At 53.5% G+C, this 57,671-nt stretch carries 51 protein-coding genes and 1 riboswitch (2 of these 52 running past the window's edge); of the genes, 24 read left to right on the top strand and 27 right to left on the bottom strand.

Translation table 11 applies throughout. From position 1 onward, the window contains the following. Positions 1–127, bottom strand: the 5' portion of a protein-coding gene (locus tag ACF8D4_RS02555; RefSeq protein WP_025009707.1) for a sulfurtransferase TusA family protein. 95 nt of this gene lie to the left of the window's left edge; the window shows 127 of its 222 coding nt (coding positions 1–127); the start codon lies at positions 125–127; the stop codon falls past the left edge of the window. Positions 128–229: 102 nt separating this feature from the next. Here ACF8D4_RS02555 and ACF8D4_RS02550 point away from each other — a divergent pair, with 102 nt between their 5' ends. The 4 genes from ACF8D4_RS02550 to ACF8D4_RS02535 all read left to right on the top strand — a co-directional run bounded on the left by ACF8D4_RS02550 (position 230) and on the right by ACF8D4_RS02535 (position 4,727). Beyond that, positions 230–1,699 carry a M48 family metalloprotease gene (locus tag ACF8D4_RS02550; RefSeq protein WP_025889764.1) on the top strand — a complete coding sequence of 490 codons (1,470 nt, stop codon included), beginning with the start codon at positions 230–232 and terminating at the stop codon, positions 1,697–1,699. A 122-nt stretch (positions 1,700–1,821) separates the two neighbouring features. Further along, the gene (gene arsC / locus ACF8D4_RS02545; protein WP_025009706.1) at positions 1,822–2,172 is read left to right on the top strand and encodes an arsenate reductase (glutaredoxin); all 351 of its coding nucleotides are present in this window, start codon (positions 1,822–1,824) and stop codon (positions 2,170–2,172) included. Further along, positions 2,173–2,556 (top strand): DUF2069 domain-containing protein, encoded by a 384-nt coding sequence (locus ACF8D4_RS02540; protein ID WP_304714997.1) that lies wholly within the window; start codon positions 2,173–2,175, stop codon positions 2,554–2,556. 221 nt (positions 2,557–2,777) lie between these two features. Next, complete coding sequence (locus ACF8D4_RS02535; protein WP_144133577.1) at positions 2,778–4,727, top strand: hypothetical protein; 1,950 nt, start codon at positions 2,778–2,780, stop codon at positions 4,725–4,727. A gap of 91 nt (positions 4,728–4,818) precedes the next feature. On the opposite strand, the gene hda is transcribed toward ACF8D4_RS02535, so the two are convergent. Both hda and ACF8D4_RS02525 read right to left on the bottom strand, forming a co-directional pair. Continuing rightward, positions 4,819–5,529 (bottom strand): DnaA inactivator Hda, encoded by a 711-nt coding sequence (gene hda, locus ACF8D4_RS02530; protein WP_025009703.1) that lies wholly within the window; start codon positions 5,527–5,529, stop codon positions 4,819–4,821. Between the two features lie 77 nt (positions 5,530–5,606). Beyond that, positions 5,607–6,752: a DUF2066 domain-containing protein gene (locus ACF8D4_RS02525; protein ID WP_144130945.1), complete on the bottom strand. Its 1,146-nt coding sequence runs from the start codon at positions 6,750–6,752 to the stop codon at positions 5,607–5,609. A 211-nt stretch (positions 6,753–6,963) separates the two neighbouring features. On the opposite strand from ACF8D4_RS02525, the gene ACF8D4_RS02520 reads away from it, so the two are divergent. Beyond that, positions 6,964–8,211, top strand: coding sequence for a uracil-xanthine permease family protein (locus ACF8D4_RS02520; RefSeq protein ID WP_071237655.1), 1,248 nt, complete (start codon positions 6,964–6,966; stop codon positions 8,209–8,211). A 107-nt stretch (positions 8,212–8,318) separates the two neighbouring features. Here ACF8D4_RS02520 and ACF8D4_RS02515 read toward each other — a convergent pair whose 3' ends face one another. From ACF8D4_RS02515 to ACF8D4_RS02505, 3 genes are all read right to left on the bottom strand, one after another. Then, complete coding sequence (locus ACF8D4_RS02515; protein WP_044734448.1) at positions 8,319–8,798, bottom strand: GNAT family N-acetyltransferase; 480 nt, start codon at positions 8,796–8,798, stop codon at positions 8,319–8,321. A 222-nt stretch (positions 8,799–9,020) separates the two neighbouring features. Further along, positions 9,021–10,958: a sensor histidine kinase gene (locus ACF8D4_RS02510; protein WP_304714995.1), complete on the bottom strand. Its 1,938-nt coding sequence runs from the start codon at positions 10,956–10,958 to the stop codon at positions 9,021–9,023. Positions 10,959–10,972: 14 nt separating this feature from the next. Next, positions 10,973–13,192 carry an EAL domain-containing protein gene (locus ACF8D4_RS02505; protein WP_392464547.1) on the bottom strand — a complete coding sequence of 740 codons (2,220 nt, stop codon included), beginning with the start codon at positions 13,190–13,192 and terminating at the stop codon, positions 10,973–10,975. Between the two features lie 798 nt (positions 13,193–13,990). On the opposite strand from ACF8D4_RS02505, the gene ACF8D4_RS02500 reads away from it, so the two are divergent. The 3 genes from ACF8D4_RS02500 (at position 13,991) to ACF8D4_RS02490 (ending at position 15,849) form a co-directional block, all read left to right on the top strand. After that, entirely contained in the window at positions 13,991–14,425 is a 435-nt protein-coding gene (locus tag ACF8D4_RS02500; protein WP_025009696.1) for a GNAT family N-acetyltransferase, read from the top strand. 54 nt (positions 14,426–14,479) lie between these two features. Continuing rightward, positions 14,480–14,968 (top strand): NYN domain-containing protein, encoded by a 489-nt coding sequence (locus tag ACF8D4_RS02495; protein WP_025009695.1) that lies wholly within the window; start codon positions 14,480–14,482, stop codon positions 14,966–14,968. Between the two features lie 95 nt (positions 14,969–15,063). Next, positions 15,064–15,849, top strand: coding sequence for an alpha/beta fold hydrolase (locus ACF8D4_RS02490; protein ID WP_392464546.1), 786 nt, complete (start codon positions 15,064–15,066; stop codon positions 15,847–15,849). A gap of 96 nt (positions 15,850–15,945) precedes the next feature. On the opposite strand, the gene ruvB is transcribed toward ACF8D4_RS02490, so the two are convergent. From ruvB to ACF8D4_RS02460, 6 genes are all read right to left on the bottom strand, one after another. Further along, on the bottom strand, positions 15,946–16,950 hold the full coding sequence (gene ruvB / locus ACF8D4_RS02485; protein ID WP_129979701.1) for a Holliday junction branch migration DNA helicase RuvB: 1,005 nt from the start codon (positions 16,948–16,950) through the stop codon (positions 15,946–15,948). Positions 16,951–16,985: 35 nt separating this feature from the next. Next, a complete protein-coding gene (ruvA, locus tag ACF8D4_RS02480) occupies positions 16,986–17,603 on the bottom strand; it encodes a Holliday junction branch migration protein RuvA (protein WP_025009693.1) in 618 nt (205 codons plus the stop codon). Further along, complete coding sequence (gene ruvC / locus ACF8D4_RS02475) at positions 17,600–18,121, bottom strand: crossover junction endodeoxyribonuclease RuvC (RefSeq protein ID WP_025009692.1); 522 nt, start codon at positions 18,119–18,121, stop codon at positions 17,600–17,602. The genes ruvA and ruvC overlap by 4 nt, the downstream gene beginning before the upstream one ends. Before the next feature lie 8 nt (positions 18,122–18,129). Beyond that, positions 18,130–18,876 (bottom strand): YebC/PmpR family DNA-binding transcriptional regulator, encoded by a 747-nt coding sequence (locus ACF8D4_RS02470; RefSeq protein ID WP_025009691.1) that lies wholly within the window; start codon positions 18,874–18,876, stop codon positions 18,130–18,132. 106 nt (positions 18,877–18,982) lie between these two features. Next, positions 18,983–20,764 (bottom strand): aspartate--tRNA ligase, encoded by a 1,782-nt coding sequence (gene aspS, locus ACF8D4_RS02465; protein WP_025009690.1) that lies wholly within the window; start codon positions 20,762–20,764, stop codon positions 18,983–18,985. 188 nt (positions 20,765–20,952) lie between these two features. After that, positions 20,953–23,769, bottom strand: coding sequence for a diguanylate cyclase domain-containing protein (locus ACF8D4_RS02460; protein ID WP_392468273.1), 2,817 nt, complete (start codon positions 23,767–23,769; stop codon positions 20,953–20,955). A 147-nt stretch (positions 23,770–23,916) separates the two neighbouring features. Between ACF8D4_RS02460 and cmoA the strand changes: the two genes are divergently transcribed. The 10 genes from cmoA (at position 23,917) to ACF8D4_RS02410 (ending at position 34,077) form a co-directional block, all read left to right on the top strand. Beyond that, on the top strand, positions 23,917–24,648 hold the full coding sequence (cmoA, locus tag ACF8D4_RS02455) for a carboxy-S-adenosyl-L-methionine synthase CmoA (RefSeq protein WP_167716271.1): 732 nt from the start codon (positions 23,917–23,919) through the stop codon (positions 24,646–24,648). After that, positions 24,645–25,613, top strand: coding sequence for a tRNA 5-methoxyuridine(34)/uridine 5-oxyacetic acid(34) synthase CmoB (gene cmoB / locus ACF8D4_RS02450; protein ID WP_144168676.1), 969 nt, complete (start codon positions 24,645–24,647; stop codon positions 25,611–25,613). Before cmoA ends, cmoB begins: the two co-directional genes overlap by 4 nt. A gap of 63 nt (positions 25,614–25,676) precedes the next feature. After that, entirely contained in the window at positions 25,677–26,441 is a 765-nt protein-coding gene (locus ACF8D4_RS02445; RefSeq protein ID WP_037436565.1) for an ATP-dependent zinc protease, read from the top strand. 8 nt (positions 26,442–26,449) lie between these two features. After that, the gene (locus ACF8D4_RS02440) at positions 26,450–27,955 is read left to right on the top strand and encodes an inactive transglutaminase family protein (RefSeq protein ID WP_028779244.1); all 1,506 of its coding nucleotides are present in this window, start codon (positions 26,450–26,452) and stop codon (positions 27,953–27,955) included. A gap of 1 nt (position 27,956) precedes the next feature. Continuing rightward, positions 27,957–28,904: an alpha-L-glutamate ligase-like protein gene (locus ACF8D4_RS02435; protein WP_025009688.1), complete on the top strand. Its 948-nt coding sequence runs from the start codon at positions 27,957–27,959 to the stop codon at positions 28,902–28,904. Further along, complete coding sequence (locus tag ACF8D4_RS02430; RefSeq protein WP_144220165.1) at positions 28,876–30,714, top strand: M3 family metallopeptidase; 1,839 nt, start codon at positions 28,876–28,878, stop codon at positions 30,712–30,714. Before ACF8D4_RS02435 ends, ACF8D4_RS02430 begins: the two co-directional genes overlap by 29 nt. Continuing rightward, the gene (locus ACF8D4_RS02425; protein WP_243880708.1) at positions 30,674–31,744 is read left to right on the top strand and encodes a DUF3541 domain-containing protein; all 1,071 of its coding nucleotides are present in this window, start codon (positions 30,674–30,676) and stop codon (positions 31,742–31,744) included. The genes ACF8D4_RS02430 and ACF8D4_RS02425 overlap by 41 nt, the downstream gene beginning before the upstream one ends. Positions 31,745–31,802: 58 nt before the next feature. Further along, the gene (locus ACF8D4_RS02420) at positions 31,803–32,699 is read left to right on the top strand and encodes a LysR family transcriptional regulator (RefSeq protein ID WP_025009685.1); all 897 of its coding nucleotides are present in this window, start codon (positions 31,803–31,805) and stop codon (positions 32,697–32,699) included. Positions 32,700–33,114: 415 nt separating this feature from the next. Further along, a complete protein-coding gene (locus ACF8D4_RS02415) occupies positions 33,115–33,756 on the top strand; it encodes a GIY-YIG nuclease family protein (protein ID WP_345857423.1) in 642 nt (213 codons plus the stop codon). 90 nt (positions 33,757–33,846) lie between these two features. Next, positions 33,847–34,077, top strand: a complete 231-nt coding sequence (locus ACF8D4_RS02410; protein WP_345857424.1) for a hypothetical protein — start codon at positions 33,847–33,849, stop codon at positions 34,075–34,077. A gap of 436 nt (positions 34,078–34,513) precedes the next feature. On the opposite strand, the gene ACF8D4_RS02405 is transcribed toward ACF8D4_RS02410, so the two are convergent. Then, positions 34,514–34,792, bottom strand: coding sequence for a transposase (locus ACF8D4_RS02405; RefSeq protein ID WP_392464587.1), 279 nt, complete (start codon positions 34,790–34,792; stop codon positions 34,514–34,516). A gap of 395 nt (positions 34,793–35,187) precedes the next feature. Here ACF8D4_RS02405 and ACF8D4_RS02400 point away from each other — a divergent pair, with 395 nt between their 5' ends. Beyond that, positions 35,188–35,910 (top strand): HNH endonuclease, encoded by a 723-nt coding sequence (locus tag ACF8D4_RS02400; protein WP_392464535.1) that lies wholly within the window; start codon positions 35,188–35,190, stop codon positions 35,908–35,910. Positions 35,911–36,050: 140 nt separating this feature from the next. Here ACF8D4_RS02400 and ACF8D4_RS02395 read toward each other — a convergent pair whose 3' ends face one another. From ACF8D4_RS02395 to ACF8D4_RS02360, 8 genes are all read right to left on the bottom strand, one after another. Then, a complete protein-coding gene (locus tag ACF8D4_RS02395; protein ID WP_392464533.1) occupies positions 36,051–37,418 on the bottom strand; it encodes a putative metalloprotease CJM1_0395 family protein in 1,368 nt (455 codons plus the stop codon). Between the two features lie 3 nt (positions 37,419–37,421). Further along, a complete protein-coding gene (locus ACF8D4_RS02390; protein WP_208137032.1) occupies positions 37,422–37,676 on the bottom strand; it encodes a chemotaxis protein in 255 nt (84 codons plus the stop codon). Between the two features lie 124 nt (positions 37,677–37,800). Then, positions 37,801–38,958, bottom strand: a complete 1,158-nt coding sequence (gene thiH, locus ACF8D4_RS02385; protein ID WP_392464532.1) for a 2-iminoacetate synthase ThiH — start codon at positions 38,956–38,958, stop codon at positions 37,801–37,803. Beyond that, entirely contained in the window at positions 38,951–39,730 is a 780-nt protein-coding gene (locus ACF8D4_RS02380) for a thiazole synthase (RefSeq protein WP_208137030.1), read from the bottom strand. The genes thiH and ACF8D4_RS02380 overlap by 8 nt, the downstream gene beginning before the upstream one ends. A gap of 1 nt (position 39,731) precedes the next feature. Beyond that, on the bottom strand, positions 39,732–39,932 hold the full coding sequence (thiS, locus tag ACF8D4_RS02375; protein WP_208135733.1) for a sulfur carrier protein ThiS: 201 nt from the start codon (positions 39,930–39,932) through the stop codon (positions 39,732–39,734). Continuing rightward, positions 39,922–42,408 (bottom strand): bifunctional hydroxymethylpyrimidine kinase/phosphomethylpyrimidine kinase, encoded by a 2,487-nt coding sequence (locus tag ACF8D4_RS02370; protein WP_243885341.1) that lies wholly within the window; start codon positions 42,406–42,408, stop codon positions 39,922–39,924. Before ACF8D4_RS02370 ends, thiS begins: the two co-directional genes overlap by 11 nt. 1 nt (position 42,409) lies before the next feature. Next, positions 42,410–44,506 (bottom strand): phosphomethylpyrimidine synthase ThiC, encoded by a 2,097-nt coding sequence (gene thiC, locus ACF8D4_RS02365; RefSeq protein WP_392464530.1) that lies wholly within the window; start codon positions 44,504–44,506, stop codon positions 42,410–42,412. Between the two features lie 228 nt (positions 44,507–44,734). Further along, positions 44,735–44,834: riboswitch (TPP riboswitch) on the bottom strand. A 164-nt stretch (positions 44,835–44,998) separates the two neighbouring features. Then, positions 44,999–45,862, bottom strand: a complete 864-nt coding sequence (locus tag ACF8D4_RS02360) for a hypothetical protein (RefSeq protein WP_208134463.1) — start codon at positions 45,860–45,862, stop codon at positions 44,999–45,001. 90 nt (positions 45,863–45,952) lie between these two features. Here ACF8D4_RS02360 and ACF8D4_RS02355 point away from each other — a divergent pair, with 90 nt between their 5' ends. Together ACF8D4_RS02355 and ACF8D4_RS02350 are read left to right on the top strand one after the other, a co-directional pair. Beyond that, entirely contained in the window at positions 45,953–46,183 is a 231-nt protein-coding gene (locus ACF8D4_RS02355; protein ID WP_186265613.1) for a hypothetical protein, read from the top strand. 284 nt (positions 46,184–46,467) lie between these two features. Beyond that, positions 46,468–47,148, top strand: a complete 681-nt coding sequence (locus ACF8D4_RS02350; protein ID WP_208134462.1) for a hemolysin III family protein — start codon at positions 46,468–46,470, stop codon at positions 47,146–47,148. Between the two features lie 74 nt (positions 47,149–47,222). Here ACF8D4_RS02350 and ACF8D4_RS02345 read toward each other — a convergent pair whose 3' ends face one another. The 4 genes from ACF8D4_RS02345 to ACF8D4_RS02330 are packed head-to-tail and all read right to left on the bottom strand — an operon-like array spanning position 47,223 to position 53,891. Continuing rightward, on the bottom strand, positions 47,223–47,804 hold the full coding sequence (locus ACF8D4_RS02345) for a tRNA-uridine aminocarboxypropyltransferase (protein WP_260846606.1): 582 nt from the start codon (positions 47,802–47,804) through the stop codon (positions 47,223–47,225). A gap of 30 nt (positions 47,805–47,834) precedes the next feature. After that, on the bottom strand, positions 47,835–51,053 hold the full coding sequence (locus ACF8D4_RS02340) for an error-prone DNA polymerase (RefSeq protein WP_392464528.1): 3,219 nt from the start codon (positions 51,051–51,053) through the stop codon (positions 47,835–47,837). Further along, positions 51,053–52,762 (bottom strand): Y-family DNA polymerase, encoded by a 1,710-nt coding sequence (locus ACF8D4_RS02335; protein WP_392468268.1) that lies wholly within the window; start codon positions 52,760–52,762, stop codon positions 51,053–51,055. Before ACF8D4_RS02335 ends, ACF8D4_RS02340 begins: the two co-directional genes overlap by 1 nt. Before the next feature lies 1 nt (position 52,763). Next, complete coding sequence (locus ACF8D4_RS02330; protein WP_392468266.1) at positions 52,764–53,891, bottom strand: ImuA family protein; 1,128 nt, start codon at positions 53,889–53,891, stop codon at positions 52,764–52,766. Between the two features lie 152 nt (positions 53,892–54,043). Between ACF8D4_RS02330 and ACF8D4_RS02325 the strand changes: the two genes are divergently transcribed. Continuing rightward, positions 54,044–55,471 (top strand): ATP-binding protein, encoded by a 1,428-nt coding sequence (locus ACF8D4_RS02325; RefSeq protein ID WP_392468264.1) that lies wholly within the window; start codon positions 54,044–54,046, stop codon positions 55,469–55,471. Here ACF8D4_RS02325 and def read toward each other — a convergent pair. Continuing rightward, complete coding sequence (def, locus tag ACF8D4_RS02320; protein ID WP_025888094.1) at positions 55,468–55,962, bottom strand: peptide deformylase; 495 nt, start codon at positions 55,960–55,962, stop codon at positions 55,468–55,470. The two genes, ACF8D4_RS02325 and def, sit on opposite strands and share 4 nt — an antisense overlap. Positions 55,963–56,138: 176 nt before the next feature. Between def and ACF8D4_RS02315 the strand changes: the two genes are divergently transcribed. Both ACF8D4_RS02315 and ACF8D4_RS02310 read left to right on the top strand, forming a co-directional pair. Further along, positions 56,139–56,501, top strand: a complete 363-nt coding sequence (locus tag ACF8D4_RS02315; RefSeq protein WP_025888092.1) for an MGMT family protein — start codon at positions 56,139–56,141, stop codon at positions 56,499–56,501. 19 nt (positions 56,502–56,520) lie between these two features. Beyond that, positions 56,521–57,249 carry a DUF3108 domain-containing protein gene (locus tag ACF8D4_RS02310; RefSeq protein ID WP_392464585.1) on the top strand — a complete coding sequence of 243 codons (729 nt, stop codon included), beginning with the start codon at positions 56,521–56,523 and terminating at the stop codon, positions 57,247–57,249. Here ACF8D4_RS02310 and ACF8D4_RS02305 read toward each other — a convergent pair. After that, on the bottom strand, positions 57,193–57,671 hold the 3' portion of the coding sequence (locus ACF8D4_RS02305) for a class II glutamine amidotransferase (RefSeq protein ID WP_025009668.1). Its footprint extends 322 nt past the window's final position; 479 of the gene's 801 nt are visible here — the last part of the coding sequence; the start codon falls outside the window, past its right edge; its stop codon occupies positions 57,193–57,195. The genes ACF8D4_RS02310 and ACF8D4_RS02305 overlap by 57 nt on opposite strands.

Here is a 57,671-nt window from a genome sequence, read left to right as displayed (position 1 = left end):
CCTGCCGCGATCCCGGGTCTGAAAGCAAGAGACACAGAGTTTCACCGGGCCGCAAACGTTTCATCGCCATCTTGGCCTTGACCAGGGCTTCGGGACAACGACTCTGAGTTAAATCAATTAAAACCATGATGAGCTTGCTAAACATAAACCTCGGCTATTATCCTAAGTTGCAACTCAAACCACAAGCCAGGCAGTTATGCATTAGTGGCATACAGGAAATCTAATCAGCTTGAGTACATTGACTTTTTCCAAGTTCCGACATTCCATTCTGGCCGGTGCCACTGCTGTTTTAATTGCCACCGCCAGCCAAAGTTCCGCCAATAACGACCTGCCGGATCTCGGTACCGCCGCCGTCAACACCTTCAGTCTCGAAAAAGAGATGGTCTATGGTGACGCCTATATGCGGGTTATTCGTTCCCAGGCGCCTGTGTTATCCGATCCTGTGTTGAGCCAATATGCCACCGAACTGGGTAACAAATTGGTGGCCCATGCCACCGGAGTTAAGACCCCCTTCTATTTCTTCCTGCTGCGAAACGATGAAATCAACGCCTTTGCCTTTTTCGGCGGCCATGTGGCAATCCATACAGGCCTGTTTCTCAACGCCGACAATGAAAGTGAATTGGCCTCGGTACTGGCGCACGAAATTACCCACGTAACCCAGAGGCACCTGGCACGCTCACTCGAAGCCCAGGAGAAAGCCAGCCCGGCCACCATTGCCGGGCTGCTCGGCGCCATCTTGCTGACCATAGCAGCGCCTCAAGCCGGGATGGCAGCGCTGGCCACCACTCAGGCACTCTCGACTCAATCCAAGATTAACTATACCCGCTTGCATGAAAAAGAGGCCGACAGGATAGGCATGCAAATTCTGGTGGAGTCCGGTTTCGATCCCAACGCCTCGGCCAACTTCTTCGGCAAACTGGCGGCCCGTTACCGTTTTACCTCCAAACCGCCGCAAATGCTGCTGACTCACCCCCTGCCCGAGTCGCGGATCACCGATGCCCGTAACCGCGCGGCTCAGTATCCCCATAGATATGTGGCAGACAACCTTAACTTCCACCTGGCCAAGGCCAGGATCCAGGTGCGCTTTTCCAGCTACAGCGACGATGCGGCACTGTCGCTGTTTGAAACCCAGTTAGCCAAGCACAACTATGCCTTTAAAGATGCGGCCCTCTATGGCAAGGCATTGGCACTGTTTCGCCTCAAGGACTTCAAACAATCCGAGCAGCTCATAGATCAATTACTGGAAAAAGATCAGGACAACCTCTTCTATCTTGATACCAAAACCGATCTGCTGGTGGAGCGTAAGGATTATCAGGGCGCGATAACGATGTTGGAAGCCCAAAGACGCCTCAAACCCACCTCCCAAGTGATCAACGCCAACCTGGCCAGTGTTTATCTCGAAAGTAAACAGCCACAGCGGGCAATCCCTATTCTCGAGGACATGGCGTTTCTGGATAAGCAAAACCCCTTGCCCTATCAGTTGCTGACCGAAGCCTACAAGCAAACCGGTAACAAGGCGCTGGAACACTTCTCCAATGCCGAGTCCATGGCACTCAGGGCCGACTATAAAGGGGCTATCGATCAGCTCAACTTTGCCTACAAGGCCGCCGACGGCCAACCACTGCAGATTGCCAGAATCGAGGCCAAGATACGCCAGTTCCGTGTCGCCGACCGAGCGCTGGACGAATTGAAGAAATAATCGGCTTACACTCTGATTATGCTGGCTTTCACTGGCCCGTTAATCGGGCCACTTTCCCCTGACGTAACAGCAGATTTTTGCTATCATCGTCGCACTTTTCAGCCAAGGTAAAGAGAAAACCCATGACCCAGGTCACTATTTTCCATAATCCTCGCTGCTCCAAGAGCCGCGAAACACTGGCACTGCTGGAGTCCAAAGGCGTCGAGATCCAGATTGTCGAGTATCTGAAGCAGGTACCGGATGCTGCCACCCTCAGTGAACTGCTGGCTAAACTGGGCATCAGCGCCCGTGAATTGATGCGCACCAAAGAAGAGGAATACAAGGCTCAGGGGCTGAATAACCCGGAATTGACCGAAGCTCAATTGATTGCCGCCATGATTGCCACCCCCAAGCTGATAGAGCGCCCAATCGTCCTGGCCAACGGTAAGGCCGCCATCGGCCGCCCACCGGAAAACGTGTTGGCGATCCTGTAAATGAGCAGTCATGCGTTATTACAGATCTCACACACGGGCTATCTGCTACTGACGGCCTTGTTGGCCTATGCCTTTATCGGTAAAGGACTCGACGGCGAATACTCGCTGCTGTTCACCAGTCTTTGGCTGGTGCCCTTGCTGCTGCCGCTACCTGGGATCCTTAAAGGTAATCCTTATACCTTTGCCTGGGCCAGCTTTATTCTCTGTCTCTATTTTTTGCACGGCTTGACCTTGCTCTATATAGCCGAGGGCAATGAATGGTGGTTTGCGCTGATTGAGAGTCTGTTGATCTCATGCTTACTGATCAGCATGCCCTTCTACGCCCGCAAGCGCGGCCGCGAATTGGGTCTGGGACTCAAGAAACGCGCCAAAGACAAAGAGTAAACCCGGATAATAGATAGGGGCCGATAATGGCCCCTTTTTTATGCTCTGTTCAGCTCTTGCTCTGCCGTCCTAGCATACTGGCATAATTTGCAACAATTTTTCCCATCTTAAGGACTATTGGTCACCCTGCTGGCCCGTGCTATAGTGCCCAAGCAATACAACCATTTTTATATAAAACAACAACAAATAATAACAAGCAGTCAACCAAGTGGAGTCGTGCCATGAAGATACTGCCTTACCTCCCCTTCACCTGTACTCTATTGCTCACCGCCTGTGGCGGTGGTGGCAACGATGATGGCAGCGACCTTATCCCTCCTGTCGTTACCCCACCTCCGGCCTTGTCGCGTTGTGAACAACAAAGTGAATTCGACAACCAAACCACAGCCTCTGGTCTGGTTTTTAAGCTGCAAAGCCGCTATTTAGCCGGTCAGCAAAGCAGTGTTCTGGCCACACTGGGCACGCTCAACAGCCGTAATATGCAGTTCCAGTGGCAACAGTTGTCCGGGCCCAGTGTCGATATGGACATGAATGACAGCCATGTGTTGGCCTTTGTGCCGCCGCAAAGCGGTGATTACCGCTTTCAGTTGAATGTCAGCGGCAGTGATCTCAGCCTGCAGGAAACGGTAACCCTGACAGTGATGGACGGAAGTGGCCTTAATATCCGCCAGGATCACCAAGTGGTAGAGGGCAACAATGTCAGCGTACGACTGGATAGAGTCAATGGCACTGTGGCAAACAACATCAGTTGGTGTATTGCCGCCGGACCTGAGCTCAACCTGGATCTGACCAACCCTGAACGCCCCTTGTTTGTTGCGCCCGAGGTCAATCAGGACACAGGGGTGATCTTAAGAGCCAGCGCCAGTGTCAATGGCGAGACCTTAAGCGATGAAGTCAGCATACTGATAACAGATGAAGCACAAATCACCTCAGAGTACTTTGATGCGCCCATCGCCCGCACCCATGCCTACAAACGCAACTCGCCTTATGCCGAAGTGTTAAAGCGCTGCACTTATTCCAATCAGTTGAGCGCTTGCCAGCTCAGTACCCTGCCCTTGATAGGCCAAGGCGCCGGCGGCATCAGTGACAAAGAAGCGATAATGAACCGGGTACTGGTATCCCACGACTGGATGGGACGTAATTTTGAAGCCTTCCTCGATCAAATGGACACTCATGGTGACTTTGCCACCTTGCTGCAATCTGTCACCGCCGTGGTGATAAGTTACGATGTCCGCCCGTCCTTTTACTGGGTGGTCACAGGTGCTATCTATCTGGATCCGGAAGATCTTTGGTTGACGGCAACTGAGCGCGACAGTATCAATGAAGCGCCGGATTACCGTGCCGGTTTCGGTAATGAGCTGCAGTTCCTGATCCCCTGGCGTTATGTCAAAGACAACGATTATGCTTCTGTCTATCGTGATCGCAGCCAGCGCAGCAACCGCCCTATCAGCGAGTTGACAACCGATCTCTCCTCGCTGCTTTATCACGAGTTGGCCCATGCCAATGACTTTTTCCCGCGCAGTGTTCACCAAAGCCTTGAGGGACCGACTTTGCTGGATGACTATTACCGACGCACGGCGCAAAAAGCCTTGATATCGGATCAGCTCAGCAGCGCCTATCCGCTGGGCAGCACAGAGATGAGCGCCCTGGCCGGCGTGAGCTTTATGGGCCAAACAGCCACCGCCACCCAAAAGGCATATACGCCCGGGGATGTCAGTGGCTTCTTCTCCGCAGACAGAGCCAATGACTTTTACAACTACAGCACCCCCAGGGAAGATGCCGCCATGCTGTTTGAAGAAGCCATGATGAGCTACCGTCTTGGCGTGCAGCGTGATGTGGCGATTACAGACAAACCCGAAACAGTGACCGCAAACAGCATCAGGGTCGACTGGGGCCAGCGGGGACGTATCGGCGCCTCGGCCCTTAGAAACCGTACAGGCTTGGTGCTGAGCGAAATGATGCCTGAGCTCAATGCTCAGCTGCTGCTGGATAGTTTGCCGGCGCCGCTGCAGATGCAACCAGGCCTGAGCTGGGCGGCCAACCTCGGCATATCACCCACACTTATGGCGCCGAAGAGTAATGTCCAGCGTCAGCAAGGGCGTGAACAGACCCAAGTGCCGCTGCGTTTAAGTGGCGATCGCCACAAAACCCCCGTAGGGGTGAACAGACCCTGACACGCTTTTCGGTTTATTCGAGCATCAAAAAAGCGCAGCTTCAGCTGCGCTTCTTAAATGCATTTAAAATAACTAGGCTTGGACTCGACAGTCAGAGGCGCAACATCTCTTTGATAAAAGGAATGGTCAACTTACGCTGATGCACCATGGAGGCCTTGTCCAACCTGTCCAACACATCGAACAAGGTGCGCAGATCCCGGGCCAAACGATTGAGCAGAAAACGGCCCACATCTTCCGGTAATTGCAAGCCACGCATGGCGGCGCGGCGCTGCAATGCCACCAACTTTTCCTCATCGGCCATGGGTTGCAGCTGATAATTGAGCCCCCACTGCATCCTTGAGACCAGATCCGGCAAGGCAAAACCAGCATCTATGGGTGCCGCACTGCCGCTGACCACCAAAGCACAATGTTTCTGCTCGGCTACTCGGTTGTAGAGATCGAATATCGCTTCTTCCCACAAAGGGTGGCCGGCAATGGCATCGACATCATCAATACAGACAAGATCGAGCTGCTCCAAGCCTTCAAGCAAAGCGGTGGAGATACTGGCATGAATACCCAGGGGAATATAGAAGCTGCTGCGTCCCAACTCATTGGCATGAGCGCAGGCGGCGTGCATCAAGTGGGTTCGTCCCGACTTAACCGGTCCCCATAGGTAGACGGCTCCCTGGCTGCGGCCTTCGGCACAGGCCCTCAAGGTCTGGATCAGTTCATCGTTTCCTGCCGCAGGATAATAACTGTTAAAAGTCTCATCGTCCGGCAAGTGAACGGGCAGTGAAAGTTGCAAGGGTGAGTTTTGTGTCACTCAGGATCGTTCCAAATCGCAGTAAATCAAGTAATGCGGGCGCCAAGTCTAGCATGACTGGCGCCGCTGTTAAAACCTCAACGGCTGTGCCATTGGTATGGGCCTATGGGCTGGTTCACATTATCGCTGAATTCTGTGGTCTTGGATGGCTGTGGCAATGTATTCATGTCGTCATTGCCCTGCCCGCCAGCCACATCCTGAAAACCAGTCTCGGCCGAAGATAAACGTGGTTCCAGACGCAGCAGGTTTTTCAAGTCCTCTTCCGAGCCAAAAAGCTGCACACTGAAAGTGGCACTGTCACCCTGCAGAGTACTGAGACTGGCTTCACGCACCGCACTGAGTTGGTTGAGAAACGCCTCAATCTCAACCAACTGTTTCATTTGGTTGATGCCGGTAAAACGCACCTTGCTCAAAAGGCCATCGCCGGAATCGGCAATCGCGTACCGGGAAACAAAGTAATCAGACAGTGACAGCATCATCTCGGCCACGGCTTCGTCCTTACTGGCGGCCCGCCCCTGACGGCTGAGCAGAGGTTGGCCAAAAGACTGACTGACATCTGTCTTGGGATAAAGCACCAGTTGATAGCTGAATTCACTGCCGCTGGCTTCCAGTGTACCCATGGCAAAGAAGTCCGCCTGGTAACGCCCTGAAGCGGTAGCGACGGTATCTGCAAACAAACCGCGCACATCATTGACATTGATGCGCATCAGATCGTCCAGATCCATCAAAGGAAACATCAAAGGCACACCACGTTCCATCGAGGCATTGGCAAAAGCCTTGCGCTCTTCGGCGCTCGAATCATCACTGAGGATAACCCTCTCATTATTGATATCCGTGCTGAGCCAAAACAGAGTCAGGGGACGTTGTTTGCCCCAGACCGGCAAGCCGGCTTCGCGCAGCATGCTGATTATCTTGCGGTGATCGAAATTGGCCTTCAGCTTTAGCCCCTCTTCGGTATCCAGATAGCCAAACTGACTGACCATGGCATCGGCATTGGCGAGCTTGGCCTGAATTTCCGGGCTTTCGAGGGCGCTACGGGAGCCGGAGTTTTTCAAAATAACATCTTCCAATGCCTTCTTGAGCCCCTTGCTCTTCTCGGCACTGGTTCGGGATTCCACGGCTACAGTGGCTTCATCCAAACGTTTGACCTCAACAGCCTGGGCCAGAGTTGTGGCACAGAACAGGGAGAGAAAAACGACTGGCTTTATAAATGAATTCAGCATCTTTGCGACGGTAAAAAATGGTCGGAATGGCAAAAGTGTATCATATATGCCTCACTTGGCGAGCCGATGGAGATGAAAAACCTCCCGCTTCGTTCATCTAGGGTTCAGCTGTAGAATTTGTGAAAAATTTGATCTAAAACGGCAAATAGTCCCCCACGATTTACAGTGAACTGGTAATATTGGCCGGTTTAACCTAAATACGGATAAAAAAATGAAATACCTTGCCCGTCCTCTGCAAGGCGCACAGATGTTATTTGTCGCTTTCGGAGCCCTGGTGCTAATGCCGCTGCTCACCGGCCTAGATACCAGCGTAGCCCTGTTCACCGCCGGATTCGGCACCCTGTTGTTCCAGTTGATCACCAAACGTCAAATCCCTGTTTTCCTTGCTTCCTCCTTTGCTTTTATTCCACCTGTCATGTACGGCGTGCAAACCTGGGGCGTCCCCGCGACCATGGGGGGCCTGATGGCTGCAGGATGCGTCTATCTGGTACTGGCCTCGGTGGTTAAACTGCGTGGCAGTGGCATCATCATGAGACTCCTGCCTCCTGTGGTGGTGGGACCTGTGATCATCATCATAGGCTTAGGTCTAGCGCCGGTTGCCGTGAATATGGCGCTCGGCAAGAGTGGTGACGGCAGTCAGGTACTGGTTGCTCAGGATACCGCCCTTATTGTTTCTCTGGCATCACTACTGACCACCATAGCAGTGGCCATCTTTGCCAAGGGACTGTTGAGGTTGATGCCGATCCTGGCCGGTATCATAGTAGGTTACGGCCTGAGTCTGTATTACGGCATAGTGGATTTCAATGTGGTACATGAGGCCGCGTGGCTGGCCATGCCCAACTTCGTTGCCCCCGAGTTCAACTGGCATGCCATTGCCTTTATGATCCCGGTTGCCATAGCTCCTGCCGTGGAACACATAGGAGACATTTTGGCTATCTCCAATGTTACCGGTAAAGATTATTTGAAAAAGCCCGGTTTGCATCGCACTCTTGCCGGTGACGGGGTCGCCACCATAGCGGCCACCGCTTTTGGCGGCCCGCCAAACACCACTTATTCTGAAGTGACGGGCGCTGTGACCCTGACCCGCAACTTCGACCCCAGAATTATGACCTGGACTGCCATTACCGCCATTTTGCTGGCCTTTGTTGGTAAACTGGGCGCCCTGATGCAGACGATTCCAGTACCTGTGATGGGCGGTATCATGTGTTTGCTGTTCGGCTCTATTGCCGCTGTGGGCCTCAACTCATTGATCAAGCATCAGGTGGATCTCAGCGAGCCCCGCAACCTCTCCATCGTTGGGGTGACATTGGTATTCGGTATCGGCGGCATGGCTTTCGGTATCGGCTCATTCAGCCTGACCGGTATCAGCCTTTGCGGTATTGTGGCTATAGTGATGAACCTGCTGCTGCCAAGCAGCAAGCCCCACGCAGCCAAGACAGGTGACTCCCTCGCGGACTGAGCCTTATCTCATTTTTGCGTAAACTTGAGTATCAAAGTACAAAGCGCCCAAAAGGGCGCTTTTTCATATTTTAAGCCACCCAAGAGGCCTTAACGACTCTTGGGCTGCTATAACGTCAGGCTCATGGGAATATCCACCATTCCCTCTCGCTCACGAACGCCATCTATACGTTTAAAACCGAATTTCAGGTAAACATTCTCGGCAGTGACGGCTGAATTAACCGTAAATTTGCCCTCATTGCCCTTGTCCAGGCATACCTTTCTGGCCACATCCCAAAGTCGCCGTGCCAGCCCCTGACCTGCTGCATCTTCGCGAACAAACAGATGATACAGATGGCGATTTTCCCTCATGCCTACTACCCCCAAAAGCTCACCTGAATCATTGACAGCCAGATGATAACGGTAATCTCCGTTTAAATAGCCGCTGACACTGGCAGGCGACATGGAATCAAGCAGCATTGCATGAACCTGAACACCACAGGAGGGCAATACAAACTTGCGGGTTTGGGGAATAATCAGATCACTGATAGCCTGGGCATCGGCAGAATTAGCGATTCGGATACTGGTACTGCTAGTATTGGTAGCCAATTGATAACATCCTGTTTTTCGTTCTGAATAGTTAGGGTTAATACTTTATGCATGGAACGCATCTATCTCAAGGTTGTTTGCCGTCAACCAGGGAAAAGTTCACTCATACATGACAGATACCATCGGGTTATTGTAAAAATACGCAGAATAACAAGGGGCTGAGGTTAAGCTTTATAGGCTTTTATTTCAGGCAAGGACTTTTAGCTTTGCTCAAGGCAGGCTTCAGGCCGGTGCCATATCGGCTTCTTTAGCTGCGGGCTTGACCGCCGTTTGCTCCAGCGGCAACAGCAATATCATCGACGTTCCTATGCCATTGACTCCCGAAGATACCCGCACACTTCCTCCCAACACTTCAGTGGTCAGATGGTGCACTATATGCAGGCCGAGCCCGGTACCACCGCTACCTCGCTTGGTGGTATAAAAAGGGTCAAACACCCTTTGACTATCCTGCTCCTTAATCCCTATGCCGTTATCCATCACGCAGATCTCCACCTTGTTTTGCAGCTTGCGGGCACAGATATGCACTTCGCCCCGGTCGGGTTCTTCAAAGGCATGGATCAGCGCATTGTGTACCAGGTTCTGGATCACCTGCCCCAGGGGGCCGGGATAACTGTGCATATGAATATCGCTGGGAATATCCGTGGTCAACTTATGATGGCTGTGTTTCCACTGGCCGTGATTCAGTGCCAGGATATCCGCTATCAACTCGTGGAGCCAGAAGGCTTGCCTGTCGGCATTGGCCCTGTCAGATGCTACCTGACGGAACTGTTGAATAAGCAGGGCTGAACGTTTGAGATTGCGCTCGGCCAGGGTCAAACCTTCCGCTTGGTATTCAATAAACTCCTCCAACTGCGAGCGTTTAATATTGCCACTGTGATACCCACGCTTGAGCTCATCCACCCTTTCATTCAGCGCAGTGACACACAACATGGCGGCACCAATAGGCGTATTGAGTTCATGAGCCACTCCGGCCACCATCAAGCCCAGAGACGATAGTTTCTCGGTGCGAACCAGCTCCTGCTGTGATGCCCTCAGTTGAGCCAATGTCAGTGCCAATGCCGCGTTGCTCTGTTGCAACTCATGAGCCTTATCCCCCAGACGCAGATTGGATCGCGCCAAAAATGCCCCCAGTAAAGTCATGCACAGAAGCACCACGGCGCCGACACCTGTATAGAGCTGCCTCAGCCTGGCTTGAATGAGCAAAGGCTGCTCATCATGGGACAAGGTGTAAAGCATGGGCACTTGGATGCCATTGTTTAAGCTCGGGCCCACCCGAGAGAAGGTCCACATACCGGTTTCATCGATAAACTGCCCCTGGCTGGTCTGCTGAATGCGCTGCCAGACCTTGGGGTGGACGACCGCCAGACGCTGCTCGGGATCGCCGAACATAAAGCCCCATTCCCTGTGGCCATAAGTTGAAAGCAGCCAATAGCCTTCGGCATTCAGCAACATGGTCTTGCCGGACTGACGTAAACGCTCGAGTAAACCACTGCCATCCAGGTTTACCAATGCCAGTCCAAGCTCGCTGGCATTGGTATCCATCACTTTGGTGGCGGCGCGTAAGGTGGGACGATAGGGTTTCTCTATCTCACCGCCTTCAATATTGAGATCAAAAGGAGAGTAATAAACCGCCCCCGGAGCCAGTCGGTTGGCTTCAATCACGTAATAGCGTGATGATTTATCCTGCAATGCGTCGTTGGCAACGACCCGCCTTTGATTATCTGTATGATCAACCCTGACCCGCTCAACTCCTGAGGTGCCTATCCAGCGAACTTGCATATAACTGGGATAGGCCTTGCTGAAATCCACAAACAGGCGTTGTAACAAGCTCAGTTGTTCGCTCTCGTCAAGCTTTGGGTCGGCCAATACCGATGCCGTCATTTGCGATAGCAAGCTGACATCCTGATGCACCTTGGTCAACTGTGCATCGAGTACCAGAGCGTCTCTGTCTACCAGCTCCCGCTGAGCATAACGCACCTGATCTATCTGCCATTGGGATGCATAGTGATACATAAGCCAGCTTCCCAGCGGTACCAGCAGCCACCAAGGCAAGAGATAACTGACCCAGGTCAACCACTTATTGCGTTTCTGACTCTTGGATGAGGCTTCCCCTGAAATCAGTGGTTTCATCACGGCCTGTTCGGGCAACTCTATCGACATAAGTGGGGTCCCATTCAGCGTTTACTGAGCCACAACAACAGCTCATCCAGTGGCATGGCCTTACCATACAGCCACCCTTGAGCGATATGGCAGCCATTATCCCTGAGCCAGTTGGCCTGGCTGCGGGTCTCAACCCCCTCGGCAACCACAGAAATATTCAATCGGCGTCCCAACTCAATGATCATCGACGCCAGAAAACGGCTGCGCTCATCTTCATCCAGCCTGGCGACAAAGGTCATATCTATCTTCAAGTGATCGGCCGGCAGCTGCAGCAAGTATTCGAGTGACGAAAGCCCGGTACCGAAATCGTCTATCGCAACTGTGCCGCCCCAGGCACGGTGACGCTGGAGAATTTTCGCAACTTGCTGGAACGATTGCATCATGGCGGTTTCGGTGACTTCCAAACACAGACGGTTAGGCTCAACACCTGCAAGACGGCATTGTTGTTTGAGCCTGTCGAGTACATCCGGTTTATCCAGTTGGCGAGCCGAATAATTAAGACTGACCAAAATATCGGTAAAACCGGCCTGATCCAGCGCATGTACCGCCTGACAAGATAACGCAACTACTATGTCGCCTATGCCGTGAATGTAAGACGACTGCTCTGCCAACGGGATAAAGGTGCCCGGAGGTACCATGCCGTCTTCGGTCTGCCAGCGCAGCAAGGCCTCCACGCCGACAACCTCACCACTCTTGAGATCTATCTGTGGCTGGAAGTGCAGTACAAACTCCTGGCGTTGAATGGCGGTATGCAGCCGTTGCATCAACTTGAATCTGTGTGCCGCCTGATGCTCAAATTCGGGATCAAACGCCTGTATGCTGCCAGGCCCTCGGGATTTGGCATTTCTGAGCCCGGTACCTGCGGTGCGCAGCAGTTCGGCGGGATCCTGGCCACTGATGGCCAGAGAGACTTCTGTCATACAGGCGGTGAGAATATGACGGCTGTTATCGATTTCAAACGGCGCACTGAACACCCGCTGCGCCCTGTCGATATTGACCTGCTCCTTATGGCCAATGACGGCGAACAGATCTGAATGCAGTCGTCCAATAACAGTCGGCTGCGGAAAAACCTCCTGTAACCTTTGGGCTACCGCCTGCAGCACCTGATTGCCAAACACTGAGCCAAACAGATTATTGAGGCCGGAGAAATGATCCAAATCCAATAACAGCAGATTGTGCGCACTTGCGCTGGACATGGCCTGCAACCTGGAGAGTTCCCGCAGCAAGGCACTGCGATTGGGGATGCCGAGCAGTTCATCCTGGTAGGCAATCTTGTCGAGCCGGCTTATCAGGGCTACGTTGCCAAAGCCCTTGGAAACATTGGCGGCAAACACCTTTAGCAGCTCCATTTCGGTGTCGTCCAAGGTGCGATCTGTGGCCACATAGATGGCAAATTCGGCCAATGCTGCCGATTTCGGGAAAAACAGCACCTGGCTCTCATCGGTACTGACAAAACGTTTTTCCCTGAGCGCCTGTTCCACCATGGACTGAATAGTGGGATCCGGCAACTCCCTGAGGGCACGATTGGCATACTGCCGGAAACGACCACTGCAGGCTATAGTCATGGGCTCAAAGATCTCCTGCCCCGAGCCAATTGCGCTATGACGCCCCCGATTGACACAAACCAGCCCCTCATCCGGCACATCAATAAGATTGGCGATTTCACTTAAGGTAACCGAGGCTATCTGTGCCAGCGTTCGCAGCCCAAGCAAACGGTTGCTGGACTCGACAATGAGTTGCAAACCACGGCGGGCAGAGGAAATGGTCTTGAGCTGGTGATAATTACGCACAGCACCCGTAAGTATGTTGCGAATGCCGCGGCTGGCGAGATCGGACTTAAGCACATAATCAGACAAATCATAGTCTTGCATCACAGACTCGGCCGGTGCCATTCCCGGCTGGCCGGTTAAAAGCACAAAGCGGGTATCGGATATCCCCAGCAGATCCCGCACCGCCTTGACTAACCTGAGACCGGCATCTTCGGTTTCCATTACCACATCGACCAGGACTACGGCAAAGTCGGCGTCTTTACCAAGCAAACTGGACGCCTCGGCCATGCTGTAGGCTTGTATGAGTTCGAGAGGCCGCCCCATCAGGGTCATTTTATTGATGGCAAAACTCAGCGAGTTCTGGAATTTGACATCATCATCCACCGCCAGAATACGCCACTTATTGTCGCGTTGATGGAGCTCTTCCGGCGATGTTTCAGACGAAAACAGAAAATCATCGATCATAGTCACTAATCCCTCAGTCACTTTGCCCGCGTTATTACTTGGACAAAACCTGCAGGCGCTCTATGCCCTGCCCGGTACTCAGCACTATTTGCCTCGGCCAACTTCCTGAACCTATGCTCCTGAACCTCAGTTCAGATGAAATCAGCATGGTTACCGCAATCGCTGCGGCAACACAATTCGGCATCAAGTACTTTTCAATACAGTACGCTATGTCTGATTTAAAGTGTAATCCACTTTTGGCTTAGGGAAAGTGCAAACAAGTCCCATGTGTGCTCTGCGTCGGCTTACAGGCCTGGATGCAAGGCGTGGTTCGCGGCAAATGGCCCTAGTCATTTGCAAGAAGCACAACACAGCAAACAGGTCTGTAAGCCACGCCCTTTGGGGCTTTCACAGCAACCGGTTCTCTGCGTTATCCGACTTCGACAGGCCCCGGCATGCCTTCAGTCAGATGCCTTGAACGCCAATTGCTGTGCAAGCCACTCTCGACAAAAGAGAAAGCCACGAGGACTTATTCGCACTTTCCTTATGCCGGTTAACTGTCAGAATGACGGTGTAAATTTTTGTCTAGCACCGGTTTCTGCCTGCGAGACTGGTTCAGTTGCCAACAACTGACGGGACACAACCTAAGTTGACGGGATACAGCAATAAAAGTAAGGCTTTGAGCCATTTATCATTTTTTTAGCTTGCCCGGTTTGCTATTCTGCCCCCCATCATAGGGATTTGCCGAGCCCGCTAGCCAATTGGGGCGGCAAGCCTCCTAATCCCGTAACCAATTAAAATAATCCACAAGGAAGTTATATGATCCGTTCATTCGCCAAGGAAGACATGTATCCACTATTGGAAATCTGGTTGACCGCCTCCATCGATGCACACGATTTTATCGCCGCAGATTTTTGGCAATCCCAACTGGATAATATGCGCCGGGTCTATATTCCAGCAGCCGAGAACTATGTCTACCAGCATGGCGCCGAAGTGCTGGGGTTTTATTCTCTCTACGAGAACAGCCTGGCGGCTTTGTTTGTTAAACCTGCGATGCAGGGATTAGGAATTGGCAGTCGCTTACTCGAGCACGCCAGGCAGCAAAGAGAACAACTGACCTTAAGTGTTTACTGCGACAACCAGGCCAGTGTCGATTTTTACCAACGCAGGGGAGCTGTGATTATTGGCGAACAAACCTGCGCCGACACAGGCCACAGAGAATATAGCATGCAGCTGACAGGCCTCAGACCCTGAAAGTGGCTCAGATTGCCGATAAAGTTAGCGCCCTGAAGAGAAGGAACACCCGCTATGAGTGAGCAGCGAGGCAGAGTATTGATCCTGGTTGACGTGCAAAACGTCTACTACACCACCAGGCAAGCGCTCGGGCGCAATCTTGACTACAACCGGCTCTGGTCCAAAGTCACCCGTCAACGGCAGCTGGTTAAAGCCTTCGCCTACGCCATAGACAGGGGCGATAAGAAGCAACGGGAATTTCAAAATATCCTGCGGGCCATCGGCTTTGAGGTGAAACTCAAACCCTTTATCCAACGCGCCGATGGCTCGGCCAAAGGCGACTGGGATGTGGGAATTACCATAGATGCACTGGAATATGCAGATGTGGTGGACACCATAGTGCTGCTGTCCGGTGACGGCGATTTTGCCCTGTTGGCCGAAAAACTACGTCAAAAAGGTAAACGGGTTGAGGTCTACGCCGTTCCCGAATTAACTTCGCTGGCTCTGATCAATGCTGCCAGCGAATTCTTCCCCATAGAGGGAGAGTTATTGCTCGGGCAGTGAGCTGGGTTAAGGTCTGCAATCCAATATCTGCTCTATTGCTTGGCCGGCGTGGTTTACACCGGTTAGCAAAGCCAAGTTCAAAAAGGAAAATAAACATGGAAAACAGTGGTTCAGATAAGCGCCCTTATCTGATTTTGGTGCATGGTGCGCTGGCCAATGCCGAGATGTGGCAACCGCATCTTCCCCACCTTGAAAATGAGTTTGAGATAATCCCTGTCAACTTACGCCATTTCACAGGCCAAACGGACGGCGGTTTCGGCCTCAATACCCACGCCGATGACCTGTATACACAGATAAACAAATTACCGCAGAAGAAGGCTTTGTACCTTGCCGGTTGGTCTTATGGCAGCGATGTGATCCTCAATCTGCTGCTAAAGCATTCTGTTATGCCCACAGGGATATTTCTCTATGAACCCGGTTACCCTGGGGCACTCGAAGGTCAAGTGATGCAAAGCTGGGGGGACGATGCCAACAATATGTTTGCGCCGATATTTGAACGGGTCGCCAAAGGCGAGTTGGCTGCAGCTGTTGAAGCCCTGATAGATGGCTCGGGCGGTAAGCCCGGCTACTTTAGCCGCCAGGCCGAGGATATTCGCAAGCCCCAACTGGCGCTGGCTTATACTTTGCCGGTGCAGCTCAATCAAACCGAGAGCCCTGCCATCACAAAAGATGCCTTGAAAGCCTTAAGGCTCCCCCAAACCTGTACCTTGATAATTGCCCACGGCAGCGATACCCGGGCACTGTTTCGCTTGGTCAGTGAGCAGACCTCAAACCTAGTTGAGAGTGCTCAACTAAGAGTGGTGAAAGACGCCACCCATATGTTGCCTTTGGAAGCGCCCGAGCGCCTGGCCGAGCTTATCAAAAAAAGTTTACTGTCCTAGCCTCGGCATTTTTCCTAAATCACAAAAAAGCGGCAACCTTTCAGGCTGCCGCTTTTTGTCTTATTCCCATTCCGCCCTAGGACTTTGGCCGGTGCGTTATTCGGGTTTTATCATCTCAAAATGGCTGTAGGCCCTGGCAGTGGCTATCCTGCCCCTGGGAGTACGCTGGATAAAACCTTGCTGGATAAGAAATGGCTCCAGCACATCTTCTATGGTTTCCCGTTCTTCACCTATGGCCGCCGCCAGGTTGTCGAGCCCCACAGGGCCTCCCATAAACTTGTCGATGATCGCCAGCAGCAACTTGCGATCCATGTAATCGAAGCCTTCGCCGTCCACATCCAGCATATCCAGCGCTTGCTCGGCCACCAACTTGGTGATCCGGCCATCGTGTTTCACCTCGGCAAAATCACGCACCCGTCTGAGCAGGCGGTTGGCGATCCGCGGGGTTCCACGGGCTCGGCGGGCAATTTCCCTGGCGCCGTCAGAGTCCATCTGCAGTTCCAACATGTTGGCAGAGCGGGCAACTATGGTGCTGAGGTCGTCCACATTGTAAAACTCAAGCCTCAGCGGGATCCCGAAACGAGCCCTTAACGGAGACGTCAGCGCACCGGCGCGGGTGGTGGCTCCCACCAGGGTAAACGGCGGTAAGTCCAGTTTGATGGAGCGGGCCGCCGGGCCCTCGCCTATCATGATATCCAGCTGATAGTCTTCCATCGCCGGATAGAGAATTTCTTCCACCACTGGGCTGAGACGATGAATTTCATCAATAAACAGGACATCACCCGGCTCGAGATTGGTCAGCAATGCCGCCAGATCGCCGGCTTTTTCCAGCACAGGCCCCGAGGTGGACTTGATATTCACCTCCATCTCATTGGCGACTATCATTGCCAAGGTGGTCTTGCCAAGCCCCGGCGGGCCGTAGATCAGCATGTGATCCAAGGCTTCCTGGCGGTTTTTGGCGGCTTGAATAAACACCTTGAGCTGAGCGCGTGCCTCATTCTGACCTGTGTACTCGTCCAGCAACTTGGGACGCATCGCCCGATCGATAAGCTCCTCCTGAGGAGAGCTTTGGGGTTGGATCAGTCTGTCGGCCTCTATCATGCCTTTACCTTCATTCCTCAGTTATCCGCTCCATGTTACAGCATGGATTTGAGTGCGGCCTTGATCAGGGTTTCTGAATCTATGCCTTCAACAAAGGCGCTGGAAACCGCTTTGCTGGCCTGGGCGGGTTTATAGCCCAAAGAGAGCAAGGCTGCAATGGCATCTTCTTCGGCGCTGTTTGGCGCTTCTACCGGGGTAAAGTTGGACTTGAGCACAAACTCACGCTCATTGCCGCTGGAGGCTTCCATCAAGCTCTTGAGCTTGTCGCGCATCTCAACCAATAAACGCTCGGCGGTCTTCTTGCCCACCCCCGGCAGTTTCACCAAGGTGGCGATATCGTCGCGCTCGACACAACTGACAAACTCCTGCGCCGTCAGCCCCGACAGTATGGTCAGCGCCAACTTGGGGCCGACCCCATTGGCCTTGATAAGTAACCTGAACAACGCTCTTTCCTGCTTGGTAATAAAACCATACAGCAGCTGAGCATCTTCACGCACCACAAAGTGGGTATAGAGAGTGGTGCTCTGTTGCAGTTCCGGCAACTCATAAAAGCTGGTCAGCGGCATCTGCAGTTCATAGCCCACGCCATGCACATCCAACAACACTTCCGGAGCTTGCTTTTCCAGCAATATTCCCTGTAAACGCCCTATCATCTGTATCTTCCATAGCTGCGGGCCGTTGCCCGGCCGCCGAGGGCAACCAGACTCTGGCAAGTATGATAATGACACACGGCCACGGCGAGCGCATCTGCCGCATCCGCCTGCGGGGCGGCCGGCAGTTTGAGCAGCTGCTGGATCATGTGTTGTACCTGAGTTTTCTGGGCCCTGCCCGTCCCGACCACGGCGCTCTTTATCTGGGTCGCCGTGTATTCAGCCACCGGCAAATTCGCCACTGTGGCCGCCACTATGGCCGCGCCTCTGGCCTGGCCCAATTTCAGCGCCGAATCGGCATTTTTGGCCAGGAACACTTTCTCAATGGCAAACTGCTCCGGCTGATATTGGCGGATAATCTCCGACAGGCCGTCGAATATCTGTTTGAGACGGGAGGGAAGATCCTCGCAGCTGGTGCGAATGCAACCGCTGCCGAGGTAAATCTGGTGCCTTCCCTGACACTGGATCACGCCGTAGCCAGTGATCCGCGAGCCAGGGTCGACACCCAAAATAATCGCCATAGCCCGCCTTAACCGAGGCGTTCCATCACATCATCGGCAATTTCCGCGTTGTGATAGACTTCCTGAACGTCGTCGTGATCTTCCAGCGTATCGATAAGACGCAGAAACTTGGCGGCGGTATCTTCATCCAGATCGGCCTTGGTCGATGGCACCATGGTCACTTCAGCATTCACCGCTTCAACCCCAATGGCATCCAGCGCATCTTTCACCGCACCGAAATCGGCAGGTGCTGTGTAAACATCCACAGAGCCGTCATCATTGCTGACCACGTCCTCGGCACCGGCTTCCAGCGCGGCTTCCATGATGGCATCTTCATCAACGCCCTCTTCGTAGCTGATAACGCCCTGCTTGGTGAACAGATAAGCCACTGAGCCATCTGTCCCCAGGTTGCCGCCGGACTTATTGAAGGCGTTACGTACGCCGGTAACAGTGCGGTTGCGGTTGTCTGTCATACACTCGACCATCACGGCGGTGCCGCCCGGGCCGTAGCCTTCATAAACCACGGTTTCCAGCGACTGGCCATCGAGTTCACCGGCACCGCGCTTAACCGCACGTTCGACTGTGTCACGGGTCATGTTGTTGGACAGCGCTTTGTCGATAGCGGCACGTAAACGGGGGTTGGAATCCGGATCTGAGCCACCTTCGCGGGCTGATACTGTCAGCTCGCGGATAAGTTTGGTGAACAGTTTACCGCGTTTGGCATCCTGAGCTGCCTTGCGGTGTTTGATGTTGGCCCATTTACTATGACCTGCCATAGGTATATCTCCTCTCAATACCGGTTTAAATTCAAACCGGTAAAAAAACAGACCGAGGCTTATGCCCCGGTTTGATTCACACTTTTATGACTTCAAGCTCAGTCCTTCAGACTTCAGCTTTGTCGGCCGCCTTTTCAGCAACCTTGATACCCAATTCCACCAGTTGTTGTGGATTGGCCTCACCCGGTGCATTGGTCAACGGGCAGGCTGCGGTAGTGGTTTTCGGGAATGCCATCACATCACGAATCGAGCTGGCGCCGGTCATCAGCATTACCAGACGATCGAGACCGAAGGCCAAACCTGCGTGCGGTGGTGTGCCGTAGCGCAGTGCTTCCAGTAGGAAGCCGAATTTTTCTTTGGCTTCTTCATCTGTGATCCCGAGAATACGGAATACTGTGGCCTGCATCTCCTGGTTGTGGATACGCACAGAGCCACCGCCGAGTTCGGTACCGTTGAGTACCATATCATAGGCGTCGGATACCGTCTCGGCCGGGTTGGCTTCCAGCTCAGCCGGAGTCACGCCCCTTGGCGCGGTGAACGGATGGTGCACTGCGTACAGGCGACCATCTGCCTTTTCAAACATAGGGAAGTCAACAACCCACAGCGGCGCCCACTCGCCCTTGAGCAGGTTGAAATCTTCACCCAGTTTCAGACGCAGCGCGCCCATGGCTTCGGCAACCACATTGGCCTTGTCGGCACCAAACAGAATGATATCACCGCTTTGCGCGCCGGTGCGTTCCAGCAGCGCCTTGACGATATCTTCATTGAGGAACTTGAGCACAGGTGACTGAATGCCTTCCATGCCGGCAGCCAGGTCGTTGACCTTCATCCAGGCCAGACCGCGGGCACCGTAGATACCGACATACTTGGTGTAGTCGTCTATCTGCTTACGGGACAACTCGGCGCCGCCCGGCACCCGGATAACCGCCACTCGGCCTTCAACATCGTTGGCTGGGCCGTTGAATACCGCAAACTCAACATCCTTGACCAGATCGGCCACGTCCACCAGTTCCAGTGGGTTACGCAGATCCGGCTTGTCAGAACCGAAACGACGCATGGCTTCGGCATAGGTCATGGTCGGAAATTCACCCAGATCCACGTTGAGCAATTCGAGGAACAGACCGCGCACCATCTCCTCAGTCTTTTGCATCACCTGCTCAGAGCTCATGAAAGAGGTTTCGATATCAATCTGGGTAAATTCAGGCTGACGGTCGGCGCGCAAGTCTTCGTCACGGAAGCACTTGACGATTTGGTAGTAACGGTCGAAACCTGACATCATCAACAGCTGTTTGAACAGCTGAGGCGACTGAGGCAAGGCGAAAAACTGCCCCTTGTAAGTGCGGCTTGGCACCAAATAGTCACGGGCGCCTTCCGGCGTGGCCTTGGTCAGAATAGGGGTTTCGATATCCAAAAAACCATTGCTGTCCATAAAACGACGCACCGCACTGGTGACCTTGGCGCGGAAAATCAGTCGCTGGGCCATTTCCGGACGACGCAGGTCCAGATAGCGATACTTGAGACGCTGCTCTTCGCTGTTGTTCTGGAAGTTATCCATACTCAGCGGCAGTGGGTCGGCGGCGTTGATTATGGTCAGTTCCTTACCCAGCACCTCGATTTCGCCGGTACGCATATGGGCGTTGACCTGGCTGTCGGGACGGGCTCTGACCACACCTTTAACCTGAACACAGAATTCGCTGCGCAGTGTGCTGGCGACATCGAAAACCTCAGGCAAGTCCGGGTCATATACTACCTGGATCAGTCCTTCACGATCCCGGAGATCCAAAAACACCACACCACCCAAGTCGCGGCTACGGTTCACCCAACCCACCAGGGTCACTTCTTGTCCAACGTGGGACTTGTTTACGTCCCCACAATAATGACTGCGCATCTGCTTTATATCCTTTATTCCGGCCTGCTGAGCTCTGGAACGATTCAACACGATAAGAGCGGCATTATAGAGAATATCTGCCACTTACCAAAGTACTTCACTTTCAGACGGTGAAGTATCAAACAGTTTACTCCCTTTGACCAGTGGCTGAACCAAGGTCAAGGCACGAGCGTTCAAAATAACAACAATCAGGCACTGCGATAACAACTGCCGCCACTCTCTTTGGCGCGATACATGAGTTGGTCGGCCCGTTTGAGCAGTTCGATGGCGTTGTCGCCGTCCACCGGATACACGCTGATCCCGACACTGAGTGACAGCTGCACACTGATGTTTTGCCACTTGAGTGGTCCGGCAAGCGATTGGATCAAGTTATCCGCCACCTGACAGACGGCATCGAAATCCTGAATTCGATTGAGTATCACCACAAACTCGTCACCGCCAAAGCGCACCAGAGTATCAGATTTACGGATCACGGCGGCCAGGCGCTGAGTGACCTGCACCAACATTCTGTCACCCACCTCATGACCATAAGTGTCGTTTATGGCTTTGAAGCCATCGACATCCAAAAACAGCACGGCAAAACGCTCCTGCTCTCTGGCATGTTGCAAAAACGCCTGCTCCAGCCTGTCATCGAGCAGTGCCCTGTTGGGTAAGCCGGTGAGCGGATCATGATTGGCAAGATGCTTCATCTTGAGCTCGGCCTCACGCCTTAAGTTCATTTCCCGGCTGAGACGCCGATTGAGCTGCAACACCAGCAGTACAATAAACAGCGCAATCAAGAGTGCCAACAAAAAATAGCCCAACCACTCCTTGTATTGTTGGCTCTTGTCGGTAATCACAGTGCCAACCCATTTTTCATGGATCCTTTGCCGTTGGCTGTCATCTATACCGCTTATTACCCGGTTAATCAAAGGCACCAAGGGTTTATAGCCGGGCGTGACGCCAATATGGCTCTTTTGATCGGCCATATCGGTTATCAGGTTCATCTTCAGCGCCGGATATTGTCCGGTAGAAAGTGCCGAGGCCAGCGATACCACTTTATCGATAAAGAGATCTGCCCTTCCCAGGTTGACGGCTTCCAACCCTTCGCGCATGCCGGGCACCAACACTGGGCTTATGCCCTGGCTCTTGGCCATAAGCTCACCGGCCAACTGATAACCTTCAACAATCGCCACCCGCTGGCCATTGAGTTGTCCCAGGCTATAAAGATTCAGATGATCCACGGTGGAAACCATGGCCCAGGGCGATGGCCAATAACCGTCGGAAAAAGCCAGCGCAGCATGTTGCTCGTCCCTCGCCGCCAGACTGGCGGCCATCACCACTTCGCCGCTGCCAAGCGCCTTGAGGAGATCGCGCCACTCATCGAAAGCCACGGGCAGCAGTTTAAGCCCCAACTGTTGCGCCACCCTCGTCATCACGTCGGCATTAATTCCGGCAAACTGCCCCTGCTCATCCTTGAATTCAAAGGGGGGCCAACCCTTGAGGTAACCCACTTTAAGCTCGGGCAAGCTTTCAAGATAGCCCAGCTCTGCCTGGGTCAATGGCAGCCGACTCTGATCCCTGCTGTAAACATGATCGTCACTATTGAGCATCCATTTGTTTTCCAGCGCCGCCAACTCCTCGCGGGTCAACAGATTAAAGCCGGCGATCAGCCTTTGGGTCAGGCCATCGTCCTGGCGGCGGGTCAACACATAGATATCTGAGCTGAACTGCAAGGCTTTTGCTTGCTGGTAACCGGCCCAGAGTCCATGAGTCAACAGATAATGCTGAGTCCAGGCCGAGGGCGAGACGAAGCCTGAGATATCGCCCCGGTCGGCGGCATTGACCATGGCATCGAGAGAGTCGAAATACTTGAGCTGTACCTTGGGCAAGGCCTGTTTCAGCTCTGTGATATAAGGCGATGATGGGAAAATCCCCAAGCGTTTGCCGTCCAATAGCGACAGCGGGCTCTCCATCTGACCTTTGAGAAACAGACGGCTGCTTTGGGTGTGTAAGTGCCAGGCACGCTTGAGTCCAGAGCTGAGATCGTCACTTTCCGGATAACCTATATGGGCATCGACAATCCCCTGCTTGACCTGCTCCAGAGTGCTGTTCATGCTACCGGCAACAAACTCCACCGGCACCCCGGTTTTGGCGGACCATTTGTGCCAGATATCCACATACAGGCCGTGGGGTAAGCCATCCGGGCCAAGATCGGAAAACGGCTCCATATTCAGTGGCATGGCAACCGTGATCCCATGCTGATCGGCGCGATACCCCAGCCAGCGCCTCTGGGTCTGAACGATAAACTCAGGAGTGATCTGGGCAAAGCCATTATTGATTTCAGCCACCAAGGTCTGCCTGCCTTTGGCGACAGCCGGCGCCACCGGCGAATGCTTTATCAGCATCCGGTTGGCGGTGGGATATTGCTGGGCAATACTGCGGGCCAATTGCCGGTCACGTAGATACCCTTCCATGCCGGCAAACACCTTGATTTCTCCGCGGGATACCGCCTTGAGCAATGCGTCGCGACCTGGGTATAAGGCAAATGAAAGGCCGGACTCCTGAGCCTTAAGATCCGATTCGTGGGACGAGCCTTTGACTATCCCTATCCGATACGGCAGCAGCTTCTCAAAACTGTCCTTGTGCCTCAGTTCAGAGTGCAGATAGAGGTAGGTGTCAATACGACTGATGGGCTTGGCAAATTCAAATTCGGCCTCGCGCTCCGGGGTCAGCGCCAACGCCAGGTGTACATCCGCCTTGCCTTCTTTGAGCTGCTTCAGGGAATCGTTCCAGTGCCGCGCCACTAGTGTGATGGGTCTTTGATTGACCCGGCTCCATTCCTGCCAGAGATCAACCAGGATCCCCTGTGGCTGGCCGGCATCATCAACAAATTGGTAGGGATAACTATCCTCCCCCATCACTATGACGAGTGGTTTGGCGGGGGACTGGACTTGAGTGGCCGCATCCAGCGGCAGACATACGAGCACACACAATAGACTCAAAAGAGAGGTCAGCGATTTCAAGTGCTTATTTCCTGGTAAGGCGATGTAATTATTTTGTTATTCCTGCACTATTAGACAAAAAATTTGCGTCAATTACCAGAGCGCACTTGCTGCTTTCACGCGGGATTCGGTAAAATACGTCACTGATTTTCCCGCACAAGATTTCAGATGAACACTTCTCAAGACACCATATATGCGACTGACTGCGGTCAGGTCTCAGACTTTGCTTTTGATGACAGGGTAGCCGGCGTATTCAGCGATATGATCCGCCGCTCTGTGCCGGGTTACGGCCAGATCATCAACACCATTGGCGACTTCGCCGAGCGCTTTGTGACACAAGACAGTAAAGTCTATGATTTAGGGTGTTCTCTTGGCGCGGCAACTTTAAGTATTCGTAGGCGCATTGAAGGCAAAGGTTGCGAGATTATCGCCGTCGACAACTCGCCGGCGATGACCGAGCGCTGTCAGGAGTATCTCAATGCTTATGTCAGCGATACCCAGGTGCAGCTTATTTGTGGTGATATTCGTGATATCGTCATCGAAGACGCCTCCTTGGTGGTGCTCAACTTTACTTTACAGTTTCTGCCGCCCGAGGATCGCGATACCCTGATCCAGAAAATATATGCCGGCTTAAGACCCGGTGGCGCCTTGGTGCTGTCGGAAAAAATCCGCTTCGGCGATGAGGTTATCCAGCAAGTACTGGATGAACATCATCTGGATTTCAAACGCGCCAATGGCTATAGCGAGTTGGAGATCAGCCAAAAGCGCAGCGCACTGGAAAACGTGATGAAACCCGATCAACTCAACAATCACTACAACAGATTATCCCAGGCCGGTTTTGCCCATTACGGTGTCTGGTTCCAGTGCTTCAATTTCACATCCATGGTAGCTATCAAGTGATCAGTTTCAGTAATTTCTATCAACAGATTGCCGACTCCAATCTGCAGCATTGGTTGGAAACACTGCCGGCCAAACTCGGCGACTGGCAAAGAGAGCACAAGCACGGTGCCCTGCCCAAGTGGGAGAAGGTGCTCGCCAAGCTCAATTACCCCAGCCCCGACAGCCTGGATTTCAAAGACAGTGTCACCATAGGTTCCGGGGAGCAACTGGCAACGGGGCAGCGGGAAAAACTGGAAAACCTACTGCAGTTGCTGCATCCCTGGCGCAAGGGGCCATTTCATATCCATGGCATTCATATCGATACCGAGTGGCGCTCCGATTGGAAGTGGGAGCGGGTCGCGCCCCATACCAGCCCACTGGCAGGCAGAACCGTGCTGGACGTGGGTTGCGGTAGCGGCTATCACATGTGGCGCATGTATGGTGAAGGCGCCAAAATGGTGGTAGGTGTCGACCCCTCTTCACTGTTTTTATGCCAGTTTGAAGCGGTCAAACGCCTGGCCGGCGGGACTCCGCCGGTGCACCTGCTGCCTTTGGGTATAGAAGAACTGCCGCCACTGGACGCCTTCGATACTGTGTTCTCCATGGGGGTGCTGTACCACAGGCGCTCACCAATTGACCACTTGTTGCAATTGCGTGATCAATTGCGAACCGGAGGTGAACTCGTGTTGGAGACTTTGGTCATAGAAGGTGATGAAAATGCCGTACTGCTGCCACGGGATAGATATGGAAAGATGAATAATGTATGGTTTATTCCGTCCGTTGCCGCGTTGCAACTCTGGCTTGAGAAGTGCGATTTTCGTGAGGTTCGCTGTGTCGACGTCGATGTCACTTCACTGGCCGAGCAACGCTCCACGCCTTGGATGCGCAACGAATCTCTGGTGGATTACCTCGATCCGACCGACATCAATTTGACAGTGGAAGGTTACCCCGCCCCCAAACGGGCAACCTTTATCGCGATTAAGTAAGTCGAGTTCACCGAACCCTATATAAAAGTGACGCAATCTGGAAAACAGAATACAGGAAGCACTATGTTGAAACAGACGATTTCAATCGCCGTCATGGCCTCCATGGCAACACTTGCCGGCGGCTGCGCCAGCACTCAGGAAGTGGCAAATGCCCCGGTGCCGGTCGACGCCCAGACCTTGCAGTCCAACCTCGCCTCTCAGGAAGCCAGCATAGTCAATGTGATTGCTCAGGCTCAGAATCAACAGCAACAGCATCTGGATGCCTTGAATACTCAGCTTCAGGGTTTGCAACAGCAGATGAAGAAACTGCAGCAGCCCCCCAAGGAAACCATCAAGGAAGTACAGGTGCCTGCGCCCTGCGAAGCTTCACCTATTGGCGACAAATATATTCTCGGTGAAGTCGAGAGCGTCTTTATCGATGAGCTGAATGCCAGTTTCGATACCCGTATCGATACCGGTGCCGAATCCTCTTCACTCGATGCCCGCAACATTATTCTGTTTGAACGTGATGGCGCCCAGTGGGTTAGATTCGATGTGATGATCAATGGCGCGGATGCGCCGGGAAAAACTTTCGAATCCAAGGTGGTACGTTTTGTCCGTATCAAGCAAGACGCCGATGAAAAAGACGATCGCCGTCCGGTGATCCACGCCCACCTTAAAATAGGCAAATATGCCGCCGAAACCGATCTTAACCTTACCGACCGCAGTCACCTCGAATATCCTTTGCTGCTCGGCCGCAAGTTTATGAAAGACATAGCCGTTGTCGACGTAGGCCAAGCTTACCTGCACGGCAAAGCCAAAGACTTAGTGATTTCGAGCCATAAATAGGAGCGGTAATGCATTCACGGAAACCTTTCTACCTAGTGGTAGCTCTGCTGTTTATTGTTGGGCTCAGCGCCAGTATTTATCGTGGTATTGAACACAATGTGCCCTTCCTGCCCGGTGAGCAGGTACAAAGTTGGGCTGTCGATGCCAAAGTCAGTTTTCAGGGTACGGGTGGCCCGGCAGAAGTCTCTTTCTCTCTGCCACAGGATCCGGCATTTGAAGTCTTGATGGAAAATGCCACCTCCCCGGGTTATGGCCTGACTATCAGCAACAATGAACAGGGCCGCCGCGCGCTTTGGTCGATTCGTCAAGCCAATGGCCAACAGGACCTCTACTACAAGGTCACCCTGATCCCCACTGGCCGTGAAATACTCAAGGCTCAGGAAGAACCTCTGCCGCCTGCACCTTATATCTGGTCTGCGACCGAGAAAGCCGCCGCCGAGCAGGTGATGGACGAAGCCTGGGCTCGCAGTGCCGGTAACCTCTCTTTTGCCCGTGAGATCATGCGCGCCATTGCCGGTCGCGATCGCAGTCAGAACATAGAGCTGCTGCTGTCGGCCAACTCACCCACCAAGCTGTTTGTCCATATGCTCAATAGCCGCGGTATTCCAACTCAGGAAGTCAATGGTCTGTATCTGGAAGATCAGCGCCGTCGGCAGCAACTTTCTCCCTTTGTCGAAGTCTATCAGGACGGTAAATGGCACCTGTTCGATCTGGTCAAAGGCACAGAGGGCCGTCCGGAAAACATGGTGCTGTGGGAGCGCAGCGGTAAATCGGTATTGGACGTTCTGGGTGGCAGCAACTCCCAGGTCAACTTCTCCATGCTGAAAGACACACGTTCAGCCCTGGCGACCTCCATAGACATGATGGCCAAAAACAACGCCATCGACTTTTCCCTCTATCAACTGCCGCTGGAAGAACAGAGCCTGTTCAAGGGTATTTTGCTGATCCCCATCGGAGTGCTGATGGTGGTATTCCTTAGGGTTATCATAGGAATAAAGACTTCAGGTACCTTCATGCCTGTACTTATCGCCCTGGCCTTTATCCAGACCACACTGCTGACCGGCTTGATAGGTTTCCTGCTGATTGTGGCCTTTGGCTTGATGATCCGCTCCTATCTATCGCATCTGAACCTGTTGCTGATTTCGCGAATATCGGCGGTGATCATAGTGGTGATAGGCATCATAGGCCTGTTTACCCTGCTGTCGTACAAGTTTGGGCTCAGTGAAGGCCTGACTATCACCTTCTTCCCGATGATCATTCTCGCCTGGACCATTGAACGTATGTCTATCCTCTGGGAAGAGGAAGGTGCCAAAGAGGTGATGGTGCAAGGTGGCGGTTCACTTCTGGTAGCCACTCTGGCTTATCTGGCCATGAGCGCCACTTGGGTACAGCACTGGGTGTTCAACTTCCTGGGTATTCATTTGGTGATCCTGGCGCTGGTGCTGCTGATGGGTCAGTACACGGGTTATCGACTGCTGGAGCTCAAGCGCTTCAAGCCACTGGCAGGAGAATAAGATGAATTTTGCCTGGCCATGGCAGCTGCGCCGCGCTGGCGTGCTGAATATGAACAAGCGCAATATCGACTATATTGGCCGCTACAATCCGCGCAAGTTTTACAAACGGGTGGACGACAAGCTCACCACCAAGCAACTGGCACTTGCCAATGATATTGCCGTACCCGATCTGATAGGCGTGGTGCGCGAGCAACACGGTATCAATAGCATTCCCGAGCAGGTAAAAGATCGCAGCGGCTTTGTGATCAAACCCTCCAAAGGCTCGGGCGGCAAAGGGATCTTGGTGATCACCCATGTGGAGAATGGTCGCTTCTATAAGCCCAACGGCAATGAAGTCACCCCGAGCGAAGTTGATCGCCACGTTTCAAATATCCTCAGCGGCCTGTTCTCCCTCGGTGGCAAGCCGGATGTGGCCATTATTGAGGGCTTGATTGAGTTCGATCCCGTATTCGATGGCTTCAGCTATGAAGGGGTTCCGGATATCCGCCTGATAGTGTTCAAGGGTTTTCCTGTGATGGGAATGCTCAGGTTGTCCACCGCCGCTTCCGATGGCAAGGCCAACCTGCACCAGGGCGCGGTTGGTGTCGGCTTGGATATCGCTACCGGCCGCGGTCTGCATGCGGTGCAGTTTGACTGCCCGGTCGATTTGCATCCGGACACGGGGCGTAACCTGATTGAAATCGAGGTGCCCCACTGGGATACCTTGTTGCACACGGCCTCGAGCGCCTATGAGATGTGCGAACTGGGTTATCTGGGGACCGATATGGTACTGGATCAAAACAAGGGTCCACTGCTGCTGGAGCTCAACGCCCGTCCCGGGCTTGCCATCCAGATAGCCAATGGCATGGGGATATTGCCAAGGCTGCAGCATGTGGAAAGAATGACGGGCAAACCCATGTCAGTGGAAGAACGGGTCGCTTATGCCAAGAAGCACTTTGCCAGCCGTTAACTCCGGCCTGAGTCCATCTCGCCTCAAGTCCAGGCTGCCACTGTCGGTGTTGGCGTCGCTGCTGGCATCGACTGTGGCCTCGGGCATTTCCCCTGCCCTGGCCGCGCCTGATGCCGTCCCCTTGCTGACGGCCCAATGTGTCGAATACAGCAGCAATTTTCAACCTGAATTTCAGGATCTGCAGTTGCTGGAGCGACAAACCCTCGGGCTGCACAATATCAATGACCGCCTCGGTTATTATCGGAGTTTTCCCCTGTCAGCGGCTCAGCATGAGTTGCTGTTGCAGTGTCAGTTGAAACTGGCCGACACCATGGATAGATTCCTGAGCGAACCGGCGCTGATAAGCCTGACATCCGAACTGAACCAGGATGATGAGCCACAGCTTCAGGCATTGGCCCAGAGGTTGGACTGGTTGATGCAGCAACATCTGGGCATAGAGGAAAAGGCCCGTCTTCATGGCGCCCAGGCCAGCATTCGCCAGGGAATGCGCAGTGACGATCTCAAGCTGGAGTTGGGACAATGTACCCTGCCCGGCATGCAACAGGCTCTCAATCCCGAAGAGGATTCAGCGGAGCAGGAAGCTGCTCAATCAGCCCAAAAGCCCGGCTTTTTTGCGGTCAATATCGCCTCTTACTTGATGCAACAGGCCGATGGTGATTGTCGCGCCAAGGTTTGGCGCACTTATCAGGGCCGCGCCAGATTACGCAATCAACTGCCGCTGTCATCCGTTTTTGCCCTGAGACAACAACAAGCCAAAGCGCATGGTTACCCGAGCTACAGTGATTTTATCCTCAGTTCTCAGTTGCTGAGCACGCCAAACGATGTGGCCAAGTTTCTCAATGCCAGCACCCAAAAACTGGATTACGCCCCTTGGGATCTGGGCCGCGAGTTACAGCAGGCCCAGTCAACCGAAATGGTCGCCCTCAAAGGCTCTGAAGTACTAAAAGCTCTGTTTGACCATCTCAAACCGCTGGGATTAACCGCAGAGCAGATTAACGACGACTGGCTCAGGGTGTATCACCATGGTCGGCTGCTGGGTGAACTTCTTATCAGCGAAGGCAAACACAACCGCCATAAAATGCTGCGCCGCGCCGTTGTCGGCCAACAAACCGGCCAGAGCGAGCTGGTGCTTAAGCCTCAGCAACTTAGGCTAAAAGATTATCAGACCGCAGTTTCTTCCCTGAGCGCCGCCATAGCCCAACTCAGTGGCGGCGGCCGTTATTATCTCAACAACAGTCTGGAGTTGCCTCAGGATGGCGCCGGAGTGGGCAAAGCCTGGCTTGAGCGCTATCTGAGCGGTGCCTTTGCGTTTTCACTCAAGCCGGCTCCCGGCTCGCGCGAACAATTGGCCGAAGAATACCAGCAACAGCTCAAGGTGTTTCGTGCCAAAGTAGCCCTCGCCAGCTTTGAAGCCTTTGGCAACAGCCAATACCCACAGCTACACAAGGCGTTTGAAGCCAGTTTTAATGGCTCCTGGCCCGAAGTCAGTGATTATAGCTACAGCTTTGGCGCCATCAGCGATCAGGGGCCGCTCTATTATCTCGGGCTCTGGCAACAGCAACTTGCCAAAGCAATAGATGTTCACACCCGGGACTGCAACCCGGCGCAACTATTTGATCTCTTGCTGGTCAACGAATCAGCCCAACCTATGGTCGCCCGTTTGCAAAGCCTGTTTGGCGCTGCCGATGCGGCCACACTCATCCGGAGGATACGCGATGCCAATACTCAAGAGAACCGGTCAACTGACACTTGCCCTCTGCCTGGGAGTGATGAGCAGTACCCTGGCCGCCAAGAGCCAGCCCAGCGCTGATGAGGTTTATCAACGCATTCAGCAGAATCTGGAGCAGCATCTCTACCAGTTGCCACCCAGGGTGCAGGGCCATTACGGGATCCGCCTCTATCGGATGACAGGTGACGAGCAGTACGCCAACGCCGCCTTGGTGGATCTGTTTGCGGTTACTGAAGCGCAAAGCTTCTATGCCTGCCAACTGGACGACCCTGAATTTGTCAAAAGTGAATCGCTCAAGGCGATATCCCAACTGGGCAATGGCCCCCGGGCCAAAGCACGCAAAAAAGCGCTCAAACCCTTCCCCGAATTTCTGTTTTATACCGATGTGCTGCTGCGCTACGCCAGTCGCATAGATGAATTGGGATTTACCGGGCCCTGCCACGACAAGTTGCTCAAGGGGCTCAAGAGTACAGATCTGGAGCACGGCCTGACCGACGAAGCCATGATTGAAGCCTGGGCGGCGCAGCTGATCAATTATGTTTACTGGGCCAAGCAGCTTGGCGTTGGCGATTATTTGGAAGACTACAAAGCCGCCTTCAAACGTGTCTACCCGGATGCCGAGGATGGCAAGCTCAGTAAGGCACAATATCGCAATAAGCTCTATGGCCTGACTCACTTTATCTTCGCCGCCAGTGAATACTATCAGCACCCGGTAGATGCCAAGGAGTTCGCCTGGATCCTCGACTACTTCGAAGCCAACCGCGAGCGGATCCTCAGTGATGCCACCAACGATATTATTGCCGAAGTAGGAATAAGCTATCTGCTCGCCGGCAAGGGCAAAGATCATCCCATGGTGAAAGCCACTCAGGCGCACATCATCAAGTCCTTCGATCCTGAGGTGGACTTTATTCGCTCCCCCAAAGGTAACCCGGCGCTGGCCCTGGGTGAACACCGTAATGTGCTGGCGATGATGCTGCTCAAATGGCCGGAAAAACTGCATAAAGGCCCCTATTTGAGTGAGCTCAAGGCGACCCGGAAATACCTGCCGATGCAGGTGACGCCACTCGAGTCAGTCAAACAGGCGACTGAGTCGACGAAAAAGGCTAAATAGTTTGAAAAACTGGCAGTTTCCACCCATGATAGGCCGAAATCTGACGAGTTTTTAGAAAATGAACAGACCCAAGTCCACATTGGAACAGTGGCGGATCCTGCAGGCCGTCGTCGACTTCGGTGGTTACGCCCAGGCCGCCGAGCAGCTCAACAAGAGCCAATCATCCCTCAACCATGCTGTGGCCAAGCTACAGCATCAGTTGGGGATCCAACTCCTCGAAGTGCGTGGCCGCAAGGCCTATCTGACCGAATGCGGCGAAGTACTGCTGCGCCGCTCTCGTCACGTCACTCAGGCTGTGGGGGAATTGGAGCAGCTCGCCAGCAATCTGGAACAGGGGTGGGAACCGAGTCTGAGCATCGCCAGGGAGCTGGTCTATCCCATGGAAACCCTGACCGAGGCGCTGGCCGCCTTTCTGCCCCAAAGCCGCGGAACCCGGGTCACAGTGCGGGACACAGTGATCAGCGGTACCCAGGAGATGATCAAAAACCATCAGGTGGATATTGCGATTTGCGGTACCCCGCCCATGGGTTATATCTCTGAGCCCCTTTGCGACTTGGACTTCTACCTGCTCTGCCACCCTTCCCATCCGCTGGCGGCCCAAGTTGAAATTGAAGACGACAGAGTGCTGGCCCAACATCTGCAAATTGTGATCAAAGATACCGGCGTCAATAGTCAGCAGGAAATCGGCTGGCTCAAGGCCGAGCAGCGCTGGACCGTCAGCAACTTCCACGAAGCCAAGGTGATCCTGGCCAAAGGCATAGGTTTTTGCTGGATCCCGGCGCATCTGGTCAAGCAGGAGCTGGAAAATGGGCAATTGGTACGGCTCAGTCTCAAAGGCTCCAGCAGTCGCAAGATACTGCTCAGTCTGGTAGTGCCACAGAGAGACAAACAAGGCCCGGCCTGTAAGCTGCTGGAATCACTGATCCTGGCTCAACATAAATCTGGCTCTGTATAAATCTGGCTCATTATAAATAGTGAAAAACGGAGCAACTTCATACTTACCCTGTGTCCGTAAGGTATGACGTCACTAATATCAGTTAGAAAAAGACTCGAACAGCTCCGGGAGAGCACTATAGTGCTTGTTTTTCACACAGTATTATTGAGGTTTTGACAAAAGCCCCTGAGATTTGAAGATAATCTGGCGCATTAATTCTGTAACATCACAGAAAATATCATTAAAGTCATATAGATATAAAACACTGTTGGCAGATAATAGGTTTGGAGACCGCGTATGCGCGTTTAACTGCAAGGAATATTTTGGCTAAACTCTATTATATCTAACTAATACAAAGAGATAGCTATGCGCGTGTACACTCCTCCGAGGACTAAAACGCGCATGCGTACTAAACAGCTGTTAGCCAGGGAATAGTATGAGTACAGGTTTTGTTTATGTGATGATCAACCCTGCAATGCAGGGGCTAGTAAAAATCGGATTAACCAAGAAATCACCTAATGAACGTACAAAGGGGTTGAGAGGAACAGGAGTTCCAGACGATTTTATAGTTATTTACGATGAGCTTCTTACAGATTGTGAGTTAATTGAAAAACGACTTCACAAAAGATTCGATGAGTATCGTTATAAGCCAAACAGAGAGTTTTTTCAGATTCCTATTAGAGAAGCCATTCGAGGCTTAATGGAAGAGTCTGCTGGGTTTATTGTTCCTCGTGTAGGAGCGGACGGAGGTGTGGAGATTCTTCCTGATCTTAAGAAAAAATACCCAAGTTATCTAAAACCTGATTTTCACTCAATCAAGATTACACATAGTGGTGGAGTGGTTTACCTTGAGTCCGTTCGTTATCGACACGCGGGTTTGAAAGACGAAATTGTTGAGCGGACCGACTTGAGCTTCATCGTTGATGAGGATGACGATATGTTTCAAATTTCCAGAGATCCAACAGACAATGCGAGATTATTTGTTCATCAATTAGATGAATATTCAATGATTCACTGTACGGACTTGTTCACACATGATGCATGCGTTGATATAGCACAAAGACACGAACGTGGCTAACAAAGTGCTGCTACCGGACAAATTTTCCGCTGCGCTTCAAATTTGCCGCAGAGCACGGCGTTATCTGCCGGATTAAACATAGGAGGTTTCATGAATGTTTTTGAAATGATGCGAAGTGGAGATCTTCATCCTATATGGTTTGTTTTTTTGGCCCAAGGTATTGTACTTGCGACCCTCTGTTTTTTGCTGGCAAAAAGTAAAAACAGAAATACTTTTATTGCATCGATGTTCGGGTTTATTCCATTCCTGAGTTATGTTGCTATCTTGTACTATGTAGGTGTCCCAAAGTTAAATGAATCATCTGCTCAACATGGCAGCTAACAAACCAAGGCAGCGGGACTATTTCTCGCTGCACTCAAGCTTGGGGCGTTGATATGATTCCCTTTATCAAATAGGTAAAAGTGCCCTTACCGGAGACCCAAAAAATCTTCGGTAAGGACACTCTGACAGTCGGACTTTGGCGAGTAAGTGTCGGCGGTTGACCTTGCTGATATCCGCGAGTTTGGTTATTCGCATTACTTGTGTTCGCCGCAGGAGCCTTGCCTCAGTCTATGAGCGCGGATGTGACCGCTTAACGCCCTCGAGGGTTGCTCGCACCGCTGCCGCAGTCCGGCGCTGCCAGAGTGATTTTTTAATGTAATTCAGTACGCTTGTTGTGACATCTCGGCATCAAAACCTTGGGCTAAATCCCAAATGTAGCCTGTCAGTTCGCGAGCCACAGCGGTAACGACTTTATTGTATTCTTTGCCTCTTGCTTTTAAGGCATGAAAGCGTCGACATAGGCGCTGCTGGATTTCCCATGAACGAGTTTGCAGTTTGATAGAGTGCTCTTGTTGGCGACTTTCCAATTCCCTCGAGACCCGGCGGGGAAACGATAGGCCCAGGCCGATTCAATAAGGATGCGCCTTGCATGACCATTGCCACATTTGGTGATGCCGCCACACCGTTCCCGCTGACCACTGGAGTGTTCGCTGGGTGTCAAACCGACAAAGTTCATCAGTGAACGCGGAGAAGCAAAGCGTCTGAGGTCACCCAGTTCCTACGCACTAACCTGGCCAATGTCATGGCATCGCGTTTATCGGTTTGACCCGGCCGCCCGGAGCTTTGGGGATGAGTGCCCCCAGCATTCAATGCCACGGCGCAACAGATGGCGATAGAGCCAGAAGCCACAGGGACCAGCCTCAGCAGACTTATCAGAAACCCAGGCCACGTCAGTGGTCTCCTTGTGTACGTTCAACCCGATAAAAAGTGTGTTAGCTTTAGACATGTCGGCCTCCTGTGATTGTTTGCCTATTAGATCAACAAACAGTGTGGCTCTGGTTTAACTAATCCACGAGAAAACACGGAGGCCGACACCTGCACAGGGAATCATTATGTCTAAGTGCCCAGGGCAATGTGGGAACTGGTTAACACTCAAGGAGTGAAGAGTTTATGCAAATTTCAGAATCTAGCGTTCATTTCATTTACGACACAGCAAAGAAAGTATATGACTCAAAGAAAACTTTGGTGTCAGCAGCTAAAGAAGCGTCTGAAAAGGGGCTAATGTCTGACGGCTCTGCGAGGATCTACATCAACATATTTAGAAGCTTAATGAAAGGTGTAGGGCACATCAGAGCAATGAATGAGTATTCTACGATATATTTTCTTGAGTCAATTTATAAAGATTATGGTTTATACCAATTTGAGCTTGCGTTGCAGGCTACAGCACATCATGTCAATTACTACAACTCTCTAGGAAAATGGCGTAGAACTTCGATTGAAAAAGTTATTGCAGATATGAAAACCAAATATAATATTCAGTCAAACGCTTATTCAGTATACCCTGACGAAGTTGAGTTCATGGAAGGTAAAGTAAAACAAACATACGTAAACAAATATGAGCGAAGCGCGAGCGCGAGGCAAAAAGCAATAGTTGTACATGGTGTTAATTGTATTGTTTGTGATTTTAATTTTGAAGAAATGTATGGTCCTTTAGGTACTGGTTTTATTCATATCCATCACCTAATTGACTTATCGGAAATTGGTTCTGAGTATAGTTTGAATGTAGAAACCGATCTCGTACCAGTATGTCCAAACTGTCATGCAATGTTACACAAAACCAAACCGGCAATGAAACCTGAAGAATTGAAAGAACACTTAACAAACGAGTATTAACGAGAATAAGCGAATATGGACACCCTGCGTTAATGGCGCGGAAGTAAACATCCGACTATGCTTTGTTTAAACATTTAACAAGAGGGTTATTATGCCGCGCCCTCGCCGAACTCAAATTGGCCTTGAAGATATGTGAAGCGCTAACGACTCTCATCCCGAATGCGCTGCGCCTGTTGCTGCTCAGCGGCTATCACGTCGGCAACTGAACCCGACTCAAGCTGCAACTCGGCCTTGGGTGGACTGAAAGTCTGTTCATTCAAAGCATTTGACTGCTGCGCTATAGCGCCCATCAAACGAGACAGGCCTATGGGGAAGTTTGCAGAGTCGCCAGCCTTGGGATCAAAGGAAGGCGCGGACTTTTCAGCCGCCGAATCTGCGGCTCCCAATAGGTTTTGACTCAGCTCAGGCTTTGGTGCGGCGGCAAGTCTCTGGGTTCCGGCCTCTTCTCTTGCCTGGTTATATTTGCGCATCGCCTCGGCGGCGACCCGAATATCGGCCATGGAGGGATCGACAGGTGCCATCGCCGCCGCATAGACCTGTTTCATTTTCGCCATGGTCGCCAGCGGATCGCCGTTCACTACAGAGACATCTATCTGAACTTCACCTTCCACCGCGTAACGCTTGCCATCGGGTCCTTTCTCGAATTCAAATGCCGGTTGTCCGGCATGGATCCCGCCTACCGCGGCATGAGCCTGTTCATGGGATCGCACCTGGGTATCACGCTTCATCAGGGAGTCGATTTCCCGCTCAAGCGCCTGTTGCTCACGACTCTCACGGTTCTGCTGCTGTTTCTGTTGCGCCTCATCCGGCTTGGGTTCGGCTGCGCTTGTCGTATTCGACTCCCCGGTTGACTGACGAGCCGCCCCTTCGTCCCCTTCTTTTACTTCGCTGCCAGCCTGGCTCGATGAGCGACTCGAAGAGCTGCCGGAAGTGTTGTCAAAATCCTGCTCTGCCCCACCCATAGAGTTGGCGGAAGTATTTGCGCCATTAAAAGCGGGAACCTCAGGCGCCTCTCCCGCTAAAGTCACTGGTATCGCAGGTCCGCCGACAATGTCAGCCCCTTGGCCGAAAAAGGCGGATGCTTGAGCCGATATCCCCGCGAGCGGCATCGATGCTTGAACCTCTCCATGCCAATGGCCGGAGCTGGACAAGGCCGCGGCCCCAAGGGCTCCTTTAGTCAAACTGACAAGTGCTTCCCGCGGCGGCTTTACGGTTTGTGGCTCTGAATGTTGTGCAGCTGAACCTTGGAGCGGGCTTGAATTGACTGAGCTTGGATTAACTGAACTTGTATTGACTGGGCTTTGATTTCCCGAGCTCAGGTTTATTGGGCTTGGCTTAACGCCACTTACCTGAGAGGGATTTTGACTGGCGGAGATTTTACCGGCAGGGTTGGCGCTGAGAGGCGATTGGTTTATAGAGCTGCCACTGCTTAAGTTGGCAATTGACGAGCTTGGCCGCCGGGACACGGCTGTTGCCGTCAGCCCCGCGCCGGCCAGCGCGCCAACCATATATTACACCTCGATATCTATGATACTGCCCAAGGTGTCGGATGCGCGTTCAATCACCTCTACTGAAGCTTGCCCCTGGGCCTTGGATTCCAATGCCGATACCAATGCCGAGGTTTTGTCTGCCTCCTCAACCGGGCGGGTCGGATCGGCCTGCTGCGCAGGTGCCGGACGGGCGATATCCACTGTTGCCTGAGTCAGGCCGGACTGGGCGCTTTGCAGCCCTTGAACTCCCGCCGAAAAAGCCGATGGAATTTGCATGATTGCCCCTTGTCTGTATTGGACTGTGGATTTTCGTTCTGTGGCTAAAATCAGTTACTACCATTTCAGCAGCAACTTTGAACAATTATTAGCCAATTTAATACAAATGTACAGCCCGAAAGGTTTATGTCCCTTGATGGGTTACCGCAAAAGAGGCGCCTGCGAGCCAACTCGCGTCCCAATCTTTCCACACAGCTTGCATGCCTTGTGCTCGAATGGCGCTGACCACCTCAGGGACGGTTCGCTCATCACTTATCTGGAACTGATCCAGCTGCAACTTGGGATTGCTGTAACCACCTGGCTCTGTTGAGCTGGCGGCACTCACATGGGTGATCCCTAGGGGCAATAGATTATCCCTGAGTGAGGCGCTCTCCCGGGTAGAGAGACTCAACTCCAGCGCCGGGCTGAACAAGCGCATGGCGCAGATTAGCTGCACCAATCCGGCATCATCCAGGGTAACAGCCGGCGTTACTCCGCCAACGCAGGGCCTGAGCCTTGGCAGCGACACGCTGAAGCGGCTACGCCAGTACTTTTGCTGCAGATAGTCCAGATGCAATCCCATCAGTGCCGAGTCCAGGCGCCAATCATCCAGCCCGAGCAAGACCCCCAGGCCTATCTTGTCGACCCCGGCCCTGGCGGCCCTGTCCGGTGTATTGAGCCTGAAACCAAAGTCCTTTTTATTGCCTCTGAGATGATGGCGGTCATAGGTGGCGGGCTGATAGGTCTCCTGATATACCATCACGGCATCCAGTCCCTCATCAACAAGGCGCCGATAGCCCGCTTCGGCGAGGGGCTGCACTTCAATCGCCAGATAGCTGAAGTCCTTCTTGAGCCTCAAAAGCGCCTGGGCAAAATAATCCAGCCCTACCTTGGTTTCATGTTCGCCGGAAACCAGCAACACAGAATCAAAGCCGCGCTGCTTGAGAATGGCAATTTCAGCATCCAGTTCGGCCTGGCTTAGGGTCTTGCGGCGAATTTTATTGCTCATGCTGAAACCGCAGTAGTCGCAATCATTGGCGCATAGATTGGAAACATAGAGCGGCGCATAGAGACCTATGTTGGCGCCGAACTTCTTGCGGGTGAGCGAAGCAGAGAGCTGCGCCATAGGCTCGAGAAATTCCCGGGCCGCCGGTGACAAAAGAATGGGCAAGGCCGAGGGATTGTGCGCTATCGTCTCGGGCCGCGCCATACAGCGCTCAACATCGGCGGCGCTGACACTGGCAATAGCAAGGCGCAGTAGATCTCTGTCGATAGCGGTAAAACGCTCAAGAAAATCAGCCATGGTTTTCTCCCAAATTGAGAAACCCGGTCAGCGGACTGGTGTTTTGGGCCCGATTGCTGATGGCCCCGAGTCCGGCAAGATAGGCCGCTCGCCCGGCGCGCACCGCATCTTTGAAGCAGCCCGCCATGGTCACGGGATCCAAGCTGGAGGCGATGGCAGTATTAACCAGCACGGCATCGGCGCCCAACTCCATCGCCCGCATCGCCTGAGACGGCGCGCCGATCCCGGCATCCACCACCACAGGCACATTGGCCTGCTCTATGATGATCTTCAAAAAGGGTTCTGTGGCCAGCCCCTGATTGGAACCTATGGGACTGCCAAGCGGCATCACGGCGGCGCAGCCTACCTCTTCGAGGCGCAAGCACAGCACGGGATCGGCATGTACATAAGGCAGTACGGTAAAACCTTCGCTGCACAAGACCCGGGCCGCTTCCAGTGTTTCTACCGGATCCGGCAATAGATAACGGGGATCCGGGTGGATCTCCAGCTTCAATAGTTGGGTGCCCAGCATCTCCCGTGCCAGCTCGGCGGCAAAAATTGCCTCCCTGGCATTGCGGGCCCCGGATGTATTGGGCAGCAGCTGCACGCCGCGCTCTTTGAGCGGTGCCAGCAATTCATCACTACCCTGGTTAAAATCGAGCCGCTTCATCGCCACAGTAACCAACTCGGCGCCACTGGCCACGAGCGAGCGTTGCATCAGCTCTGCCGATGCAAACTTGCCGGTGCCGCCAAATAGCCTGGATTGAAATTCAAACTCGCCAATTTGCAACATATCAACCTCCGGCTACGGCGGAAAACAGCTCGAGACTGTCTCCGCTTTGACATTCAAGCATTGGCCACTGAGATCTGGGCACTACGGCGCCATTACGCACCAGCGCCACGCTTCCAGGCGCTATCTCACACCACTCGAGCAGCTGTAACAGCGTCATAGCTTCAGGCAACTCTTTGACTTGATTGTTTATCTTAATTTGCATCACGATTCTCCTCACGGCTAAGCTCAGGGCGCCCTGTCATAAATTGAGCTTCGGTTTGATTTCCAGCCTGAGTGTGGGTTTGACAGCAAGGACATGCTGGGTCGGCGCAAAGCGCAGCCTCACGCACGCTTAAAGTTCGGCAATCCAAGCTGATGAGCCGTCCCAGGGTGCTGCGCTCTCCAAGCAGAGTATTGATGGCTGCCAGCGACTGCATCGCTGCCAGGGTTTGCACCGCAGGACCCAGCACCCCCATGTCGCGGCAGCGCCCCGAGCCTGTGCTGTCTCGCGGGAACAGGCATTCATAACAGCCCGCCTCGGGGTTAAGCCAAGGGGCGGTATGACACAGCAGGCCGGAATCGGCGCTGATCGCCGCCGCAATCAACTCTTTGCCCAGCTTCACACAGGCTTGATTAAGGTTATGACGGCAAAGGAAATTATCGCTGGCATCCAATACCAGCGACGCCTCGCGAATAAGCTCCGCGCTCTTGGGGCCAAACAGTTCGGGCTCAATCTCAATCAGGCAGTTTGGATAATCGCGCGCCAGCTTTTCCTTGGCCACGTCGACCTTCAAACGGCCGATATCCTGCTCGTTGTAGAGCAGTTGCCTCGGCAGATTACCCAGCTCGACAATATCGGGATCGATAAGAATGAGACGCCCTACACCGGCGGCGGCCAAAGAGTGCGCCAGATGATGGCCAAGGCCTCCGAGCCCCACTATAGCGACCGTCTTTGCCCGTAAGGCGAGCTGCCCCGCTTCTGAGACTCTGGGCAGCAGCAACTGGCTGCCGTAACGGATAAAGTCGCGATCGCTCAGCCCGGCACTGCCCTGAACTCCAGTATTTTGTTGAGCATAGCTAATCCCACTTGCAATAGCGGCTGCTCGCCCTAACCAGCTTTGTGTCAGGCGCCTGAAGGCCGTTACCGGCTCGGCGGCCTCGGTAATGGCCCGCACCACGGCGACATTGGCCACACCGGTATGCTTGACGGCATCAAGGTTATGCTCGTCAATGCCGCCTATGGCGACCGTCGGCAGCAAGGAGCCGAAAGTTTCGCTGTAGGCGCCAAGGCGCGCCAGTCCCTGGGGCAGAGATGGCATTACTTTGGTCGTGGTGGCAAAGATATGTCCGAGGGCCAGATAACTGGGCCTGTGGCGCAATGCAAGCAGCGCCTCGAAATAACCATGACTGGATAACCCCAGCGCCATACCCGCCCCTTGGATGGCCTCAAGGGATGCCTGGCTGAGATCCTCCTGGCCCAAATGCACACCAAAGGCGCCGTGGGCAATGGCCTGTTGCCAGTGATCATTGATAAAGACCCGCGCCTGATATTGGCGCCCGAGCGCGATGGCGCGAATGATCGCCTGCTCGGCGCTCGAACCGGGCTGTACTTCCCCCTTGAGACGCAATTGAATGGTGCGGCAGCCTGCCTTGAGTAAGACTTCCAGCAATTCGACATCGGCCACGACCGGGTAGATACCCAAATTATGGGGCAGCGTTTTGAAGCCTTCAGCACTAACGGCATCAGCAGAGGTTGGCGCTGCAAGCCAAGGGGCGCCAAGCACCTGGGCTGGGTTGCCCCAAGGATAATCCTCCAGCGGCCAGATGACAGGCATAAGCTCGGCGGCCAGACAAGCCCCGGGGCGACCTAAGGGGCCGGGACCACGGCCTACCCGATAACTCTGCGCCAAAGCGCCATTGATATAGGCCTTGGCCAGGATCAGGGCATCGGGCAAGATCCAGTCGTGGGCCAAAAATGCCGCTATGGCACTGGATAGCGTGCAACCGCTGCCATGGTTGTTGCTGGATGCTTGTCTTGGGCTCGCCAACACAAACCCCTGCCGTTGATGCAACCCGGAGCTGTGAGGCAAGTCTTTAAAAAGCAATAAGTCTTCTGCCAGACCGCGCGCGATCCCCGCCTCGAAATCCCCGCCCTTGGCCAAGAGATGGCAAGGCAGTTCGTTTGCCAGGCAAGTTGCCGCATCTTGCCAGGAAGAAAAGTCATGAATATCGCTGCGACTCAGCAACGCCAGCTCGTGAATATTGGGGGTCAGTACAGTGGCGAGCGCCGCCAGCGGCCGGTAATCGAGCCGCGCTGCGCCCGTTGCAGTGCTCTTTGAGAGTGCATCGCCGCAACTGGCCACCATGACGGGGTCGACCACCAAAGGAACATCAGGTAGGTGCCGAGCCAACCAGTCACAAAGCAGCTGCAACTGCGCTTGATTGGCGAGCAAGCCGATTTTTATCGCCTTGGGCGGCAAGTCACCGAGCAGAGCATTGAGCTGCGCCAGCAACATCTCCTCGCTCACCGCCTCGGTTAGCGTCACCGCCACACTGCTTTGGGCGGTCAAAGTGGTGATAACAGAGCAACCATGACAGCCAAGATTACTGAAGGTGGCCAGATCGGCCTGGATCCCGGCGCCGCCGCCACTGTCTGAGCCGGCTATGCTCCAGACTATCGGCCTTTTATCAGCCGCCATTTCAGGCTTCCTCTTCATAGCGTGTAGCCTCTGGCTCGGGATTGGACTTGGGCTTGGACTCGGACAAAGACTTTTCGCTTGCCGTAGCCGGATGATACAGGGCGCTGCCACTGGCCTTGAACTGCGCCGACATCCGCGCCATCCCCGCCTCGGCATCCAGTACTTCCAGCGGCTGTGCCGTCAGTTCTTCAGCCTGCACTGGCTCGGTTTGTCGCTCTGCCGAGTCTGGCTCTGACGCCTCCCCTGAAGCTAGCTGAGATGCAGACAAGGATGCAGCCAGAGACGCAGCATAGTCGCGTACATCTTGGGTGATTTTCATCGAGCAGAATTTGGGGCCGCACATGGAGCAAAAATGCGCCACCTTGGCAGACTCCTGAGGCAGGGATTCATCATGGAACGCCCGGGCGGTATCGGGATCCAACCCCAGGTTGTATTGATCTTCCCAGCGAAACTCGAATCTGGCCTTGGACAACGCATTGTCGCGCAGCTGGGCACCAGGATGTCCCTTGGCGACATCGGCGGCATGCGCCGCAATTTTGTATGCAATAAGCCCTTGTTTAACGTCTTCTTTGTTGGGTAAGCCCAGATGCTCCTTGGGGGTCACGTAACAAAGCATGGCGCAGCCGTACCAGGCAATCATCGCCGCGCCTATGCCAGAGGTGAAATGATCATAGCCGGGCGCAATATCCGTGGTCTGGGGCCCCAAGGTGTAGAAAGGGGCCTCATCACAGTACTCAAGCTGCTTGTCCATATTCTCTTTGATCAGCTGCATAGGAATATGGCCCGGCCCTTCGATAATGGTCTGCACATCGTATTCCCAGGCGATTTTCACCAGCTCACCCAAGGTTTCCAGCTCGGCAAACTGAGCCTCGTCGTTGGCATCGGCAATCGAGCCGGGGCGCATGCCGTCACCGAGCGACAGAGAAACATCATAGGCGGCGCAAAGCTCACAGATGTCGCGGAAATGGCTGTAGAGGAAGTTTTCCTTATGATGGCTCAGGCACCACTTGGCCATAATGGAGCCGCCACGGGATACCATACCTGTCACCCGATTGGCTGTCATGGGCACATAGCGCAGCAATACCCCGGCATGAATGGTGAAGTAATCCACCCCTTGTTCGGCCTGCTCTATCAGGGTGTCGCGAAACACTTCCCAGCTGAGATCTTCGGCAATACCGTTGACCTTTTCCAGCGCCTGATAGATGGGCACAGTACCTATGGGCACAGGCGAGTTGCGTACTATCCATTCGCGGGTTTCGTGGATATAACGGCCGGTGGACAGATCCATTACCGTATCTGCGCCCCAACGGGTGGCCCACACCAGTTTTTCCACCTCTTCCTCGATGGAAGAGGTCACCGCCGAATTGCCGATATTGGCGTTGACCTTCACCAAAAAGTTACGGCCGATAATCATAGGCTCGGCTTCCGGATGGTTGATGTTGGCGGGAATAATGGCGCGGCCACGGGCCACTTCGCTGCGGACAAACTCAGGGGTTATCGGCGTGGCAACTATAGCACCAAAGGCTTCTCCTTTGGCCTTGCGGGCCAGCTGCGGATCTTTGGCAAGCGCTTCGTTGGCCCGGGCCATATTTTCACGAATGGCGATATATTCCATTTCAGGAGTGATAATGCCGGCGCGGGCGTAATGCAATTGGGTCACCCGCTTACCCGGCTTGGCCCGGCGCGGTTTGGGCAAAGCGTCGAATCTCAGATGATCCAGCCCTTCATCCGCCAGCCGCTGCTGGGTAAAACTGGAGCTGACCGAAGTCAGCTCTTGCGTATCATCACGCTCTAAGATCCAGCCCTGGCGCAATTTATCCAGACCCTGGCGCACATTGATACCCGCGTTGGGATCTGAATAAGGGCCGGCACAATCATAAACACGTACAGCGGGATTGGGTTCAAATTGCTCGCTGCCATCTTGGGTTGGTATTCGGGTGTCTGTCTGCCTGATTTGGCGCATGGCTACCTGAATATCGGCCCGGGAGCCCTGAACAAACAGCTTCTGTGAATTGGGATGCTGCAAGGGTTTAAGGTTATCGATAAAGGCCTGGGCGGCCTCTCGGGTTTGACGACGATTGGATTGACGATTTGACATAAGCAAGCTCACTCTTTTGGAAAATGAAATTGCTTGTCAGGAGAGTTGAATAATAAGCGGCGCAAGCTGACTGGTTAAACTCCTTGATTTGGAGTCCTCCTCCGGCGGTGTTGGCAGACTGACCTCGTGGTTTCAGGTCAGTTCAATGTCCGCTTGAGAAGCCAGATATCGCCTCGGCTCTTTAAAGCCTTTGGCATAGATTTTTGCTCGCAGTGGCTGCGGTAATGCTGCAGCTGAATGCTTGTTTCCTTCGCAGGTGCTAGCCTGATCAGGTTCAACGGATCCCGAATAAACGGTCTCAGCCCAGAGGGCACTCCGACAAGATTGCTGCCGAGTATAAGCACAAGCCGAAGCGGGAAACAAGCCCAATGACAAAACGAGCCACAGGATTGAATCACTTAAAATCATAGCTTAATTGTTTGAATTAAATTAAAATAATTTCAAAAGTTGAAAAATAAATTTATTTAAAATCAAATAAATTGATTGCAAAACTCACTTACCAAGCCGCTTTAGACGGCTGGCCACCGCCTCCTTGAGCGCTTTTTCCATTTCTGTCTGACCGCATTTAAATGGGAAACCCAAGTTTTCGGCATAGGGATTGAGTGGAGTCGGCACCTTGACGACTCGATAGCAGGTATCACCATCCTTGACGATACGGTTAGGGTCGAGCGGCAGATCCAGACTGGCCACTTTATTGAAATCATCGGCGTCATTGACCCAAAGCACTTCCATCTCCCCATCCATTTCACTGAGGCTCTTGCGTTCCGTGGCCTTATCCGCATATTGCTGTGATAACTGCTGCAGCGCCTGCTGTTGAGAGTGTTGCAATACTTTTCGGGCAGACTTTAATGCGTTTGAACTGAAGTCCAGCTGAGCTTGCTCTGCCGGCTGCGGTCTAAAGTCATTTGCTCGCTCGGGGGCTGGTACGGCTGCATTTTTCGTTTCTTCAATGACTCTAGCAATAGGCTTAACGCTTTGATCCCGAGTTTTGGGGATCCTTTGCTCTTTCTGGTCCTGAACAGCCACTTGTTCAGTCTCTTGCTCTGACTCTTCGGCGGCCTGTTTTTGTTGCTCAGCTTTTTGAACCTCTATCGCTTCCTTGGGCTGGGTTATTGCTTCTTCCTCCAAGGCTTCCGGCACTGGCGTTAACTGTTTTGGGCTGGGCTGACTGAAATACAGATAGGATTGCAATGCCTTGGGTTTGGCAGGCTCAGTCACCACTCTTTGCCATTCGGCCTGCTGCCAAAACCAGGATAACCCCAGCAATAGTACTAAGTGCGCGGCTCCCGCTACAGTCCAACTGCTGAAGGCGTTGCCCTTTGCCTCACCATCCCCCTGCTCTGCTTTTTTAGCCATGCCAACTTGCGCCAGGCATTGGGGTTGAAACCCAAGCTGTTGACTAAAAGGCGATTGGGCAAAGAAAGGGGCTATCGAATGTGATTGAGAATGGCTTGGTTGGCAGGAACAGGGATTAATGATTTCATCCAGACCAAGCTCAAAGGCTACATCCCTACCCGGGATGCTGATGCTCAAGCTTGCCATTGCCGCCGAGCTTTCGTCTCGGCTGGCAATAAACTTTTCTGGAAGATAAGGCATAAGCCGCTGATTTATCCGTCGCTGAATGTAAACTCAGTGTTAGAGGAAAACCCTCGGCAAAAAGTTCATTCCCTTGTTTGAAAAGCAATTTACGCTACAAGCTCAAATCGACGGCTTCAAGCAAAACAAGTAAAACCCTTGTCGAATAAGACTGACGGAATTCTCTGAACAAAATAACCGTAAAAAGCGACTTGGAAGCCGGGCAACGAGTTGTTAAGGTGCCACATTAGACGTTTGCAAAAAATGCAGACGATACGGTTCAAGGAATAAATCCATCTCAGCGAACACTTGTACACTTTTATCTAGCCATGGCGCTACGGCGCTGTTAGACTCACTTTCAATGAGGTCGAACCAGAGAGTCAATCATGCCCAACAGCAAAGCCCCAGCAGCCGAAGCCCAGTTCAATGGCCAGTTTTCCGCTGGATACAGTCTGAATGAAGAGATAGCCAATGCCGTCAGCCATGGTTTGGGGGTGATTGCCGGCATTCTTGGGTTGGTGCTGATGTTGCTCAAGGGCTGGCATTCGCTGGATGCCATTCAGTTAACAGGTGTAACCATCTATGGAAGCAGTATTATCCTGCTGTTCCTCTGCTCGACCCTGTATCACAGCATTCCTCACCCTGTGTGGAAACGGCGCCTCAAGATGCTGGATCACTGCGCCATCTATCTGTTAATCGCCGGAACCTATACCCCGCTGATGTTAATTACTTTGGCCGATGCCCAGGAAGAATGGGTGCTGATAGCCATCTGGTCGTTGGCATTGGGGGGAATAGTGTTCAAGAGCTGCTTTATTCACAGATTCAAGGCGCTGAGCCTGGTGCTCTATCTGGCCATGGGCTGGCTCTGCGTCGCCGTATTGCCTGAGCTTATCGATAATCTGTCAACTGCCGGGTTCAACTTGCTGTTGGCCGGGGGGCTGAGCTACAGCTTGGGTGTGATCTTCTACGCTACCAAGGCGATCCCTTTCAATCATGCCATCTGGCATCTGTTTGTGTTGGGCGGCGCCGTTTGCCATTTCCTGTGTGTTTATCTGACGGTGATCTAACGCAGGCTGATAGACTTAACTCAGCGCCGCCGTAGAGAGACGGCTTCCAGCTTGCTGTTCCAACTCGAGTGCAGCTAGGCCGGAGCTCTTATCTCAGCCTGCCATTGATTAAACTCACTGAGTAACCGCCTGGCGGCGATACTATAGTCTCCCCCCAAGTCTTGCCAAACAGCCGCAATACATTCCAAGGTACATAACCCGCCCTGGCGCTGATTGCGCCGTAAGCGAAACGCCGAGTCCTGCTCTGCTTGCAGCTCGACTCTGGCAAGCGACTGCAGATAGGGGCTTTGGCGATACATCTTGCCGGCCTCCTGCCAGGTTGCATCGAGTATGACCAGCGAATTTAGCGGCTTCCCTAATTTCAGATCAGCTTTCTGAGCGGCTTCCTGAGTAGCGTCTTGAGGCAATGTTGCGCCCTGAGCCGGGCTTTGGTTTGGGCTTTCATTTGCAGCTTGAGTTCGCGAAGTACTTTCTTCGGTTTGCGGATAGAGTAAGGCTGTTCGCCCCAAAGACAAGTGCTCCATTAGCCAAGCATCCGGGGCTTTACGCGCCCACAATACCCGCTTACAGAGAGTCGGATAAGCATTAAGCGCCAGGGTGGCTGTATTACTGGCTCGATTCAGCTCTCTTTCATGGGTCAGCAGGATTATTTTCACAGGCAACAGCAGCTTAAAATGGGTTATCGGCTAATGGAAATCCCGCGAGTTTACCACCAGCGCGTGCATACTGCCCGAGATATCCTCCAGCCGACCGGCTAGCAGATGCAATACGCCGGACGAGAATTCCACGACCCCGCTCACCTTGAGGATCCTGGCGCTCAAATAAGCCTGTCGTTGGGCCCTAGCCGTATCACTCCATACCACCAGATTAACATTACCGGTTTCATCTTCGAGGGTGATGAAGGTAACACCACTGGCGGTGCCAGGCCTTTGCCTGCCGACCACCAGCCCGGCCACAGTCACATTCTGGCCATGACGGCACTGCCACAAAGAAGCGGCGCTGTGACACTTGCCGAGTAACCCCTGCTCTCTGAGCAATGCCAGAGGATGGCGCCCCAGAGTTAGTCCGGTACAGGCGTAGTCGGCCAGCAAGGCATCGACTTCAGTGACCTCAGGCAAGGCGGTTTCAGGGCGAAAATCGACCTCGTCCGGCTGCTCAAACAAAGGCAAACTCTGCTGACGAGCGGCCAACTGCCACCTGATCTGATGGCGATCGCCGCCCAGGGCAGCAAAGGCATTGGCGCTGGCCAGCGCTTCCTGCTCACGCCTTGGCAGTGCCAGAGCCGCCAACTGCGACAAGTGGGTAAAGCCCCCGTCCCGACCCGCTACTATCTTGGCGGCGCTGTGCTCGGATAATCCCTTGACCAACCTGAACCCGAGGCGCAGTGCCAAGGAGCCATCGGTTTGTCGCTCCAGTGTGCTGTGCCACTGACTGAGGTTGATGCAAACCGGCAACACCAGGCCGCCATGATGACGAAGATCCTGAATAAGTTGTGACGGGCTGTAAAAACCCATGGGTTGACTGTTGAGCAAGGCGCAACAAAACGCCACCGGGTAATAGTGTTTGAGAAAGGCCGAAACATAGGCCAGGAGCGCAAAGCTGGCCGAATGAGACTCGGGAAAACCATATTCGCCGAAGCCGCGGATCTGGCTGAATATCTGCCTGGCAAAGGTGTCACTGTAGCCTCGGGCCGTCATCCCCTGAAGCAGCTTGTGTTCAAATTGCTCCAGCTCGCCACTGCGTTTCCAGCTGGCCATGGCGCGGCGCAGCTGATCGGCTTCCCCGCCACTGAAACCGGCGGCGACCATGGCCAATTGGATCACCTGCTCCTGGAAAATGGGCACCCCCATAGTGCGTGACAACACGCCTTCCACCTCGGTCGAAGGAAAAGTGACCGGCTCGATTTTATCACGGCGGCGCAGAAAGGGATGCACCATGTCTCCTTGAATTGGACCCGGGCGCACTATGGCTATCTGTATTACCAGATCGTAATAACAGGCGGGTTTAAGCCTGGGCAGCATGCTGGTCTGGGCTCGCGACTCCACCTGAAACACCCCCATACTGTCGCCCTGCTGCAACATACGATAGACGGCCTGATCTTCCCAGCGAATATCCGACATGGCAAAGGGACGAATGTGACGGGAGATCAACCCGAAACATTTGCGGATCGCGGTCAGCATTCCCAACGCCAATACATCGACCTTCAACAGCCCCAGACTCTCGAGATCATCCTTGTCCCATTGGATCACAGTGCGCTTGGCCATGGCGGCATTCTCTACCGGCACCAGCTCGGCCAATGGCCCGGCCGAAATCACAAAGCCGCCGACATGTTGCGACAAGTGCCTTGGAAAACCCATCAGGGTCTCCACCAGCGGCAACAACCACTGCCCCAAACCTTGTTGTGGCAACAGCTTGCCTTGTTGCAACTGCTGCTGCCAAGGCACTTGCGGATCGCGGCGATCGACAGCGCCTATCAGCTCATCCAGCCGTTGCTCGCTGAGCCCCAGAGCCTTACCAACATCTTTCATGGCACTCTTGAAACGATAAGTGATCACACTGGCGGCCAGGGCTGCACGCTCGCGGCCATATTTTTGGTAAATATACTGGATCACCTCTTCGCGGCGTTCATGTTCAAAATCGACATCGATATCCGGCGGCTCATGGCGCTCCTTGGAAATAAAACGCTCAAACAGCATGTTGACCTTGGTAGGATCCACCTCGGTGATCCCGAGGCAATAACAGACCACAGAGTTGGCGGCCGAGCCACGTCCCTGATGCAGTATCCCTTGCCTGGTGGCAAAACAGACCAGATCATAGATGGTCAGGAAAAAGTATTCGTAATTGAGCTCGGCAATCAGCTTGAGCTCGCGCCGATACTGAGTCTGCACTTCAGGTGCTATCGCCTCGCCAAAACGCCTGCGGGCGCCCTTTTCCACCTCCTGCGCCAGATATTCACTGGCGCTTAGGCCGCTTGGCACCAACTCGGCCGGGTACTCATACTTGAGTTCATCCAAGTTGAAATGGCACCGGGACGCCAGCTCACAACTCCTTGCCAACCAGGCTTGAGGGTGACGCCGGGCCATAGCGGTTATCGGCTTAAGCGCCATTTCGGCATTGCCCGATAACAGCTCACCGGCCATGGGCACGGCGCGGCCATGGCGGATACAGCTGAGCACATCGTGCAGCCTTTGTCGCTCGGCAAGATGCATCTGCACATTACCGGCGGCGACACAGGGAAGGGAAAAACGATTCGACAGCGCCTCACAGGCCTCGAGATACCAAGCCTCTCCGGGTTGCAATTGCCGCTCCATCAAGAGATAAAGCGGCAGTGAAAACACGGCTTTGACCCGTGTCGCCAGGGCATTCAATTGTGCCAGACTGCGCTGCTGCAGCTGCGTCAACCAAGGAGTTTGCTGACTTAGGCTTTGGTTGCTTAATCCCTTGTTTGTAGAGTTCTGATTATCGACATTCTGCTGACCAAGGCTTTGGTGCTCAGTGCTTTGCAAGTCGGCTTGCGCCAGCAACTCGCTCACTGATGGCGGCCGCCACAGGCAAAAGCAGCCGCGGTCAATGGTCGCAAAATCATCCAGGGTTAACCGATACTTGCCCTTATCGGCCCGGCGCCGCCCCCGGGTTATCAGAGTGCTGATAAGACCATAGCCCCGGCGATTTTTTGCCAGCAGTACCAGGCAACCTTCCGGCAGGTGGAATTCGGCGCCGACAATCAGCTTGATACCGCTTTGTTTGGCGGCCTCATGCGCCTTGACCACACCCGCCAGAGAGCATTCGTCGGTAATGGCGATGGCCTCATAGCCCAGTTTGGCGGCCTGCTGCACCAACTCATCCGGGTGGGAAGCCCCGCGCAAAAAGCTGTAATTGGAAATAGCATGCAATTCGGCGTACATCAGCTGAACCAAGCATGAAGAAAGAGCCCATTAGCGGTGCGAAACAGCCAACACAGACCGCCGTTCTCCTTATGATGGGCAAGAAAATAATCCCGGCAGGGGAAAGGCCCCGAATGCCAGGGGCTCTGTAACCTTTCCGGCCCCCTAAGCAGCTCTACGGCTTCAGGAGCAATGGCTTGCGGCTCTTGCAGCAGCCAAAGAGGCCGCAGCGCCAGCGACGGCTGAACGGGCGGCCTTGCCGGTGGCGGCCAACGAGTCAGTGGAGCCGCAGTACTGGCCAGTTCTGGCATGGGATCGGCCGCCAACACCAAAGAGCGCACCTTATGGCTACCTAACCTGGCCTGTAATCTGGCGAGTAATTGATTGGCATCCTGCTGCAGCCCTTCTCTGGACTCGGTCAACTCTCGACTACCCAGCTGCTGCGACACAAACTGCCTGGCTCGCAGCTCAATATCGACGACCGGGCTCGGCAGTTGCAATCCTTCCAGCTGTAAGCGGCAGAGCTGAGATAGTCCCTGCAGTTGATATTCCCCGAAGGGATAGTTGAGTGTCAGTTGCAGCGCCGGCGTCTCTGGCTCGCGAAACTTCAGCCACAGCTCCAACTGTTGCACAGCCAACTGCCTGATCCGCAAATAGGTTGCCAATTCCCCCAGCAGCTTTTGCAATGGAAACAGCAATCCCTGAACCCACTCAACATCATGCAGCAAGGTCAACCTGGCCTGAAACTGTTCGGGTAACTCATATCCCTTGCGGCAACAGGGCAAACGCCCCTGGATTTGTGCCAGCAGCTGCAGCAAACCTTGACCAAAGCGCCGCCCCAACTCGGCAAGGGGTAAGGCATCAAGCATGGCTAGAGTTGTCAGCCCAAGCGCGCCGAGCCGTTGCCGTTCCTCTTGGGTTAATGGCAGCAAATCCAGTGGTAAATCTGGCGGTAAGCCGTGATGCACCTTGAGGCGCCCGGCTTTTTCAGCTGTGGGCGTGCTCATGAAGGCTGCTGATACCGCGCTGATGCTGGCGTGAGTATGCCGCGCCAATATCGCCGCATCCAGCGGTCTGTGTGCCAGCACCAATGAGCATTCCAGACCATAGGCGGCGACTTTGTTGAGATAAGCCTCAACAATGGCGCTCAAACTGCCAAACAGTTTGACCATGGACCCCACTTCCAGCAGCAGGGTATCTGTAGGCCAGCGCGCATCGGCCGCATTTTGGGCAGCTTGTTCAGTAAGCCCGGATAACAACGGCGGCCAGATTCTGGCGCTGAAATCATAGCTCCACTGACATAACCAATCCCGCAACGCTTCGCTGTCCACCTCCTGCAGCGGCCAGAGTTGCAACTCCCCCAACAGCGACTGGGCGCTGCCGACACTCATCCCCGCTGTAACGCCTTTTGCTTGAGCGTCGGAACAGGCCGAATGTATGACCAGCTTCCGGCTGTCATACAAGGCCATGGGGACTTGGGGATCAAAAGGCTCTGACGCCGCAGCGGTTGGCACTGCTTTTGGTTGATTTTGGGTTTGGGGCTGAGTTTGAGCGCGTGTTTGAACCTGAGCTGTACCACTACATGTCATACTTCCAGTCATAGTGTCGCTCATAGTGTCGCTCATAGTGTCGCTCATAGTGCCCGTCATATTGCCCAGCATAGCCAGACGATAACGCTGATATTGCAGCAATAGCTGCGGAAACCAGACTCCCATCCATACCTGGGTCATCTCAGATAGCCTCTTGACTATGAGCTGTATGGCTTTGAGTGGTTTGAGGATTGACCGTTTGCGGATTAGCGCTGTGAAAAAGCCCCGCGGGCTTGTTTGACTCTTGCCGTGCCGTCCAGGGATTAGGCGCGCATTCATTGGATGCAACCGTCGTTGACTGCGCCATCCCCCAAGGACCATGAAGCACGTTACCATAAAACACAGTGCTATGAAGACCAGTGCCATGTAAACCAGAGTCGTGAAGAACAGGGCCATTGGCCTTGCGGCCGGAATGATTTGGCTCAATTGAGTCTATTGAGTTACTTAAACTATGATTGGGAGCCGCCTTGCCGCTTCTCAGGGTTACCACGCCCGGCTCGACATGGGGCAGTTCAAGCGCCAGTGCCGGCAAGCCACGCAGATGCAATTCAGGGACGGGCCAACCACCGCGACGCTTCAAAATTTGCAACTTGGCGGTATTAACGCCAGCCGCGCTGATAGCCAGCTTTAGGGTGACAGGATGATTGCTGTCGGCCTGAGCCATAGGCAACTGGCAAATTCCCAGCGCCTTGCCCTGCTCTGCGGCAAGTTGCAACCTTCTGGCCTCAGTCAGTGTTAGCTTGTCCAGCCAAGCCAGCACCAGGGGACAGGCGCCACTGCTCAGCCCTTGCTCCATGGCCCAGAGCACCTCTTTACGCTGGGTTAACTCCAGCCACAAAATACGCTCGGCGGCAATACCGTGCTGGGCAAAGCTCTGTGCCAGCGGCTGCAATGGCGGCGCTATCAGCATTATCATGGCATCTCTGGACTCATCCCCTCTAAATTGATTTCTTTTGGACTGATTTTTTTCGGAATGATTTCTTTCTGAATGTGAGCCACACTGAGCCGGCAGTAAATAACGCATCAAAGGCAGCAACAAGCTGAGTTCCCCGTGCCCAAGAGACTGACTGAAAAGCTCACAAATGCCTTGCCTTGGCCACCCTGCATCACTGAGCTGCGCATCCAATGCTTCAAAACCACTTGGATACCCCAATATTTTGCCCTGACTGCCCGGCCCCAACCAGAGATCCCGGCGCTCCAGCAGGCCGTTCAAGGCCTGAGATTTTGCTGGATCAGATTTTACAGAGTGAGTTTTGGCTGAAAGAGACATGAAAAACACCGATACTGTATTTTTATACAGTATAGCGGGTTTTAGCCAACTGACAAGTCGTGCTGGCGCCAAAGCCTTAACCCGAGATAGAATAAATGAGAATGATTATCGAAACATATTCTCGACTTCAGTGAATAATTCAGGAGCTTGCCTTGCTGCCCTTTTCCGGCCTGTTTTCCCAACTCCAATGGCGACTGTTTGGCTATTTTGGTGTGTCATTACTGCTTATCCTGCTGCTCGCCAGTGGTATTGAAGCCATGTTGCTAAACCGCTTGTTACTGCTGCCCCAGCAGACCCAAAGCCAGTTACAGCAACTGGCCGATGAGGCCAACGACTATATCGTCAGGGGCGATATAGCCGGACTGGCGGATTGGGAGGGGCGTCAGGCATTTGTACTCTATGTGCTGGATAGCAAGCAGCAGGCGGTGAGTCAGCGGGAAATGCACCCGCACTTTGTTTACAAACTCAATTTCCTCAAGCAGTTGCAGCAGCCTATGGGGGACAGGGTGCAAAAACCTTTGATAGGTCTGCCATTACGCAATAGCCTGGAGCCGGATAATCCCCTGCTCTTGGTGGTGCAGCTCAACGCCTCTTTACACCCGGCGCAGCAACTGGATAAAAGCCTCTGGCTTATCCGTATCCTGGTAGGGCTACTGGTGCTCTTGTTGTTCAGTCGTCTGCTGAGCCGCTATCTGATCCAGCCGCTGAGTTTACTGCGCAGTGCCACCCGTCAGCTGGCACAGGGCCAACTCGATACCCGGATTGCCAGCCATTTTTCGATAAAGCAGCCGGAGTTTTTCCAGTTGGCGACCGACTTTGACCATATGGCCGAGCAGCTGCAAAAGAGCATTCAAACCCAGCAACGGTTACTGAGGGATGTCTCCCACGAACTGCGCACTCCCCTTGCCCGGCAGGAGCTGGCCTTACACCTGTTGGAAAATCGCTTGGGGGAGGAACATCAACAACCGCTTGCCAGGCTAAGACGCCAGGGCGAAGAGATGGCGCAATTGATCAACACTATTTTAGACTTCAGCCGCCTGAGCAACGGCTTCATCAAGCTGACGGCAGCGCCTTTTACTCTGACTGAATTACGCCGCTCACTGCTGCAGGATCTGGAGTTTGAGTCTGGCCCCAAGCAAAGCATAGTCTGGGCACAGGCCCCCATTGATGAGCAAACTTTGCATACCGATATGGCCTACTTGAAGCGGGCGCTGGAAAATGTCTGTCGCAATGCCCTCAAATATGCCGGTGAAACCTGCCGGGTGGAAATCCAGGTATCTCAGTTGGGTGACGACAAATTGGGTGATAGCAGACTGCAGCTGAGTGTCAGCGATGATGGACCCGGGATCCCCAAAGAGCAACTGGAAGCCTTGTTCAACCCTTTCACCCGTTTGGATGAAGCGCGTCACAGCTCTCAGGGAGGTTATGGGCTGGGATTGGCGATTGTGCGCCAGTGTATGCAGCTCCTGTGCGGCTCGGCCCAAGCGGTTAACCGGCCTCAGGGCGGTTTGAGCATATTGCTTGAGCTGCCGCTGCAACTGCCAAGCTGCAGCGAAGCCCAACTTAAGTCTATTGCTTAGGCGGTAAACTTACGCACCTTCTTCAGTGCCATCTCCTGTTTAAGGCGGGAGAGATGCTCGATAAATACCTTGCCGTGCAGATGATCGATTTCATGTTGCAGCACTATGGCCAGGAAATCATCACTGTGGATCGTCTGGGCTTGGCCCTGGCGATCCAGATAGCTGACAGTGACCGACTCGAAGCGTTTTACCTTGGAGCGATAACCGGGAATGGACAAACAGCCCTCTTCACCGATAAATTCGCCGCTGGACTCAGTGATCTGCGGATTGATCAGCACCAGAGGTTGATTGCGCTCTTCTGAGATATCAATGACGACTATCGCGTGTTCACTGCCCACCTGGGTCGCGGCCAAGCCGATACCATCGTCTGTGTGATACATGGTTTGCAACAGATCATCGATGAAAGACTGCACGGCTTCTATTTCGGTAACAGGCTTGGCTTTACGCTTGAGCCTGGGATCGGGAACCGTCAAAATATCCATAATTGCCATAGGGTTATATTCTCAATTTACTCGACTTGGCGTTCAATGGGCGCCATTATGGCGAAAAAGCATCAAAAGGCAAACCTTGCGTGTGCAGCGCAGAGCCGCCGAGGCACTTTTGCCAAGTGAGTAACCTCCGCTATGGAATGGTATTATAATTTGCGCCAATAGCATCAGGAGCCAAGATGCCCCCGGAAACGAGCGCCCCGCCACTGAGTCCAATGCAGAAGATTTGGCACATAGTTGCACTGATCCCCGAAGGTCGGGTGGCAAGCTATGGCAAAATTGCCGACTATGCCGGCTTGCCAGGACGGGCCCGCTATGTTTCCCGGGCACTGAAACAGGCGCCGGACAGCCTGGCACTGCCCTGGCACAGGGTTATCAACAGTCAGGGGAAAATCTCCTTTGCCAAGGATACCCATCCGTTTCAGCTACAGATGAGCCTGCTGCGCAGCGAAGGCGTACAAGTGAACCAAGGCAGAATTGCCCTGTCTGAATATGAGTGGCGGCCGGACATGGCCACTCTGGTCTTGTCCATGCCGTTTTAACCACAGGAGACTGCCTTTGATCCGTTCGCTTCTACTTTTGATGCTGTTACTGCCCTTGCCGTTATGGGCGCAGACCAGCCCCCTGGCACCCCACACCGCCGAATATCAGGTCAATTATGGCGAAATCAATCTCGGTGGCGCCCGTTTTATGCTGTTGCCGCCAGAGGGCGACTTCTATCAATACAAATTGGACAGTGATCTCAGCCTCTTGGTGCTGAGCGATAAACGCCATATCCGCAGTGAATTTACCTATCAGGATGGTCAGTTGACGCCGCTGCGCTTCAGCCATCAGCGAACCGGCACAGGCCCCAACTTCAATGAGCAGATAGCCTTTGCCAAGGAACAGGGCAAAATTTTCAGTCGCTACAAGGATGAAAAGAGCAAATTGGACTATTCAGGCACTCTCTACGATGCCCTGATGGTGCAGCTGCAGTTTCGGCTGGATCTCGCCGCCGGCAAGGAGTCACTGGCCTATGAGCTGGTCAAGGACAACGAGATAGATGACTATCGTTTCAAGATAGTCGGCAAGGAGCGGATGACACTGGACAGTGGCGTCTATAACACGGTGAAACTGGAAGTGGTTCGCGACAGCACCAAGCGGCAGACCTTTGTTTGGATGGCGCCGGATCTCGGCTGGCTGCCGGTGCGCCTGACCCACTTTGAGTCAGGCAGCAAGCAGCTCGATATCAAGTTAGCCAAGCTGAGCCTGGGCTCGGAAGTCAATAACCAGCTCGCCAAGACGGAATAATTTCCAATCTCCCGGCGCCAACAGCTGCCAGTTTTCATTGCCGGTCAGCGGCCGGGTGGCTATGACAGTGACCACATCCTTGGGGGTGGTCTGGGTGTCGAAATCAATCACCACATCCGTGTCTATCAGCTGCGCACGGCCAAAGGGCGCCCGGCGGGTGATATAGCAGAGGTTATTGCTGCAATAACTCATCAGATAACGGCCATCGCTGAGGATCATATTAAACACCCCAAGAGTGCGGATCTCCTCGGCAAGCTGAGCCACATACTCAAACACGGGCAAAATATCGTCCGGCTCGGATTCGCCGAAACGCTCGACCAGGCGGCTCATTATCCAGCAAAAGGCCTGTTCACTGTCTGTGTCACCCACGGCCTGAAAGCGACCGCTTTGAAACTTCTGTTCATAGTCAGACAACTGGCCGT

Source organism: Shewanella sp. YQ_9 (genome assembly GCF_043103185.1).
Lineage (GTDB): Bacteria > Pseudomonadota > Gammaproteobacteria > Enterobacterales > Shewanellaceae > Shewanella > Shewanella algae.
Note: the sequence above shows the minus strand (reverse complement) of the source record. Positions and strands in the feature narration are given on the sequence as shown.

Excerpts from the sequence above, each read along its gene's own strand:
- ACF8D4_RS02350 (WP_208134462.1), top strand. The coding sequence starts at position 46,468 with ATGCCCAACAGCAAAGCCCCAGCAGCCGAAGCCCAGTTCAATGGCCAG.
- ACF8D4_RS02525 (WP_144130945.1), bottom strand. The coding sequence starts at position 6,752 with ATGCTGAATTCATTTATAAAGCCAGTCGTTTTTCTCTCCCTGTTCTGT.
- ruvA (WP_025009693.1), bottom strand. The coding sequence starts at position 17,603 with ATGATAGGGCGTTTACAGGGAATATTGCTGGAAAAGCAAGCTCCGGAA.
- ACF8D4_RS02500 (WP_025009696.1), top strand. The coding sequence starts at position 13,991 with ATGATCCGTTCATTCGCCAAGGAAGACATGTATCCACTATTGGAAATC.
- ACF8D4_RS02340 (WP_392464528.1), bottom strand. The coding sequence starts at position 51,053 with ATGTACGCCGAATTGCATGCTATTTCCAATTACAGCTTTTTGCGCGGG.
- ACF8D4_RS02335 (WP_392468268.1), bottom strand. The coding sequence starts at position 52,762 with ATGACCCAGGTATGGATGGGAGTCTGGTTTCCGCAGCTATTGCTGCAA.
- ACF8D4_RS02535 (WP_144133577.1), top strand. The coding sequence starts at position 2,778 with ATGAAGATACTGCCTTACCTCCCCTTCACCTGTACTCTATTGCTCACC.
- ACF8D4_RS02410 (WP_345857424.1), top strand. The coding sequence starts at position 33,847 with ATGAATGTTTTTGAAATGATGCGAAGTGGAGATCTTCATCCTATATGG.
- thiH (WP_392464532.1), bottom strand. The coding sequence starts at position 38,958 with ATGGCTGATTTTCTTGAGCGTTTTACCGCTATCGACAGAGATCTACTG.
- aspS (WP_025009690.1), bottom strand. The coding sequence starts at position 20,764 with ATGCGCAGTCATTATTGTGGGGACGTAAACAAGTCCCACGTTGGACAA.
- ACF8D4_RS02395 (WP_392464533.1), bottom strand. The coding sequence starts at position 37,418 with ATGGTTGGCGCGCTGGCCGGCGCGGGGCTGACGGCAACAGCCGTGTCC.
- ACF8D4_RS02435 (WP_025009688.1), top strand. The coding sequence starts at position 27,957 with ATGAATTTTGCCTGGCCATGGCAGCTGCGCCGCGCTGGCGTGCTGAAT.
- ACF8D4_RS02445 (WP_037436565.1), top strand. The coding sequence starts at position 25,677 with ATGTTGAAACAGACGATTTCAATCGCCGTCATGGCCTCCATGGCAACA.
- ACF8D4_RS02505 (WP_392464547.1), bottom strand. The coding sequence starts at position 13,192 with ATGATCGATGATTTTCTGTTTTCGTCTGAAACATCGCCGGAAGAGCTC.
- ACF8D4_RS02520 (WP_071237655.1), top strand. The coding sequence starts at position 6,964 with ATGAAATACCTTGCCCGTCCTCTGCAAGGCGCACAGATGTTATTTGTC.
- ACF8D4_RS02495 (WP_025009695.1), top strand. The coding sequence starts at position 14,480 with ATGAGTGAGCAGCGAGGCAGAGTATTGATCCTGGTTGACGTGCAAAAC.
- ruvC (WP_025009692.1), bottom strand. The coding sequence starts at position 18,121 with ATGGCGATTATTTTGGGTGTCGACCCTGGCTCGCGGATCACTGGCTAC.
- cmoA (WP_167716271.1), top strand. The coding sequence starts at position 23,917 with ATGAACACTTCTCAAGACACCATATATGCGACTGACTGCGGTCAGGTC.
- ACF8D4_RS02470 (WP_025009691.1), bottom strand. The coding sequence starts at position 18,876 with ATGGCAGGTCATAGTAAATGGGCCAACATCAAACACCGCAAGGCAGCT.
- thiC (WP_392464530.1), bottom strand. The coding sequence starts at position 44,506 with ATGTCAAATCGTCAATCCAATCGTCGTCAAACCCGAGAGGCCGCCCAG.
- ACF8D4_RS02355 (WP_186265613.1), top strand. The coding sequence starts at position 45,953 with ATGGCTTGGTTGGCAGGAACAGGGATTAATGATTTCATCCAGACCAAG.
- ACF8D4_RS02400 (WP_392464535.1), top strand. The coding sequence starts at position 35,188 with ATGCAAATTTCAGAATCTAGCGTTCATTTCATTTACGACACAGCAAAG.
- ACF8D4_RS02390 (WP_208137032.1), bottom strand. The coding sequence starts at position 37,676 with ATGCAAATTCCATCGGCTTTTTCGGCGGGAGTTCAAGGGCTGCAAAGC.
- ACF8D4_RS02430 (WP_144220165.1), top strand. The coding sequence starts at position 28,876 with ATGCCAAGAAGCACTTTGCCAGCCGTTAACTCCGGCCTGAGTCCATCT.
- ACF8D4_RS02440 (WP_028779244.1), top strand. The coding sequence starts at position 26,450 with ATGCATTCACGGAAACCTTTCTACCTAGTGGTAGCTCTGCTGTTTATT.
- ruvB (WP_129979701.1), bottom strand. The coding sequence starts at position 16,950 with ATGATAGAGGCCGACAGACTGATCCAACCCCAAAGCTCTCCTCAGGAG.
- arsC (WP_025009706.1), top strand. The coding sequence starts at position 1,822 with ATGACCCAGGTCACTATTTTCCATAATCCTCGCTGCTCCAAGAGCCGC.
- thiS (WP_208135733.1), bottom strand. The coding sequence starts at position 39,932 with ATGCAAATTAAGATAAACAATCAAGTCAAAGAGTTGCCTGAAGCTATG.
- ACF8D4_RS02315 (WP_025888092.1), top strand. The coding sequence starts at position 56,139 with ATGCCCCCGGAAACGAGCGCCCCGCCACTGAGTCCAATGCAGAAGATT.
- ACF8D4_RS02510 (WP_304714995.1), bottom strand. The coding sequence starts at position 10,958 with ATGTCGATAGAGTTGCCCGAACAGGCCGTGATGAAACCACTGATTTCA.
- ACF8D4_RS02420 (WP_025009685.1), top strand. The coding sequence starts at position 31,803 with ATGAACAGACCCAAGTCCACATTGGAACAGTGGCGGATCCTGCAGGCC.
- ACF8D4_RS02425 (WP_243880708.1), top strand. The coding sequence starts at position 30,674 with ATGAGCAGTACCCTGGCCGCCAAGAGCCAGCCCAGCGCTGATGAGGTT.
- ACF8D4_RS02415 (WP_345857423.1), top strand. The coding sequence starts at position 33,115 with ATGAGTACAGGTTTTGTTTATGTGATGATCAACCCTGCAATGCAGGGG.
- ACF8D4_RS02370 (WP_243885341.1), bottom strand. The coding sequence starts at position 42,408 with ATGGCGGCTGATAAAAGGCCGATAGTCTGGAGCATAGCCGGCTCAGAC.
- ACF8D4_RS02330 (WP_392468266.1), bottom strand. The coding sequence starts at position 53,891 with ATGTCTCTTTCAGCCAAAACTCACTCTGTAAAATCTGATCCAGCAAAA.
- ACF8D4_RS02490 (WP_392464546.1), top strand. The coding sequence starts at position 15,064 with ATGGAAAACAGTGGTTCAGATAAGCGCCCTTATCTGATTTTGGTGCAT.
- ACF8D4_RS02360 (WP_208134463.1), bottom strand. The coding sequence starts at position 45,862 with ATGGCTAAAAAAGCAGAGCAGGGGGATGGTGAGGCAAAGGGCAACGCC.
- def (WP_025888094.1), bottom strand. The coding sequence starts at position 55,962 with ATGGCAATTATGGATATTTTGACGGTTCCCGATCCCAGGCTCAAGCGT.
- ACF8D4_RS02380 (WP_208137030.1), bottom strand. The coding sequence starts at position 39,730 with ATGTTGCAAATTGGCGAGTTTGAATTTCAATCCAGGCTATTTGGCGGC.
- ACF8D4_RS02540 (WP_304714997.1), top strand. The coding sequence starts at position 2,173 with ATGAGCAGTCATGCGTTATTACAGATCTCACACACGGGCTATCTGCTA.